Origin of the sequence: Streptomyces hydrogenans (assembly GCF_014656075.1) — a bacterium.
Taxonomy (GTDB): Bacteria; Actinomycetota; Actinomycetes; order Streptomycetales; family Streptomycetaceae; genus Streptomyces; species Streptomyces hydrogenans.
On the sequence record NZ_BNBS01000070.1, the window covers coordinates 1 to 42,697 of the forward strand.

General features: G+C 73.4%; 36 protein-coding genes and 1 tRNA gene. 20 read left to right on the forward strand and 17 right to left on the reverse strand.

Annotation, left to right across the window (positions count from 1 at the left end):
* Window positions 1-350: 350 nt before the first annotated feature.
* Window positions 351-1,319 carry a helix-turn-helix transcriptional regulator gene (locus IE321_RS25955; RefSeq protein ID WP_043226735.1) on the reverse strand — a complete coding sequence of 323 codons (969 nt, stop codon included), beginning with the start codon at window positions 1,317-1,319 and terminating at the stop codon, window positions 351-353.
* A gap of 62 nt (window positions 1,320-1,381) precedes the next feature.
* Between IE321_RS25955 and IE321_RS25960 the strand changes: the two genes are divergently transcribed.
* Window positions 1,382-2,920 carry an MFS transporter gene (locus IE321_RS25960; RefSeq protein ID WP_190224718.1) on the forward strand — a complete coding sequence of 513 codons (1,539 nt, stop codon included), beginning with the start codon at window positions 1,382-1,384 and terminating at the stop codon, window positions 2,918-2,920.
* A 53-nt stretch (window positions 2,921-2,973) separates the two neighbouring features.
* Here IE321_RS25960 and IE321_RS42230 read toward each other — a convergent pair whose 3' ends face one another.
* Window positions 2,974-3,921, reverse strand: coding sequence for a hypothetical protein (locus tag IE321_RS42230; protein WP_229916543.1), 948 nt, complete (start codon window positions 3,919-3,921; stop codon window positions 2,974-2,976).
* Window positions 3,922-4,250: 329 nt separating this feature from the next.
* Between IE321_RS42230 and IE321_RS25970 the strand changes: the two genes are divergently transcribed.
* The gene (locus tag IE321_RS25970; RefSeq protein ID WP_190224719.1) at window positions 4,251-5,312 is read left to right on the forward strand and encodes a glycosyltransferase; all 1,062 of its coding nucleotides are present in this window, start codon (window positions 4,251-4,253) and stop codon (window positions 5,310-5,312) included.
* Between the two features lie 24 nt (window positions 5,313-5,336).
* On the opposite strand, the gene IE321_RS25975 is transcribed toward IE321_RS25970, so the two are convergent.
* From IE321_RS25975 to IE321_RS25990, 4 genes are all read right to left on the reverse strand, one after another.
* Entirely contained in the window at window positions 5,337-6,113 is a 777-nt protein-coding gene (locus tag IE321_RS25975; protein ID WP_043226705.1) for a DUF6227 family protein, read from the reverse strand.
* A gap of 142 nt (window positions 6,114-6,255) precedes the next feature.
* The gene (locus IE321_RS25980; protein WP_190224720.1) at window positions 6,256-7,329 is read right to left on the reverse strand and encodes a P1 family peptidase; all 1,074 of its coding nucleotides are present in this window, start codon (window positions 7,327-7,329) and stop codon (window positions 6,256-6,258) included.
* Between the two features lie 14 nt (window positions 7,330-7,343).
* Window positions 7,344-8,522 carry a low temperature requirement protein A gene (locus tag IE321_RS25985; RefSeq protein WP_190224721.1) on the reverse strand — a complete coding sequence of 393 codons (1,179 nt, stop codon included), beginning with the start codon at window positions 8,520-8,522 and terminating at the stop codon, window positions 7,344-7,346.
* Between the two features lie 34 nt (window positions 8,523-8,556).
* Window positions 8,557-9,258, reverse strand: a complete 702-nt coding sequence (locus tag IE321_RS25990; protein ID WP_190224722.1) for a sirohydrochlorin chelatase — start codon at window positions 9,256-9,258, stop codon at window positions 8,557-8,559.
* Between the two features lie 289 nt (window positions 9,259-9,547).
* Here IE321_RS25990 and nirB point away from each other — a divergent pair, with 289 nt between their 5' ends.
* From nirB to IE321_RS26040, 10 genes are all read left to right on the forward strand, one after another.
* Complete coding sequence (gene nirB, locus IE321_RS25995; RefSeq protein WP_190224723.1) at window positions 9,548-12,331, forward strand: nitrite reductase large subunit NirB; 2,784 nt, start codon at window positions 9,548-9,550, stop codon at window positions 12,329-12,331.
* 373 nt (window positions 12,332-12,704) lie between these two features.
* The gene (locus IE321_RS26000) at window positions 12,705-14,126 is read left to right on the forward strand and encodes a NarK family nitrate/nitrite MFS transporter (protein ID WP_226652097.1); all 1,422 of its coding nucleotides are present in this window, start codon (window positions 12,705-12,707) and stop codon (window positions 14,124-14,126) included.
* 175 nt (window positions 14,127-14,301) lie between these two features.
* Window positions 14,302-16,572, forward strand: a complete 2,271-nt coding sequence (pflB, locus tag IE321_RS26005) for a formate C-acetyltransferase (RefSeq protein ID WP_043226731.1) — start codon at window positions 14,302-14,304, stop codon at window positions 16,570-16,572.
* 87 nt (window positions 16,573-16,659) lie between these two features.
* The gene (gene pflA / locus IE321_RS26010; protein WP_190224724.1) at window positions 16,660-17,478 is read left to right on the forward strand and encodes a pyruvate formate-lyase-activating protein; all 819 of its coding nucleotides are present in this window, start codon (window positions 16,660-16,662) and stop codon (window positions 17,476-17,478) included.
* A gap of 83 nt (window positions 17,479-17,561) precedes the next feature.
* Window positions 17,562-18,680 carry a TMEM165/GDT1 family protein gene (locus IE321_RS26015; RefSeq protein ID WP_190224725.1) on the forward strand — a complete coding sequence of 373 codons (1,119 nt, stop codon included), beginning with the start codon at window positions 17,562-17,564 and terminating at the stop codon, window positions 18,678-18,680.
* Complete coding sequence (locus IE321_RS26020; protein WP_190224726.1) at window positions 18,681-20,993, forward strand: molybdopterin oxidoreductase family protein; 2,313 nt, start codon at window positions 18,681-18,683, stop codon at window positions 20,991-20,993.
* Between the two features lie 6 nt (window positions 20,994-20,999).
* A complete protein-coding gene (locus tag IE321_RS26025; protein ID WP_051842391.1) occupies window positions 21,000-21,647 on the forward strand; it encodes a 4Fe-4S dicluster domain-containing protein in 648 nt (215 codons plus the stop codon).
* Window positions 21,644-22,297, forward strand: coding sequence for a QcrA and Rieske domain-containing protein (locus IE321_RS26030; RefSeq protein ID WP_043226694.1), 654 nt, complete (start codon window positions 21,644-21,646; stop codon window positions 22,295-22,297). Before IE321_RS26025 ends, IE321_RS26030 begins: the two co-directional genes overlap by 4 nt.
* Window positions 22,294-22,665: a hypothetical protein gene (locus tag IE321_RS26035; RefSeq protein WP_043226693.1), complete on the forward strand. Its 372-nt coding sequence runs from the start codon at window positions 22,294-22,296 to the stop codon at window positions 22,663-22,665. The genes IE321_RS26030 and IE321_RS26035 overlap by 4 nt, the downstream gene beginning before the upstream one ends.
* 57 nt (window positions 22,666-22,722) lie before the next feature.
* A complete protein-coding gene (locus IE321_RS26040; RefSeq protein ID WP_043226692.1) occupies window positions 22,723-22,938 on the forward strand; it encodes a hypothetical protein in 216 nt (71 codons plus the stop codon).
* A 19-nt stretch (window positions 22,939-22,957) separates the two neighbouring features.
* Here IE321_RS26040 and mscL read toward each other — a convergent pair whose 3' ends face one another.
* From mscL to IE321_RS26070, 6 genes are all read right to left on the reverse strand, one after another.
* On the reverse strand, window positions 22,958-23,422 hold the full coding sequence (gene mscL, locus IE321_RS26045) for a large conductance mechanosensitive channel protein MscL (RefSeq protein ID WP_372470250.1): 465 nt from the start codon (window positions 23,420-23,422) through the stop codon (window positions 22,958-22,960).
* A 138-nt stretch (window positions 23,423-23,560) separates the two neighbouring features.
* Window positions 23,561-24,100, reverse strand: a complete 540-nt coding sequence (locus tag IE321_RS26050; RefSeq protein WP_190224728.1) for a hypothetical protein — start codon at window positions 24,098-24,100, stop codon at window positions 23,561-23,563.
* 99 nt (window positions 24,101-24,199) lie between these two features.
* A complete protein-coding gene (locus tag IE321_RS26055) occupies window positions 24,200-25,066 on the reverse strand; it encodes an S-methyl-5'-thioadenosine phosphorylase (RefSeq protein ID WP_043226688.1) in 867 nt (288 codons plus the stop codon).
* A 273-nt stretch (window positions 25,067-25,339) separates the two neighbouring features.
* Complete coding sequence (locus tag IE321_RS26060; protein ID WP_079022216.1) at window positions 25,340-25,660, reverse strand: FmdB family zinc ribbon protein; 321 nt, start codon at window positions 25,658-25,660, stop codon at window positions 25,340-25,342.
* A gap of 68 nt (window positions 25,661-25,728) precedes the next feature.
* Window positions 25,729-27,009: an MFS transporter gene (locus IE321_RS26065; RefSeq protein WP_190224729.1), complete on the reverse strand. Its 1,281-nt coding sequence runs from the start codon at window positions 27,007-27,009 to the stop codon at window positions 25,729-25,731.
* A 263-nt stretch (window positions 27,010-27,272) separates the two neighbouring features.
* Entirely contained in the window at window positions 27,273-28,820 is a 1,548-nt protein-coding gene (locus IE321_RS26070; protein WP_229916545.1) for a potassium/proton antiporter, read from the reverse strand.
* 270 nt (window positions 28,821-29,090) lie between these two features.
* Here IE321_RS26070 and IE321_RS26075 point away from each other — a divergent pair, with 270 nt between their 5' ends.
* Complete coding sequence (locus IE321_RS26075; RefSeq protein WP_190224730.1) at window positions 29,091-31,826, forward strand: penicillin acylase family protein; 2,736 nt, start codon at window positions 29,091-29,093, stop codon at window positions 31,824-31,826.
* Here the strand turns inward: IE321_RS26075 and IE321_RS26080 are convergent, their stop codons facing one another.
* Window positions 31,827-32,411, reverse strand: a complete 585-nt coding sequence (locus IE321_RS26080; RefSeq protein ID WP_190224731.1) for a 5-formyltetrahydrofolate cyclo-ligase — start codon at window positions 32,409-32,411, stop codon at window positions 31,827-31,829.
* Window positions 32,412-32,528: 117 nt separating this feature from the next.
* Between IE321_RS26080 and galU the strand changes: the two genes are divergently transcribed.
* The 7 genes from galU (at window position 32,529) to IE321_RS26115 (ending at window position 37,918) form a co-directional block, all read left to right on the forward strand.
* Window positions 32,529-33,440 (forward strand): UTP--glucose-1-phosphate uridylyltransferase GalU, encoded by a 912-nt coding sequence (gene galU, locus IE321_RS26085; protein WP_190224732.1) that lies wholly within the window; start codon window positions 32,529-32,531, stop codon window positions 33,438-33,440.
* 4 nt (window positions 33,441-33,444) lie between these two features.
* Window positions 33,445-34,818 carry a molybdotransferase-like divisome protein Glp gene (gene glp, locus IE321_RS26090; RefSeq protein WP_190224733.1) on the forward strand — a complete coding sequence of 458 codons (1,374 nt, stop codon included), beginning with the start codon at window positions 33,445-33,447 and terminating at the stop codon, window positions 34,816-34,818.
* 59 nt (window positions 34,819-34,877) lie between these two features.
* On the forward strand, window positions 34,878-35,363 hold the full coding sequence (moaC, locus tag IE321_RS26095; RefSeq protein WP_043226679.1) for a cyclic pyranopterin monophosphate synthase MoaC: 486 nt from the start codon (window positions 34,878-34,880) through the stop codon (window positions 35,361-35,363).
* Window positions 35,360-35,953, forward strand: a complete 594-nt coding sequence (locus tag IE321_RS26100; protein ID WP_190224734.1) for a MogA/MoaB family molybdenum cofactor biosynthesis protein — start codon at window positions 35,360-35,362, stop codon at window positions 35,951-35,953. Before moaC ends, IE321_RS26100 begins: the two co-directional genes overlap by 4 nt.
* Complete coding sequence (locus IE321_RS26105; RefSeq protein WP_043226678.1) at window positions 35,950-36,570, forward strand: GNAT family N-acetyltransferase; 621 nt, start codon at window positions 35,950-35,952, stop codon at window positions 36,568-36,570. The genes IE321_RS26100 and IE321_RS26105 overlap by 4 nt, the downstream gene beginning before the upstream one ends.
* A 162-nt stretch (window positions 36,571-36,732) precedes the next feature.
* Window positions 36,733-37,755, forward strand: a complete 1,023-nt coding sequence (gene sepX / locus IE321_RS26110; RefSeq protein ID WP_190224735.1) for a divisome protein SepX/GlpR — start codon at window positions 36,733-36,735, stop codon at window positions 37,753-37,755.
* Between the two features lie 86 nt (window positions 37,756-37,841).
* Window positions 37,842-37,918, forward strand: a tRNA-Ala gene (locus IE321_RS26115).
* A 70-nt stretch (window positions 37,919-37,988) separates the two neighbouring features.
* On the opposite strand, the gene IE321_RS26120 is transcribed toward IE321_RS26115, so the two are convergent.
* The 4 genes from IE321_RS26120 to IE321_RS26135 form a co-directional block, all read right to left on the reverse strand.
* Window positions 37,989-39,278, reverse strand: coding sequence for an ATP-grasp domain-containing protein (locus IE321_RS26120; RefSeq protein WP_051842389.1), 1,290 nt, complete (start codon window positions 39,276-39,278; stop codon window positions 37,989-37,991).
* A complete protein-coding gene (locus tag IE321_RS26125; protein ID WP_190224736.1) occupies window positions 39,278-40,558 on the reverse strand; it encodes an MFS transporter in 1,281 nt (426 codons plus the stop codon). Before IE321_RS26125 ends, IE321_RS26120 begins: the two co-directional genes overlap by 1 nt.
* Window positions 40,548-41,309, reverse strand: a complete 762-nt coding sequence (locus IE321_RS26130) for a thioesterase II family protein (RefSeq protein ID WP_190224737.1) — start codon at window positions 41,307-41,309, stop codon at window positions 40,548-40,550. Before IE321_RS26130 ends, IE321_RS26125 begins: the two co-directional genes overlap by 11 nt.
* A partial coding sequence (locus tag IE321_RS26135; protein ID WP_190224738.1) for an acyltransferase domain-containing protein occupies window positions 41,306-42,697 on the reverse strand: 1,392 nt, incomplete at its 5' end. The genes IE321_RS26135 and IE321_RS26130, both read right to left, overlap by 4 nt.

The following is a 42,697-nucleotide window of genomic DNA, read 5'->3' on the forward strand; positions in this document are numbered from 1 at the left end:
AGGCGTCCCGCAGGGCGGGACGGGTGGGCACAGGGACGACGCCCCCTGCCGGGCCAAGGCTTCCCGGGCCTGAACCCGCACCCCGTGCGACGACGCCGTACCGGTGCGGGCTCAGGCACGGAAGCGGAGGCACCCGCAGAAGGGTGCCGTTCCGTTGTGCCCACCCGTTCCGCCCCAGCGGAACAACTGCCCACAACGGAACGGCGGAGCCGGAGCCCCAGACGGGCGCAGCCCGCAGCGGAGCGGCGGAGTCGGAGCCCCAGACGGGCGCGGTCCGACCCGCAACGGAGTGGCGGCGCCGCAGCCCCAGCCCGGGCGCAGCCCGCAACGGGGCGGCGGCGCGGGCGGGGTTATTCGAGGGCTGTCGTCAGGCGGGTGGCGAGGGTGTGGAGGTGGGTGCGGAGGGGGGTGGGGGTGTGGACTTTGAAGGGGGCGTCCAGGAGGGCGAGGCGGATGGCGAGCCATTCGACGGAGTCGGTGACGCGGGCCCGCAGCCGGCAGCTGTCCGGCCCGGTGGCGACCGGAGCGAGGTGCGCCGGGAAGCGCGCGGCGACGGCCTCCGCGGGCGCGGAGAACTCGATGTCCAGGTCCAGCTCCGTCTCCCGCTCCCGCTGCGCCCGGTTCATCGAGCTGACCAGGTACGCCGCCTCGTCCCCTTCCGGCAGCTCCCGCGGGGTGAAGCGCGCGCCCGTCGCGAACGGGTCGCTCACCCGGTCGACGCGGAAGGTGCGCCAGTCCTCGCGCCCGAGGTCGTACGCCACCAGGTACCACCGGCGTCCGGTCGACACCAGCCGGTACGGCTCGACCAGCCGCTTCGTCTCGGCCCCGTCGCCCGCGCGGTAGCCGAAGCGGAGCCGTTCGCGGCCGGTGACGGCGCCGGCGAGGGCGGTCAGGGTGGAGGGCGCGACGGTGGCCCCGTCGCCGTGGGTCAGCGGCAGGGTCGCGTTCTGGAGCGTGGAGACCCGGTGCCGCAGCCGCGTCGGCAGCACCTGTTCCAGCTTGGCCAGGGCCCGTACCGACGCCTCGTCGACGCCTTCGATGGCGTGCCCCGCACCGGCCCGGAGGCCGACGGCGATGGCGACGGCCTCCTCGTCGTCGAGGAGCAGCGGGGGCATGGCCGCGCCGGCGACGAGCCGGTAGCCGCCGACCGCTCCCTTGGTCGCCTCGACGGGGTAGCCGAGGTCCCTGAGCCGGTCGATGTCGCGGCGGATCGTGCGCGGGGAGACCGAGAGCCGGTCGGCGAGCTCGCTTCCGGGCCACTCGCGCGGGGTCTGGAGGAGCGAGAGCAGATTGAGGAGTCGTGCCGGAGTGTCCGTCATGGGGAACAGCATGGCGCCGAAATAGGACGTGACCTGACCTAGATGACTCTTATGGTCCTCCTATGAGCGCACACGAGACCGACGCCGCCACGGGGGCGGACAGCAGCACCACGGGGGACAGCAAGCGCTGGATCGCCCTGGCCATCGTCATGACGGCCGCCTTCATGGACCTGGTCGACGCCACGATCGTGAACATCGCGATCCCCAGCATCGAGGACGACCTCGGCGCCGGGTTCGGCGCGATCCAGTGGATCACCGCCGGCTACGCGCTGGCCTTCGCCGCCGGTCTGATCACCGGTGGCCGCCTCGGCGACATCTACGGCCGCAAGCGGCTCTTCCTCCTCGGCACGGCCGGCTTCACGCTCGCCTCCGCGCTGTGCGGCTTCGCCGCGAACCCGGAGATGCTGGTCGCCTCCCGCCTCCTCCAGGGCGCGGCGGCGGCGATGATGGTGCCTCAGGTGCTGTCGATCGTCCACGTCACCTTCCCCGCGCACGAGCGCGGCAAGGTCTTCGGCATGTTCGGCGCGATCGTCGGCCTCGGCGCGGTCTCGGGCCCGCTGCTCGGCGCGCTGCTGACGGAGTGGAACATCGCGGGCCTGGAGTGGCGGCCGATCTTCCTGATCAACCTGCCGGTCGGCCTCGCCGCGCTGCTGCTGGGCCGGAAGTACATCACCGAGTCGAAGGCGCCGAAGGCGCTCCGCCTCGACCTGGTGGGCGTCCTGCTGGTCACGGCCGCGCTGCTCCTGCTGATCTACCCGCTGACCCGGGGCCGTGAGCTGGACTGGCCGCTGTGGGGCCACCTGATGATGGCGGCCAGCCCGGTCGTCTTCGGCGTCCTCGTCGCCTACGAGCGGTACAAGACGAAGAAGGACGGCTCGCCGCTGGTGGAGCTGTCGCTGTTCCGGGTGAAGTCCTTCGCGGCCGGCATCGCGGTGCAGCTGACCTTCGGCGTCGTGCTCGGCATCTTCTTCCTGGTGTGGACGCTCTACATGCAGATCGGTCTCGGCTGGACCGCCCTCAAGGCAGGTCTGACGGGCGTGCCGTTCTCGATCGCGGTCTCGATGGCCGCCGGCATGTCGGTCCAGCTGCTCGTGCCGCGCTTCGGCCGCAAGGTGCTCCAGGCGGGTGCGCTGACGATGGTGGCGGGCATCCTGCTCTACTTCTTCGCCGCCGGCCGGTACGGGGCGGGGATCTCGCCCTGGCAGATGATCCCGGCGCTCGTGGTGATGGGCCTCGGCATGGGCCTGATCGTGGCGCCGCTGACGGACGCGGTGCTGTCGGAGGTCCCGAAGGAGCACGCGGGGTCGGCGTCGGGCCTGATCAACACGACGGGCCAGATGGGCAACGCGATCGGTCTGGGCCTGGTGTCGGTGGTCTTCTTCGGCGTGATCGACGACCGGGGTCCGGCCCGGGCGCCGGCGGACGTGGCGGACGCCTTCACGGACGCCTTCCGCAACTCCCTCGGCTGGGCCGCGGTGGTCCTCGGGGCGATCTTCCTGGTGATGTTCGCCCTGCCGGCCAGGCCGAAGCAGCACTTGGAGGGCGGCGCGGACGACGACGCGGCGGCCCCGGTGGAGAAGGAGCCGGCGCTCGCCGGCTGAGCGCGGAGCGAAGGGCCCCGGTCTTCGGACCGGGGCCCTTCGCGCGTGTCCCGCTAGGGGTTGACCGCGCCGCGGTGGGTCAGGTCGCCCTTGAACTCCATGGCCCGCATCACGACCGGGGTCGGGGTGCTCTGCTGCACCCAGGCCTCGTCCCAGACGAAGGTGTTGCCCATGATGTCGCCGTGGGTCTGCCAGACGGCACCGGTCGGCGTGATCACCTTGACGAAGGCGTCGTTGCCCTGGGCCTCGATGGCGATGCCGCAGGCGGTGGCCGGGTAGTTCGGGTTGGCCGGGTCCGTCATGGTCGCCGTGGTGTTGGTGAGGTCCTGCCAGACGATCGCCCCGCCGGGTACGGCCGCCTTGCCGACGAACGCCTTGCCGCCGTAGAGCGCGGCCTGGAAGTCCTCGGTGTTGGACGGGCTGTACGTGTCGATGTCCACGCAGGGGCCGGCGGGGCCGGTGGCGCCGGTGGCTCCCGTCGCGCCCGTGGCTCCGGTGGCTCCCGTCGCGCCGGTCGCGCCCGTGGCGCCGGTCGCACCCGTCGCACCCGTCGCGCCCGTGGCTCCGGTGGCGCCCGTGGCTCCCGTCGCACCGGTCTTGCCCTTGTCACCCTTCGGCCCCTGCGGCCCCGTCGGGCCGGTGGGGCCCGTCTTGCCCTTGTCGCCCTTGGGGCCCTTCGGGCCGGGCGGGCCCTTGGGGCCGGTCGGGCCGGTCGGGCCCTTGCAGCCGCCGTTGCCGCCCGCCACCGTCCGCGGGTCGGCGGCGGCGTCCTCCAGGGCGGAGGTGCCGGGGGAGCCCGGGAGGGCCCGGTGCTTGCAGCCCGTCATCGGGTTCGAGACCGACGCGTCCGTGGCCGGGGCCTGCGGGGTGCCCCACGCCGAGGCGGTCGGCGCGAAGCCGGTGAGGACGAGCGCGACCGAGGCGAGCGTGCCGCCGCCCAGCCAGACGCGACGCCGGGGGAGCGGGCCGAACGGGGACCGGGTCCTGGGGTCAGGACGCATGGGGGTGCTCCTTCCTCCGCCGGCGCCCAGCGGCGCCGGCGCGAGTGCCGGTGGGGGGGGGATCCGTGCGGCAGGACCTGCCGGAACCGGATCGTGGGATGAACTTCCCATCGGTTCATCGGATCGCCGGGGGGCCGTCTTGACGGCCTCCGGGGCACTCTCAGCGCCATGGCGTAGCGGTGCCAGCCGAATGGATGCGTACGCCGCGGGGAACGCGGAGCCCCCCGTCGGCGCGTCGCCGTCAAGCCCGGACCGGGCCGTGCCTACCGTCGCCCCCCGACCGAACCGCGAGAAGTGGTGTTGCCATGCGGCCGTCCCTCTGCTTGTGCATGATCGTCAAGAACGAGTCCTCGGTCATCGAGCGCTGTCTCGCCTCAGTCCGGGGCCTCGTGGACACCTGGGTCATCTCCGACACGGGCTCCACCGACGGCACCCAGGACCTCGTCAGGAAGGCGCTGGCCGGGATCCCCGGGGAGCTCGTCGAGGAGCCCTGGGTGGACTTCGGGCACAACCGGAGCCTCAACATGGCCCGCGCCCGGGCCCGCGGGGCCGACTTCCTGCTGCTCCTCGACGCCGACCACGTCCTGCGCCAGGACGGCCCGCTGCCGGAGCTCACGGCCGACGCGTACATGCTGCGCCACGAGGGCGAGGTGGAGTACCGGATCAAGCGCCTGGTCCGGGCGGGCCTGCCGTGGCGGTACGAGGGCGTCACCCACGAGTACCTGACCGCGGACCGCGAGCACGAGCAGCGGAACCTGGACGCGCTGGTCATCGAGGACCACGCCGACGGCGGCTCGCGGCACGACAAGTTCGAGCGGGACGCCCGGCTGCTCGGCGCCGAGCTGGTCCGCGACCCGGGCAATCCGCGGACGGTCTTCTACCTGGCGCAGACCATGCGGGACATGGGCCGCACGGGGGAGGCGATCGGGCTCTACGAGCGGCGGGCGGCCATGGGCGGCTGGGTCGAGGAGGTGTACTACGCGCTGCTCCAGGCCGGGGTGCTGGCCGCGGAGGCGGGCGACTGGCCGGCCGGGCAGGACGCCCTGGTCCGCGCCTGGGAGGCCCGCCCGGAGCGCCTGGAGGCGGTCTACGAACTGGCCTCGCGGCTGCGGGTGGCCGGCCGGCACCACGCCGCCCACGCCCTGCTGACGGCCGCCCTCGACCGGCCCGCGCCCGCCGAGGACCTGCTCTTCGTCCAGCCGTGGGTGTACCGCTGGGGGCTGCTCTTCGAGTACTCGGTCACCGCCTACTGGGTCGGCGACCACGCGGCCGCGCTCGCCGCCTGCGACCGGCTCCTCGATCTGCCAGACCTGCCCGCGCCGTACCGCGAGCAGACCCTGGCCAACCGGGAGTTCGCGGTACGGGAGCTGGGCGTGCCGGCCCAGGTCTGAGCCGGCCGCCCTGCCGACGGGGGCTCAGCGGACCCGGGAGCGGGCCTCCATCGCCCCGCGGGCCGCGGCCTCCGACTCGTACACCTCGCACATGTGCCGGCCGTCGGGGGTGGCCGTGTGCTCGACCTCCCAGAGGCTCAGCTCGGTGCCGTCGAGCAGCAGGAACTGGTGCTCGTAGAGGGTGAAGCCGGCGTCCCGGCCGCCCTCCACGGGGCAGTTACGGCCGAAGACCTGGGTGATGTGGTGGGCGAAGGCGATCCGCAGCCGGCGGGCGGTCCGCTCGGTGGGCCGGTCCGCGTTCTCCGCGCGGCGCAGGACGCGGCGGGCGTGGTCCGCCGAGTTGTCCGGCACGTACATCCGGGGCTGCGCCGGTATCGGGTGGGCGAACAGCGCGCCGAGCGCCGCCAGGTCGTCGTCCTCGTCGAGCGGACGCCCGTCGGCCCGCTCCACCGTCCACTCCGGCAGCGGGCCCGAGGGCAGCCGGGAGGCGGCCAGCCGGGCCTCCGCCTCCTCCGCGTACAGCTCGTGCTGCTCGGCGCCGTCCCGGCCCCCGTTGTGCGTGAGCTCCCACAGGACGAGGGCGCTGCCGTCGGCCAGCAGATAGGTGTGGCGGTAGGTGGTGCGGTTCAGGGAGGAGCTGTGGTGCGAGGAGTGCAGCGCGGTGGAGTGGGCGAGCGCCGACTCCAGGCGCTCCACCATCGCGTCGGGCAGGTCGAAGGAGTTGAGCGCCCGGCCGAGAAGCCGCTCGACGTGCGTCTCGGTCGTCTCGTACGGATCGTGGCGATCCCGCGGATCGTTCAAGAGGGTCTCCAGGCCGTCGCCGCATGTCACTTGGTGCTTGCTTAACGTAGTCCCTGGGTCCGACAACGGGGTCGGGGTTACGGAAAACGAGGGGCCGGACACGGAAGTTCCCGCATCCGCGACCTTCTCAACTGCCCTGCGGTCACCAGGAGTACGAAGCGCGCGGCGGGTCGTACAGCTCCCGGTACGACGGGAAGTCGCCGCCCGGTCCGCGCAGGCCGCCGGGGGCCGCCAGGACCGCGCGGACGATCGCGCGGGTCACCAGGTCGGCGCCGGCCGCCAGGACCTCGTTCAGGGCGAGCGGCCCCGGCGCGGCGGGCAGCTCGCGGGCGCCGGTGGCGAGCGCGAAGACCGTGTCGCCGTCGTTCATCAGGTGCACCGGCCGGATCGCCCGGGCGATCCCGTCGTGCGCCGTGCCCGCGACCTTCTGGGCCTGCGCGCGGGTCAGGACCGCGTCCGTGGCGACCACCGCGAGGGTGGTGTTCAGCGGGGGCCGCACCCCGGCGGCGCGGGCCTCGGCGAGCCGTACCGCCGCCGCCTCGCGCACCGCGGCCGGCGGCGCCGCGGGCGGCCCGCCGTCCTCGAAGAGGCTGCCGTACAGGACCCCGGTCGCCGGGTCCTGGGCCGAGCCGACCGCGTTCACCACCACGAGGGCGCCGACCGTGATCCCGGACTCCAGGCGGACGCTCGCCGTGCCCACGCCGCCGCGCAGCCCGCCGACCACCGCCCCGGTCCCGGCGCCGACCGCGCCCGTCGCCACGCGCGCGTGGTCCCCGGACGCCGCCGCGGCCGCCACCGCCGCCCGGCCCGTGGCGGCGTCCGGGCGGGCCGCGAAGTCGCCGCCCCGGCCCAGGTCGAAGACGCACGCCGCGGGCACCACCGGCACCACGTGCGCGGGATCCGGGCCCACCCGCACCCCGCGGTGCCGCTCCTCCAGCCAGGCCATCACCCCGGCGGCGGCCTCCAGGCCGTACGCGCTGCCGCCGGTCAGGACCAGGGCGTCGATCCGCTGGACCACGTTCCTCGGGTCCAGGGCGTCCGTCTCGCGGGTGCCGGGGCCCCCGCCGCGCACGTCCACGGCCGCCACCGCCCCGCCCTGGGGGGCGAGCACGACCGTCGTCCCCGACAGGGCCCGCGGCCCCGCCACGCGCGCGTGGCCCACCCGGATGCCGGGCACGTCGGTGAGGCCGTCGGGAGGGGGCGCGGTCGCTGTCATGCCCCCTTCCTACCTCAGGAGGGCCGGGCCGTCCCGGTGGCCGGAGCACGTGCGGTGAGGGTCACGCCGACCGCGACCGCCGCCGACGCCACCAGACCGGCCGCGAGCACCGCCCACCGGCCGGCGAACGAGCACAGCAGGATCGCCAGCGCGGCCCCCGGCAGCACCGCCTGCTGGGCGAGGCCGACCTTGAAGTAGCGGGCGTGCAACAGCCACACGGACAGCAGGAACAGCGCCGTCGGGATCGTCACCGACGCCGAGGCCGCGAGCGTGCTGATGTGGGCCTTCCCGACGGCCTGCTCGACCGCGATCTCCAGACCGGCGCCGATCGCCGCCGCCGACGCGAAGATCACGTAGTGGCCGTACCCCCACAGGAAGCCCTGCCTGCTGTCCGTCAGCCGGTCGTGCGCCGGGACCACGAAGTAGATCCACCAGGCGGCGAAGACGATCAGCAGCCCGCCCGCCGCGATCGGCAGCAGCTCGTTCAGCGCGTCGTTCTCCACCACCCCCGATTTCACCGCCACCGTCGCCGCCGCCACCGACTCGCCCAGCACGATGATGGTGAACAGGCCGTACCGCTCCGCGATGTGATGCGGGTGCCAGGTGCTCGGCGCGTCCTTCTCCGCGTACACCGGCACCGCCATCTCCGCCAGCGCCATCGCCAGGAACACCCACGGCTGCGCGCCCTCCGGCACGAACAGCAGCACCAGCCAGCCGATCTGCACGGTCAGCACCCCGCCCGCGTACCGCCGGCACATCGTCCGCTCCTCCGCCGACGAGGCGTGGTAGGCGGCCCGCAGCCACTGCGAGGCGAGCGCCACCCGCATCACCAGGTAGCCGAGGTACACGACGAGGAAGTCGTGGTCCTCGAAGGCGCGGGAGACGCCGGCGGCGAGGATCAGCACACCGGCGATCTGGACGAGCGTGACGACCCGGTAGAGGACGTCGTCGTTGTCGTAGGCCGAGGCGAACCACGAGAAGTTCATCCACGCCCACCAGATGGCGAAGAAGACCATCGCGTAGCTGGCGACGCCCTCGCCGGCGTGGCCCTCGGCGACCGCGTGCACCAGCGACGCGCCCGCCTGGGCGACGGCGACCACGAAACACAGGTCGAAGAAGAGCTCCAGGGGCGTGGCGGTCCGGTGTGCCTCCTCGCGGGAGCGTGCGGTGAGCGGCAGAAACGGTTGTGTCATGGAACCAGGAGATCAGACCGCGGCTCCGGCGAATTCAGGCCACGCGGAGCGGCACGGCCGCCGGACCGTGCGGCGCGGCCCGGTAGCGGGCCGCCACCAGCCGGGCCAGCCGCGGGTGGTCGGCGAGCGGCGCGGCGACGGCGTACGCCTCCGGCAGCCCCTCCAGGGCCCGGGTGAAGCGGCCCGGGGCCAGCAGGTGCGCCGCGACGGCGACCCGCCGGAAGCCCTCCCCACGCGCGCGTGCCACCGCCTCGGCGGGCGTGGGGGACGCGGCCGAGCAGTACGCGACGGAGACCGGGACCGACAGCAGGCGCCCGAGCCGCTCCGCCGCGTCGAGGGTCCCGTCGTTCCCGCCCGGCCCGGACGAGCCGGCGCCTGCGACGACGACCGCGTCCGCGGGCCCGGCCGCCGCCCGCTCGGCGGCCCTCCGCCGGTCGTGCAGCGCCAGCGCCACGGCGTCCTCGCCGCACAGCCCCGGCGTCACGACACAGCCGAACTCCCGGGCGACGGCCGGGACGTCCACCGTCCGGTGGTACCCGTCCCCCAGCAGCAGCGGCACCACGACCGCGCCGGGCCGGCCGTCGAGCACGGCCGGCAGCGACGGCGACCGGTGACCGAGGTGCCCCACGACGACCGGCGCCCCGGTCAGCCGCCGGACCCCGAGGGCCAGCCGCTCCGTGACGGCCCCGGCCCCCGGCACCGCGCTCCCGTGCACGGCCAGCACCAGCTGTCGCATCCCGCACCCGCCTTCGCGCTCGTGGTCGTACCGCCGTGGCTCCCGGGGGTGCACCGACCCCGGGAGGCCCGGCGGGAGGGCCCGCGCGGCGGTGTCGTACGCCGCCCGGACCCGCATCCCCACGCTAGGGCGCGCGCCCGCCCGGCCACCCCCGCCGTTCGGCCCCGGGACGGGGGCCACAAGTCCCCTCTCCTCGGGCCTTTCCCGGCGCCCCGGGCACCCCGGGCCGCCCTACGGTCGAAGGTGCGGAGACCACCCCGGCCCCCTTCCCCTCCTCCCCGGAGTCACCATGCCCTCCAGCCCGTCCCTCGTCCTCGTCGGCCACGGCATGGTCGGCCACCGGCTCCTGGAGGCACTGGCCGAGCGCGGCGCGCTGGCCGACCCGGCCGACCCGGCGGCGCCCGGCTGGCGGGTCACCGTGCTCGCGGAGGAGGACGTGCCCGCGTACGACCGGGTGCACCTCTCCTCCGTCTTCACCGGCACCGCGCCGGACCGGCTCGCCCTCGCCGGCCCCGACTTCCCGGCCGCGCACGGCATCGACCTGCGGCTCGGCGACCCGGCGGAGCACGTCGACACCGCCGCCCGGACCGTCACCACCACCTCCGGCGCCGTCGTCGCCTACGACGCGCTCGTGCTCGCCACCGGCTCGTACCCCTTCGTGCCGCCGATCCCCGGCGCCGACGCCCCCGGCTGCTTCACCTACCGCACCCTCTACGACGTCGACGCGCTCACCGCCTACGCCGAGCACGCCGGGACCGGCGTCGTGATCGGCGGCGGGCTGCTCGGCCTGGAGGCGGCGGGCGCCCTGCGCACCCTCGGACTGGCCACGCACGTCGTCGAGTTCGCGCCCCGGCTGATGCCGCTCCAGGTCGACGACGGCGGAGCGGCCGCCCTGCGGGCCACCATCGAGTCGATGGGCGTCGCCGTGCACACCGGGGTCGGCGCCACCGAGGTGGAGACCGACGCCGACGGCCGGGCCACCGCCCTCCGGCTCTCCGACGGCGAGCGGATCCCCGCCGGTCTCGTGGTCTTCTCCGCCGGCGTCCGCCCCCGCGACCGGCTGGCCCGCGAGGCCGGACTCGCGGTCGGCGACCGCGGCGGCGTGGCGGTCGACGTCCACTGCCGGACCACCGACCCGTACGTGTACGCGATCGGCGAGTGCGCGCAGACCTCCGACGGGCGCGTCTACGGACTGGTCGCGCCCGGCTACCAGATGGCCGAGGCCGTCGCCGACCAGCTGGCGGGCGACGGCACGACCGAGTTCACCGGCGCCGACACCTCCACCAGGCTGAAGCTGCTGGGCGCCGACGTGGCCTCCTTCGGCGACCCGTTCGCGGCCGGCGCGGAGGCCACCGAGCTGGTCTTCTCGGACGGCCGGGAGGGCGTCTACAAGAAGCTGCTGCTGGGCCCGGACGGGCGGCTGCTCGGCGGCATCCTGGTCGGCGACGCCGAGGCGTACGGCTCGCTGAAGCCGCACGCCGGGCGGCGGCTGCCCGCCCCGCCCGAGGTGTTCCTCCTGCCCGCGGCGGCCGGCGGCGCCCCGCTCCCCGGCGCGGCCGCCCTCCCCGACGACGCCGTCGTCTGCTCCTGCCACAACGTGACCAAGGGCGCGGTGAGCGCGGCGATCGCCGAGCACGGTCTCACCGACGTCGGCGGCGTCAAGCGCTGCACCAGGGCGGGCACCGGCTGCGGCGGCTGCGTCGGCACCCTCCAGGCCGTCCTCGACGCGGCCGGCGTGGCGAAGCGGCGCGGTCTGTGCGAGCACTTCCCCGAGCTGACCCGGCCGGAACTGTACGAGCTGGTCCGCACCGAGCGGATCCGCTCCTTCACCGAGCTGCTGGAGCGGTACGGAACGGGCGGCGGGACCGTGACCTCGGGCTGCACCGTCTGCAAGCCCGTCGTCGCCAACGTCCTCGGCACCCTCGCCCCGGAACTGGGCCTGCGGCACGTCCTGGAGGGCGAGCAGGCCGCGCTCCAGGACTCCAACGACCTCTTCCTCGCCAACCTCCAGAAGGACGGCAGCCACTCCGTCGTCCCGCGCGTCCCCGGCGGCGAGATCACCGCCGAACAGCTCATCGTCATCGGCGAGGTGGCCCGCGACCACGGCCTCTACAGCAAGATCACCGGCGGTCAGCGGATCGACCTCTTCGGCGCGCGCAAGGAGGACCTGCCGGCCATCTGGCGCCGGCTGATCGCGGCCGGCTTCGAGTCCGGGCAGGCGTACGGCAAGTCCCTGCGGACCGTGAAGTCCTGCGTGGGCGCGCGCTTCTGCCGCTTCGGGCAGGGCGACTCGGTGCAGCTCGCGATCGACCTGGAGCTGCGCTACCGGGGCCTGCGCGCCCCGCACAAGATCAAGGGCGGGGTCTCCGGCTGTCTGCGCGAGTGCGCGGAGGCCCGGGGCAAGGACATCGGCGTCATCGCCACCGCCGGCGGGTGGAACCTGTACGTCTGCGGCAACGGCGGCGCGACCCCGCGCCACGCCGACCTGCTCGCCTCCGACCTGTCGGCCGCCGAACTCTTCGCGCTGACCGACCGCTTCCTCATGTACTACCTGCGGACCGGCGAGCGGCTGGAGCGCACCTCGGCGTGGCTGGAGCGGCTGGGCGGCTCCGGCGACGGCGTCGCGCACCTCAGGGAGGTGCTGATCGAGGACTCGCTGGGCATCGGCGCGGAGCTGGAGGCGCAGATGGAGCGGCACGTGGCCGCGTACCGCGACGAGTGGCGGGCGGTCCTGGAGGACCCGGCGGCGCTGGCCCGCTTCGAACGGCACGTGGCCGGGGTGGAGTTCCTGGAGCCGGGGCGCGGCCGGGCGGCGGTGCTGCCGGACGGGACGGAGGCGGCGCTGTTCAGGGACGAGGAGGGCGCGGTGTACGCGGTGGGCAACCGGGACCCGTACTCGGGCGCCGACGTCATGGCGCACGGCATCATGGGCAGCCGCGACGGCGTGCCGGTGGTGGCCTCCCCGATGTACAAGCAGGAGTTCGACCTGCGGACCGGCGCGAGCCTGGACGACCCGGAGGTGGCACTGCCGCTCCTGCCGGTGCCGGTGCCGCCGTCCGCCGGGCGCGGCTGAACGGGCGGAGTGCGGGGCCGCGTCCGTGCCCGTACGGGTGCAGCTGCCCGGACCCCCACCCGTACCGCTCCGTTCTCGGCGCCCGCCCCCCGAACTGCCCCCGGCCCGTACCCCCGACGGCCCCACACCCCTTCCGAGGGGTCGTCGCACCGGCCCGGGGGCACCCCCTTCTCCCTCCGCCCGGGCGAAGGGGTCCGATGGCCCGTCAGGCCCGCCCGCGGCGGGACCTAAGGCTGCTCCGGAAGCCGACCTAGGCCCGCCCCGGACGGCGACCATCGGCACTGACGACACCCCTCCCGCCAGGAGCAGCCTGGAAAGGCAAGGAAGAAGCCTCGAAAGGGCTCGTAAACGTCAGGGAAGTCAGGGAAGCGCCATGAGTTCCGTAGTCCAGGACAGCAGAACCACGGGCGGGTCACCCGCCTCGTACGACACGGAGCAGTACCGCCCCGGCCGGACCATCAGCGACTGGGAGCCGGAGAACGAGCTCTTCTGGAAGTCGATCGGCAGGAAGGTCGCCAACCGCAACCTGTGGATCGCGGTCCCGGCGCTGCTCGTCGCCTTCGTCGTCTGGCAGGTCTGGTCGGTCACGGCGACCAACCTCAAGGACGTCGGCTTCGGCTTCTCGACCTCGCAGCTCTTCTGGCTGACCGCCATCCCCGGTCTGACCGGCGGCACGGCCCGCATCCTCTACACCTTCCTCGGCCCGATGATCGGCCAGCGGCGGTTCACCGCGCTGTCGACGGTCGTCCTGGTGGTCCCGCTGATCTGGCTGGGCGTCGCCATCCAGGACCCGACGACGCCGTACACCGTGATGGTCGTCATCGCCGCCCTCTGCGGCATCGGCGGCGCGAACTTCGCGTCCTCCCTCGCCAACATCGGCTTCTTCTTCCCCAAGGCGAAGAAGGGCAGCGCGACCGGCATCAACGGCGGTCTCGGCAACCTCGGCGTCTCCGTCGTGCAGCTGCTGACCCCGATCGTCATCACCTGGTCGACGATCGCGATCGGCTCCGCCCAGCACAAGGCCGACGGCACCCCCGTCTACCTCCAGAACGCCGCCTTCGTCTGGGTCCCCGTCGTCCTCGTCCTGGCCGCCGTCGCCTGGTTCGGCCAGAACGACCTGAAGGTCGCCTCCACCCCGTTCAAGCAGCAGAAGATCATCTTCAAGCGCAAGCACAACTGGCTGATGACCTGGCTGTACGTCGGCACCTTCGGCTCCTTCATCGGCTTCGCCGCGGCCCTGCCGATGCTGATCAAGACCACCTTCCCGGACTACTCGGTCGCCACCTACGCCTGGATGGGCCCCGCCGTGGGCGCGCTCGCCCGCTGGGCCGGCGGCTGGATCGCCGACAAGTGGGGCGGCGCCCGGGTCACCATCCTGTCCTTCGTGGGCATGGCGGTCTCGATCATCGGCGTGATCAACTTCCTGCCCTCGGGCGGTGACGGCGGCGACTTCTACGGCTTCTTCCTCTGCTTCCTCGCCGCGTTCTTCTTCTCCGGCATCGGCAACGGCTCGACCTTCCGCCAGATCCCGGTCATCTTCCGCGGCACCCACCTGAAGGGCCTCACCGAAGGCACCCCCGAACACACCAGGGCCCTCAAGCAGGCCGAGATGGAATCGGGCGCGGTCACCGGCTTCACCTCCGCGATCGCCGCCTACGGCTTCTTCTTCATCCCGGCGCTCTTCGGCTCGGTCGCCGTCACCAGCGCGATGTGGGGCTTCGTCGCCTTCTACGCCAGCTGCATGGTCGTGACCTGGTGGTTCTACGCCCGCAAGGGCGCGGAGGCCCCCAGCTGAGCCCCCGCTTCACCCAGAGAAAGGTCCCGCCGCGGCGGGGCCTTTCCGCATGCCCGGGAAAAGGACCTAGGGCCCCCGGCTGGTGACCAATGCCGCCCGAAATGATCGATCAAAAGGAGTGGAATGAAGGTAAGCAACGACGCGATCGAATGATTCGAAGAAGGCGGTGCGGGACGTGACTGCGACCCCTGCGGAGACCACGGCGACCGAGCGGGCCTGGAAGGGCTTCAAGGGCGGGCTCTGGCGCGACGCCATCGACGTCCGCGACTTCATCCAGCAGAACTACACCCCGTACGAGGGCGACGACACCTTCCTCGCCGGCCCCACCGACCGGACCACCGCCGTGTGGAAGGCGATCACGGACAAGTTCCCGGAGGAGCGCGCCAAGGGCGTCTACGACGTCGCGTACGACGTCCCCTCCACCATCACCGCCCACGCCCCCGGCTGGATCGACCGCGAGAAGGACCTGATCGTCGGCCTCCAGACCGACGCCCCGCTGAAGCGGGCGATCATGCCCTACGGCGGCTGGCGCATGGTCGCCGGCGCCCTGGAGACCTACGGATACCCGGTCTCCGAGGAGCTGGAGCAGGTCTTCACCGAGTACCGCAAGACCCACAACGCCGGCGTCTTCGACGCCTACACCCCGGAGATCCGCGCCGCCCGCAAGGCCGGCATCGTCACCGGCCTCCCCGACGCCTACGGCCGCGGCCGCATCATCGGCGACTACCGCCGCGTCGCCCTCTACGGCGTCGACCGCCTCATCGCGGTCAAGAAGGAGGAGAAGGCCGAACTCGACGTCCTCCCGGCCGGCGACCGCTCCCTGGAGGAGACCATCCGGCTCCGCGAGGAGCTGTCCGAGCAGATGCGCGCCCTCGGCGAGCTGAAGGCCATGGCCGCCTCGTACGGCTACGACGTCTCCGGCCCCGCCACCACCGGCCGCGAGGCGATCCAGTGGCTGTACTTCGCCTACCTGGCCGCCGTGAAGGAGCAGAACGGCGCCGCGATGTCGCTCGGCCGCACCTCCACCTTCGTCGACGTCTACCTCCAGCGGGACATCGAGGCCGGCCTCCTCACCGAGGAGCGGGCCCAGGAGCTCGTCGACGACTTCATCATCAAGCTCCGCATCGTCCGCTTCCTGCGCACCCCCGAGTACGACGAGCTGTTCTCCGGCGACCCGACCTGGGTCACCGAGTCCCTCGCCGGCATGGGCGAGGACGGCCGCCCGCTCGTCACGAAGACCTCCTTCCGCTACCTCCAGACCCTGTACAACCTGGGCCCGGCGCCCGAGCCGAACATGACCGTCTTCTGGTCGCCGCGGCTCCCGCGCGGCTTCAAGGAGTTCTGCGCGAAGGTCTCCATCGACACCTCGTCCGTGCAGTACGAGTCCGACGAGCTGATGCGCCCGCGCTTCGGCGACGACACCGCCATCGCCTGCTGCGTCTCCGCGATGCCGGTCGGCAAGCAGATGCAGTTCTTCGGCGCCCGCGTGAACCTCGCCAAGACCCTCCTCTACGCGATCAACGGCGGCCGCGACGAGAAGTCCGGCGCCCAGGTCGGCCCCGCCACCGGCGCCCTCACCTCCGAGGTCCTGGACTACGACGAGGTCATGGCCCGGTTCGACGCCCAGATGGAGTGGCTCGCGGACGTCTACGTCCACGCGCTCAACGTCATCCACTACATGCACGACAAGTACGCGTACGAGCGCCTGGAGATGGCGCTCCACGACCGCGACGTGCGCCGCACCATGGCCTGCGGCATCGCCGGCCTCTCGGTCGCCGCCGACTCGCTGGCCGCCATCAAGTACGCGAAGGTCAGCCCGGTCCGCGACGAGACCGGCCTCGCCACCGACTACGTGATCGACGGCGACTACCCGGCCTACGGCAACAACGACGAGCGGGTCGACGGGATCGCCGTCTGGCTGGTCGAGGAGTTCATGCGGAAGGTGCGCAAGCACCCCACCTACCGGAACGCCGAGCACACCCAGTCCGTCCTGACCATCACCTCCAACGTCGTCTACGGCAAGAAGACCGGCAACACCCCCGACGGCCGCCGGGCCGGCGAGCCGTTCTCCCCGGGCGCCAACCCGATGAACGGCCGCGACACCCACGGCTACGTGGCCTCCGCCCTGTCGGTCGCCAAGCTGCCGTACGAGGACGCCGAGGACGGCATCTCGCTCACCAACACCGTCACCCCCGACGGCCTGGGCCGCACCCCCGAGGAGCGGATCACCAACCTGGCCGGCGTCCTCGACGGCTACATGGCGAGCGACGGCTTCCACATGAACGTCAACGTCCTCAACCGCGACGTGCTGATGGACGCCATGGAGCACCCGGAGAACTACCCGCAGCTGACCATCCGGGTCTCGGGCTACGCGGTGAACTTCGTCCGCCTCACCCGCGAACAGCAGCTCGACGTCCTCAACCGCACCTTCCACGGCGCGCTGTAGCCCCCACCGCTCCGGGAGCCGCCCCCCTCACCGGGCGGCCCCCGGGCCCCACCCCCACCCCGTCTCTCCTCCCCAGGAGGCCCTGCCATGGCCACGCTCCTCGGCCCGGACATCCCCGTCCGCCCCGTCACCCCGGTCCGGGCCGCCACCCCGGCCGCCGCCGCGACCCACCGCCCCTCCGAGGGCTCGGTGCACTCCTGGGACCTCTCCACCGGCGTCGACGGCCCCGGCACCCGCTTCGTCACCTTCCTCTCCGGCTGCCCGCTGACCTGCCTCTACTGCCACAACCCCGACACGTGGCGGATGCGCAACGGCAAGCGGACCTCCGCCGACGACGTGATCGCCGAGGCGTCCAAGTACGTCCGCTTCATCTCCGCCTCCGGCGGCGGCGCCACCGTCTCCGGCGGCGAACCGCTCCTCCAGCCCGTCTTCACCGGCGAACTGCTGCACCGCATGAAGCACGAGCTGGGCCTGCACACCGCCCTCGACACCTCCGGCTTCCTCGGCGTCCGCGCCACCGACGCGCTGCTGCGCGACACCGACCTGGTCCTCCTCGACATCAAGTCCTGGGACCCGGAGACGTACCGGAAGGTCACCGGCCGCCCGCTGAAGCCCACCCTGGACTTCGCCCGCCGGCTCGCCGACCTCGGCCAGGACGTGCACGTCCGCTTCGTCCTCGTCCCCGGCCTCACCGACGACCCCGCCGACGTCGAGGGCGTCGCCGCCTTCGCCGGCGGTCTCGGCAACGTCTCCCGCGTCGACGTCCTCCCCTTCCACAAGCTGGGCGAGGCCAAGTGGCAGGCCCTGGACATGCCCTTCACGCTCCACGACACCCCGTCGCCCACCCCCGAGCAGGTCGCGACGGTCCGCGAGGTCTTCCGGAGCCACGGACTGAACGCCGTGTGACCCCGGCCGGAACCCCCGCGACACGTTCACCCCTCCGACGGACATAACGGGCTCAAAAGGTACATACGTCCTACCGTGGCCCCGTGACCGAGCCACCGCAGACCGCCGAGCCCACCGCCCCCGAGCCGGAGGCGGCCCCCGCACCGGCCGCGGACGGCCGCGCGTCCCAGACCCCCGCCGCCGTGCGCCGCCGCGCCGTCCTCGCCGGCGCCGCCGTCTCCGTCCTGCTGATCCTCGCGATCGTCCTCGGCAGCCGGCTGCTCCGCGACTTCGACTCGGCCCTGCTGCCCTACGCCGTCGCCACCGTCTTCCTCGCCTTCGGCGTCGCCTACCGCTACACCGTCTGGATCTCCGCCCCCGGCGCCCGGCGCCTCTTCCGCCAGGGCTGGCGCTCCTTCTTCTCCGCCGACAACTTCCGCAAGGCCCCCACCGCCCTGCCGAAGATGATCGCCACCTACCTCGGCTTCCAGAAGTTCCTCGGCGCCCGCTCGCACGCCCGCTGGGCCGCCCACCAGCTCCTCTTCTGGGGCTGCATCCTCGCCGCGCTCATCACCTTCCCCCTCACCTGGGGCTGGTTCACCTTCACGTCCAGCACCGGCGACGGGCCCGGCTACGAGATGCGGATCTGGGGCTTCAAGGTCCTCGGCTTCGACTCGCTGAACATCCTCGGCTGGCTCATGTTCCACGGCCTGGACATCGCCGCCGTCCTGGTCATCGCCGGCGCCTCCTACTTCCTGTGGCGGCGCATGAAGGACCGCGCCGCCATCACCGGCCAGCGCTTCGCCTACGACCTGATCCCGCTGATCGCCCTCATCGTCATCTCGGTCACCGGCCTGCTGCTCACCTTCTCGTCGATCTTCCTGCACGGCGGCGGCTACGAGTTCCTGGCGATCCTCCACATGGTCTCGGTCGTCTTCACCCTGATCTACATCCCCTTCGGGAAGTTCTTCCACATCGTCCAGCGCCCCGCCGCCGTCGGCATGCAGCTCTTCAAGTACACCTCCCGCCGCAAGGACGAGGAGCTCCAGACCTGCCGCCGCTGCCACGAGCCCATCGACACCCCCGACTACGTCGAGAACCTGCGCGGCACCATGAAGGACCTGAAGCTCGACTTCGACGAATGGGCCGAGTACTGCCCCCGCTGCAAGCGCGTCCTGCGCGGCAACGCCTACCTCACCCACGTCAAGAAGGGCTTCAAGTAAGTGACCGCGACCGACCCCTCCCGGGCAGTGCCGCTCGACCCCTCCGTCGCTCCGCCCGGCACCCGGAACTTCCGGGACGCCGGGGGGATCCCCGCCGACCGGTGGCACGCCGACCAGAACGAGGAGACGCTCGTCCCGACGCACTGCTGCTTCTGCGGCGTGCAGTGCGGGATGTACCTGCGGGTCGACCGCGCGGGCAAGGTCTTCGGGGTCGAGCCCCGGAACCACGACATCAACCGGATGCGGCTCTGCCCCAAGGGCATCAACGCCTACCAGCAGGTCAACCACCCCGACCGGCTCACCTCCCCGCTCATGCGCCGCAACCGCGACGAGGAGTTCCGCGAGGTCAGCTGGGAGGAGGCGCTCGACCACACCGTCGCCGAGATCCGCCGCATCCAGGGCGAGTACGGCAACGACGCCTTCGGGCTGCTCGGCGGGGCCAGCCTCTACTCCGAGAAGACCTACCTCGTCGGGAAGTTCGCCCGGGTCGCCCTCAGGTCCAAGCACGTCGACTACAACGGGCGCCTCTGCATGGTGTCCGCCGCCGGGGCCAACAAGCTCGCCTTCGGCATCGACCGGGCCGGCAACCCCTTCTCCGACATCCTCCTCACCGACTGCCTCCTCATCGCCGGCTCCAACGTCGGCGAGTGCTTCCCGGTGATGACCCAGTACCTGTGGGGCGCCCGCGACCGGGGCGCGAGCCTGATCGTGGTGGACCCGCGACAGACCGCCATCGCCCGCACCGCCGACGTCCACGTCGCCCTCAAGCCCGGCACCGACTCCGCCTTCTTCAACGCCGTGCTCCACGTCATCGTCGCCGAGGGACTCACCGACGAGGCGTACCTCGCCGCCCACACCACCGGCTGGGACGAGGTCCGCGCCACGGTCGCCGAGTACCCGCCCTCCCGCTCCGCGCTGATCTGCGGCGTCCCCGAGGAGCAGATCGTCCAGGTCGCCCGGATGTTCGCCGGCGCGGGCAGGGCCATGGCCTGGCACGCCCGGGGCGTCGAGCACCACTCCCAGGGCGTCGAGAACTGCCTCACCATCATCAACCTCTGCGTCGCCACCGGGAACATCGGCAAGCCCGGCGCCGGCTACGGCACCATCACCGGCCAGGGCAACGGCCAGGGAGGCCGGGAACACGGCCAGAAGTCCGACCTCCTGCCCGGCGGGCGCTCCATCACCAACCCCGAGCACCGCCGCCAGATCTGCGAGATCTGGGGCATCGAGGAGTCCGAACTCCCCGCCGCCGGAACCTCCATGATGGAGATGGTCTGGCAGATGCAGCGCGCCGAGATCCGCGGCCTCATCGGCATCTGCAACAACCCCTTCGTCTCCCTCCCGAACTACGCCACGGTCAAGGAGGGCTACGACACCCTCCAGTTCCACGCCCAGTTCGACTTCTTCCTCTCCGAGACCGCCGCCAACGCCCACGTCGTCTTCCCCGTCACCGTCTGGGCCGAGGACGAGGGCGTCATGGCCAACGCCGAGGCCCGCGTCGTCAAGCACAACAAGGCCCAGGAGCCCCCGGCCGGCGTCCGCACCGACACCTGGGTGATGTGCGAACTCGCCAAGCGGCTCGGCGCCGGCGACAAGTTCGCCTTCCCCGACTCCCGCGCCGTCTTCGAGGAGTTGCGGATCGCCTCCGCCGGCACGGTCAACGACTACTACGGCATCACCTACGAGCGCCTGGAGGAGACCGGCGGCATCGCCTGGCCCTGCCCGACCACCGAGCACCCCGGCACCCCCCGCCTCTTCGAGGACGGACGCACCTACCACCCCGACGGCAAGATCCACATGCAGGTCGTCGAGTGGCACCCGCCGATGGACCCGTACAGCGAGGAGTACCCCCTCTCGCTCACCACCGGCCGCACCGTCGCCCACTTCCTCTCCGGCAACCAGACCCGCCGGCTCGGCGCGCTCGTCGAGCAGACCCCCCGCCCCTGGGTCGAGGTCCACCCCTCGCACGGCTTCCGCAACGGCGACCCCGTCCGGGTCGTCACCCGCCGCGGCAGCGAGGTCTTCCCCGCCCTGGTCACCGAGGCCATCCGCCCCGACACCGTCTTCGTCCCCTACCACTGGCCCGTCCCCACCGCCGCGAACGCCCTCACCATCGACGCCCTCGACCCCCGCTCGAAGATCCCCGAGTACAAGGTCTGCGCCGCCCGGATCGAGGCCGCCGAACACGTCGACGAGGTCCCCGCGCCGCCGACCGCCCCGGGGCAGCTCGCCTATCCCGAGACCCAGGTCTCCCGCACCGACCCCCTGCCGCCCACGTCCCCGCAGGGCCGGGGCACCGCGGAGAGGAGCTGACCGCACATGATGGGCCGCACGATCTTCATCGACCCGGGCCGCTGCATCGGCTGTCAGGCCTGTGTCTCCGCCTGCCGCGAATGCGACTCGCACCGCGGCAAGTCGATGATCCACCTCGACTACACCGACGAAGGCCACTCCGTCGCCTCCCTCCCCACCGTCTGCATGCACTGCGAGGACCCCGTCGCCCCCTGCGCCGAGGTCTGCCCCGCCGACGCGATCCTCGTGACCGCCGACGGGGTGGTGCAGCAGGCCGACACCACCCGCTGCATCGGCTGCGCCAACTGCGTCAACGCCTGCCCCTTCGGCGTTCCGAAGATCGACCTCCAGGCGAAGCTCCAGATGAAGTGCAACCTCTGCTACGACCGCACCGCCTACGGCCTCGCCCCCATGTGCGCGACCGTCTGCCCCACCGGCGCCCTCTTCTACGGCACCCTCGACGAGCTGCGCGCCGAGCGCCCCGGCGTCCAGGTCGCCGACTCCTTCACCTTCGGCGACGTCGTCGTCCAGACCGGCGTGGCGATGGTCGTGCCCGCCGACAAGGTCCAGTGGCCCGTCCCGGGCGGGCTGCCCGTCGTCGAGATCAACGGAGTGGACGTGAGCGGAGCCAACCCGAACAAGGGCGGCGGCGGGCGAGGGGAGGGCGTCCGATGAGCGTCACGGATCCGCAGCCGCCGGCGCCGGACGCCGGGGCCGACGCGGCGCAGGAGGCGCTCCGGGACCGGATCGCCGCCGACTCGCTCACCACCCGCCGGGACTACCTGCGGATCGTCGCCACCGTCTCCGGCGGCCTCGCCGTCGGCGGTGTCGCCGTCGCGTCCGGCATCCTGCACCGGCACGGCGACGCGGACGGCACCCCCGAGGTGAAGAAGATCGCCGACCGGATCCTGCCGGGGGAGTCCCTCGCCTTCCGCTACCCGGGCGACGAGGACCGGGCGATCGCGGTCCGGATGGAGGATGGCACCCTCGCCGGCTACTCCGCCGTCTGCACCCATCTCGCCTGCGCGGTCCTGTGGCGCAAGGACCGGGGCAGCGAGGGCGAGCTGTACTGCCCCTGCCACGAGGGCGTCTTCGACGCCCGGACGGGAGAGGTCACGGCCGGCCCGCCGCCGCGCGGCCTGCCCAAGGTCATCCTGATCGAGCAGATCGACGGCAGCGTCTGGGCCATCGGCACCGCCCGCTCCGGCGAGAGCCTCCAGGAGGGGTACTGCCGCCAGCGCGGCGCCGGCACCCCGCCCTGCGAGGCCCTGAGGGCGGGGACCCCCGCCACCCGGCCGGGTCCCGAGAGGAGCGAGCGCGCATGACGACCGAGAACCCGCTCCCGGAGCGCCCCGACTACACCCCGGGCAGCGCGCAGCCGCGACTGAACCGGCCGGTGCACGAGCGCTATCCGCAGATCCGGCCCACGAGTGGCTACGGCGACCCGCGGATCCGGCACACGGGACCGGGCCCCGGGGCGGGCACGGAGCAGGAACCGGAGCGCTCGTCGAAGCTGTCGGCGCGGCTCGCGCTGGCGCTCACGGTGGTGATCGGCCAGCTCTGGGGGCTGACCATCGTGGTGGACGAGTGGATGACGGGCGACACCGGCACCGCCTGGTGGGGCGCGGGATTCCTCGTCCTGTCGTTCCTGGTGGTCCTCGGCCTGTGGGCGCTGGACCCGAAGGACCGCTGACCGGGAGGACGCCGGTCGGGCCGGTCCGGGGCGGGGGAGCGGGCGTACCCTGAAGACATGAGCACCGCCCCCGCCCACGGACCGCGAGACGCGAAGGCGCACGGCCGGCCGCACTCCGAGAACCCTCCGAAGCCGGCGATCGTCTTCGACGATCCGCTGGACACGCCGTCCGCGGACGACACGGACCGCGGGTGGGGCGAGCGGCCTCCGGCCGGCGGCGGTGCCGCCGACCTCGCGCGCTTCCTCGACGAGAAGCCGCCGCACCACCTCTGACGCCGGGGCGCCGCTCCGGTCAGGAGGTGGGGTGCGTCCCCTGACCGGCGCTCGGACCGCGCTGGGCGACCAGGTGGTCGCGGATCTCCTTGAGCACCTCCAGCTCGCTGACCTCCAGGGTCTCCTGGACGCCTTCCTTCGCCTTGTCGTGCGCGGCGCGCTTGGCGAGGACCTTGGCCATCGGCAGGACCATCAGGAAGTAGACGACGGCCGCGGTGATGATGAAGCTGAGGACCGCGCTGAGGACCGTGCCCCACATGATCGGGATGCCGGTGACCACGTTCCCGGCATCGTCCACCTGGCAGGGGCCCTTGAGGCAGGACCGGTAGCTCTCCAGGTCCTTGGTGCCGAAGGCGCCCACCAGCGGGTTGATGACGCCCCGGACCACCGAGTTCACGATGTTCGTGAACGCGGCGCCGATGACGACCGCCACCGCGAGGTCGATCACGTTCCCGCGCATCAGGAAGGCCTTGAAGCCCGCCATCACGCTTTCCTTCTTCTCGGCCACCGAGGTGCCTTTCTAGGGGTGTGCTGCTGTGTGCGGAGCCATTAGGCCGCGAAGGGCGCGAGGCCGTCCAATCCGTACACACGGGACGGTGACTTGACAGCGTGTCCGTGCGAATCAGCACAGTGTCACCGCCAGTTGGGACGTGATACCGGCACCTGCCAGCTCCGTCGCGGTCGCCCGGGGCACGGACAGGACGATCAACGCCCCTCCGTCCGGACGAGTCTCACCCGGGCGCGGGACTTCGGCCACTCGGGCGGACCTCGCCACCACCCGCACCGCGCTGCCGCCTTCTCCGGCGGGGGAGTTGAGGACCGGTGCGGCGATGACGTCCACCCGGTCGCCGGCCCGCAGGAGTCGTACGGCCTCCGCGTCCGCGATCCGCACCGGCGCGGACACCAGCCGCACGGAGGCGGCGGCGCTGACGGCACCGGCGGGGGAGCGGGCGGCGGGGGCGGCCTGGGAACGGGGGCCGGGGCCGGGGTCCGGCGGGCCGGGAGCGGCGGTGGCGGTCAGGGTGAGCGCGGCGGTCGCGAGGAGGAGGAGCGCGCCGGGCGCGCGGCGGCGCCGGAACCGCCCGCCGCGTACGCGCAGCGGCGGGAAGTCCGGCACCTCGCAGGGGGCGGGGACGGGGGTGGTCGCGTGGTTCGTCTGCATGCGGCCACTGTCCCGACCGCCGCCGGATCCCGCTCCGGCCTGTGGACGGTGCACGGCCTGTGGACAACCCGACCGCCCGCGCGGGCGGTTTGTCGAGCGTTACGGCAGTTCGATGCCGAGGTCCCAGCCGTCGTGGGCATGGACGCAGAGACAGTCGCGGTCCGCCGTGGCCGGGAGGGCGGCGATCGCGTCGAAGAGGACGTCGCGGAGCCGGCCGACGTTCTCGCCGAAGACGCGCAGGACCTCGGTGTGGGAGACGCCCTCGCCGGTCTCGGTGCCCGCGTCGAGGTCGGTGACGAGGGTGAGGGAGGTGTAGCAGAGGCCGAGTTCGCGGGCGAGGACGGCTTCGGGGTGGCCGGTCATGCCGACGACGGACCAGCCGTTGGCGGCGTGCCAGCGGGACTCGGCGCGGGTGGAGAAGCGGGGGCCCTCGACGACGACGAGGGTGCCGCCGTCGACGGCCTGCCAGTCGCGGGCGCGGGCGGCCTTGAGCGCGGCCTGCCGGCCGTCGGGGCAGTAGGGGTCGGCGAAGGAGACGTGGACGACGTTCGGCACGGCGCCGTCGGGGCGCGGCTCGCCGTCGAAGTAGGTCTGGGCGCGGTTCTTCGTCCGGTCGATCAGCTGGTCGGGGACGAGGAGGGTGCCGGGGCCGTACTCGGGGCGCAGTCCGCCGACGGCGCACGGGCCGAGGACCTGGCGGACGCCGACCGAGCGCAGGGCCCAGAGGTTGGCGCGGTAGTCGATCCGGTGCGGCGGGATGTGGTGGCGGCGGCCGTGGCGGGGCAGGAAGGCGACCCGCCGGCCGGCGACCTCGCCGAGGAAGAGGGAGTCGCTGGGGTCGCCGTAGGGGGTGGTGACGGGGACCTCGCGGACGTCGTCGAGGAAGGAGTAGAGGCCGGAGCCCCCGATGACGCCGATCTCGGCGTACGTGTCGTCGGCCGCGTAGCCGGATGCGCTGCTCACCATGCCGGTCACCCTACGCACCCGCCCGACCCCTGCCGAGCCCCCGATTCCTGCCGAGCCCTGATTCCTGCCGAGCCCCCGATTCCTGCCGAGCCCCCGATTCCTGCCGAGCCCCCGATTCCTGCCGGGACACCAGACGCGCGGAGCCGTGCCCCCGACGAGACCTGCCCCCGGCCGAACCCGCACCGGCCGGACCCCGCCCCGGACGCCCCCGGACATGCCGGAACCCCGCCCCCTCGTGAGGGGGCGGGGCTCCGGTGGTGGTGCGGGGTGGCCTCAGGCGGCCGGGGTCGAGGACGGCGACGAGGACGTCGTGGTCGTCGACGAGGCGGGCTTCGTGTCCGAGGACGACGGGGTCGAGGAGGTGGACGTCGTGGAGGACGTCGAGCTCTTCGAGGCCGGGGAGCTGCTGGACGAGGCCCCGCGGCTGTCGTTCCGGTAGAAGCCGGAGCCCTTGAAGACGATGCCGACGGCCGAGAAAACCTTCTTGAGGCGGCCGTGGCAGGCGGGGCACTCGGTCAGCGCGTCGTCCGTGAACTTCTGGACCGCCTCAAGGCCCTCGCCGCACTCGGTGCACTGGTACTGGTAGGTCGGCACTAGTCTTCCTCCTGGCACTCACACTCATCGAGTGCTAACGACGATCCATAGTGACGTATTCCGTCGGTTCAGTCCACCGCCACCGGCACGCGGTGACCGACACCACGTGCCGCGACCCGGCTCGCCTCGCGCGGCTTGAGCTTGCCGCGCAGGGCGACGAGCGTGACGAAGGCGAGCGCGGTGCCGACGGCCGGGACGAGGAATCCGGCGCTGGAACCGTGGGCGTCGGCGAGGCGGCCGGCGACGGTGACGGCCAGCGCCTGGCCGAGGGCGACGGCGCCGGTGAGCCAGGTGAACGCCTCGGTGCGGGCGGTCGCCGGGATCAGGGTCTCGACGATGGTGTAGCCGGTGATCAGGGCCGGGGCGATGCACAGGCCGACGACGAGGCCGAGGGCGCCGAGCAGCAGCACCGAGTGCGCGCTCCACAGCAGGGAGGCGGCGACGGTGAGGCCGGTGTAGCCCAGGATCAGGCGGCGGCGCGGGCCGGTCTTCCAGGCGACGGCGCCCATGGCGATGCCGGCGAGCATGTTGCCGGCCGCGAAGACGCCGTACAGCAGGCCGTTCGCGCCGGGGTTGCCGATCTCCTCGCTGAAGGCGGTGAGCGAGACCTGCATGCCGCCGAAGACGGCGCCGATGCCGAGGAAGGCGACGATCAGGACGCGGACGCCGGGGACGGAGAGGGCGGAGCGGTGCGGTTCGGCGTCGCCGCGGCCGGCCGTGGCGAGCAGGCCGTACGGCGGCTGGGTGGCGCGCTGGGCGGCGAAGAAGAGACCGCCGAAGAGGGTCAGGGCGGCTTCGGTGATCAGACCGGCGGCCGGGTGGACGCCGGTGCACAGGGCGGTGGCGAGGACCGGGCCGACGACGAAGGTGAACTCGTCGGTGACGGACTCGAAGGCCGCGGCGGTCGGCATCAGCGGGGTGCCGTCGAGCTTGGCCGCCCAGCGGGCCCGGACCATGGGGCCGACCTGCGGGACGGAGGCGCCGGCGGGCACGGCGGCGAGGAACAGCGCCCACAGCGGGGCGCCGGCCAGCGCGAGCACGACGAGCAGCGAGACGGCGGCGGAGTGGACGATGACGCCCGGGAGGAGGACGGCCCGCTGGCCGAAGCGATCGGCGAGCTTGCCGCTCTGCGGGGCGAAGACGGCCATGGAGACACCGGTGACGGCGGCGACGGCGCCGGCGCTGCCGTAGGAACCGGTGGTGTGCTGGACGAGCAGGACGATGCCGATGGTCAGCATCGCGAAGGGCTGCCGGGCGGCGAACCCGGGAATCAGGAAGGAGAGCGCACCGGGGGTGCGCAGCAGCTGCCCGTAGCCGGGCCGCTTCTCGGAGACGACCGTGGACGCCACGGTCCTGGCCTTTCTGCCGCCTGGTAGCGCGCGGGCACGGTGGTGCCGGTCTCGCCGAGAGCTGTCCTCTTGCGCGGAACTGCGGTAGATACCGGGAGGCCCCCACTGCGGGAGGGGGCGCTGCGGCCGCCATACGGTCGCGCCAGCTCTGCGTCAGGCAGAGTTGGTTCGATCAAGTGTGCCTTCATGCTACAGGGAGGAGCGCTCTCCCGCCTGTGATTCCACTGGGAAGAACGCTCCTGACCCCGAAATAATGCCGGCGATTAACGTTCTGTTCCTCCGGTGTCCCCTGTCGGCGGCACGTTCTTGCCCGTCATCGAGGCCGGCCGGTGGAAGCGGGTCGCCGTCGCGGGGACCGTCTTCCGCCCGTCCCCGGTGCCCAGCCAGCCCGCGAGCTTGCCGCCCTGGCCGACCGCGCGCAGCCGCCGCTCGGTGGCGTCGCGCACCGGGTCGGTGGCGACGACGAGCAGTTCGTCGCCCTTGCGGAGCACGGTCGCGGGGCCCGGCACGAAGCTGGCGTCGTCCCGGACGACGAGGGTGACGGCGGCGCCGGCCGGGAGGCGCAGCTCGGCGACCTCGACGCCGTGCATCCGGGAGCCCCCGGGGATGGCGACCGAGAGCAGGTGGCCGCGGAGCCGCTCCAGCGGGGCGGACTCGACGCCGAGGTCGGCGGTGCCGGTGGAGTCGCCGAGCTTCAGCGCCTTCGCCAGGTAGGGCAGGGTCGGGCCCTGGACGAGGGTGTAGACGACGACCAGGACGAAGACGATGTTGAAGATCCGCTCGCTGCCCTCGATCTGCCCCACCATCGGGATGGTGGCGAGGATGATGGGGACGGCTCCGCGCAGGCCGGCCCAGGACATGAGGGCCTGCTCCTGCCAGGGGATGCGGAAGGGCAGCAGGCTGACCAGCACTTCCATGGGCCGGGCGACCATGGTCAGGACCAGGCCGATGACGACGGCGGGCCAGAAGTCGTGGACCAGCTCGTGCGGGGTGACGAGCAGGCCGAGCAGGACGAACATGCCGATCTGGGCGATCCAGCCGAGCCCCTCGGCGAAGCCGCGGTTGGCGGGGGCGTGCGGCAGCTTGGCGTTGCCGAGGACCATCGAGGCCAGGTAGACGGCGAGGAAGCCGGAGCCGTGGGCGATCGCGCCGGCCGCGTAGGCGGTGACGGCGATGGCCATGACGGCGATCGGGTAGAGGCCGGAGGCCGGCAGGGCGACGTGCTTGAGGCCGTACGAGCCGACGAAGCCGACCGCGAGGCCGACGGCGGCGCCGATGGTGAGCTCCAGGGCGATCTTGCCGACGAGCACGTACCAGTCGTCGACCGGTCCGGCGGAGGAGAAGGCGACGACGAGGATGACGACGGGGGCGTCGTTGAAGCCGGACTCGGCCTCCAGGACGCCGGTGACGCGGGACGGCAGCGGCACCTTGCGCAGGACGGAGAAGACGGCGGCGGCGTCGGTGGAGGAGACGACGGCGCCGATGATCAGGGCCTGCCGCCAGTCCAGGCCGACGAGGTAGTGGGCGCCGGCGGCGGTGATGCCGACGGAGACGGCGACGCCGACGGTGGAGAGGACGACGGCGGCCGGCAGGGCCGGCTTGACCTCCTTCCACTTCGTGCCGAGACCGCCCTCGGCGAGGATGACGACGAGGGCCGCGTAGCCGATGACCTGGGTCAGTTCGGCGTTGTCGAAGGCGACGTTGCCGATGCCGTCCTGTCCGATGGCGATGCCGATGCCGAGGTAGAGGAGCAGGCTGGGGAGCCCGCTCCGGGACGAGATCCGGACGGCGGCGACCGCGATCAGCAGCACCAGTGAGCTGATCAGCAGGAGTTCGTTGAGCTCGTGGACAGTCAGTGCGCCGTTCCCTTCCCTCGCACGCGCCGGATCGTTCCTCCAGCCGCAGGTACTTCGTTACCTTACCTAATCTTTAACGCTTTCTTGACGCCTTCTTTGCGCTCCGGGCCTCCTCGATGCGGTCATCAGTACGGTTCCTCCCTGACACCGCGTCCAAGGCGCCCAGGCGCTGCGCCTAAGGTGGCTCCCGTACTCCAGGACCACCCTGCCCCTCGAAGGACAGCGATGCCCTCCAACACGACCGCGCCCCCCGCCAAGAAGAAAGGCAGGCGCGCCCGCCTGATCGTCCTGCTCCTGGTCCTTGCGCTGGTCGGGGCCGTCGCCTTCGGCGGCTGGTGGGGAGTCGGCACCGTCCGGGCCTCGTTCCCGCAGACCACCGGCGAGGTCCGGATCGACGCGCTCTCCGGCGACGTCGAGGTCAAGCGGGACGCCCAGGGCGTCCCGCAGATCTACGCGGACACCGAGGCCGACCTCTTCCGCGCGCAGGGCTACGTCCAGGCCCAGGACCGCTTCTACGAGATGGACGTCCGCCGGCACCTCACCGCGGGACGCCTCTCCGAGATGTTCGGCGAGGGCCAGGTCGAGACCGACGCCTTCCTGCGCACCCTCGGCTGGCGCCAGGTCGCGCAGCAGGAGTACGACAAGGTCCTGACGCCGGAGACGAAGAAGAACCTCCAGGCGTACGCGGAGGGCGTCAACGCCTACCTGAAGGACCGGGCGCCGAAGGACGTCTCCGTCGAGTACGCGGCCCTGGCGTTCACCAACGACTACGCGATCGAGCCGTGGACGCCGGTCGACTCGGTGGCCTGGCTCAAGGCCATGGCCTGGGACCTGCGCGGCAACATGCAGGACGAGATCGACCGCTCGCTGCTCACCAGCCGGCTGACCCCGGCGCAGATCAAGCAGCTCTACCCGGCGTACCCGTACGAGCTCCACGAGCCGATCCTCGACCGCGGCACGGTCGACCCGGTGACGAAGAAGTTCGACCCGAAGGCGGGCAAGGACGGCGAGGACGCCGACGGCTCCGGTACGGGCGCGGGCGAGGGCACCGGCGGCCCCAGTGCCCAGCTCGCCGCGCTCTCCGGCCTCTCGGACGTCCTCGACCAGGTGCCCGCGCTGCTCGGCCCCAACGGCAACGGCATCGGATCCAACTCCTGGGTCGTCTCCGGGGAGCTCACCACCTCGGGCAAGCCGCTGCTCGCCAACGACCCGCACCTCGCGCCGATGCTGCCGTCCCTCTGGTACCAGATGGGCCTGCACTGCCGCTCGGTCTCCGCGACCTGCCGTTACGACGTCGCCGGCTACACCTTCTCCGGCATGCCCGGCGTGATCATCGGCCACAACGACTCGATCGCCTGGGGCCTCACCAACCTCGGCGCCGACGTCACCGACCTCTACCTGGAGAAGGTCAGCCCCGAGGGCTACCTGGTCGACGGCAAGGTCAAGCCCTTCGACACCCGCGAGGAGACCATCAAGGTCGCCGGCGGCTCGAACCGGACCATCACCGTCCGCTCCACCGACCGCGGCCCGCTGGTCTCCGACCGCTCCTCCGAGCTGGAGAAGGTCGGCCAGAAGGCCCCCGTCGGCAACGCCGCCCCCGACCGCGGCACCGGCTACGGCGTCTCCCTCCAGTGGACCGCCCTCCAGCCCGGCAAGTCGATGGACGCGATCTTCGCGCTCAACCTCGCCAAGAACTTCAAGCAGTTCCGGGCCGCCGCGAAGAACTTCGAGGTCCCCTCGCAGAACCTCGTCTACGCCGACACCAAGGGCAACATCGGCTACCAGTCCCCGGGCAAGATCCCGCGCCGCGCCACCGGCGACGGCACCCTGCCCGCCCCCGGCTGGGACTCCCGCTACCGCTGGAAGGGCTACATCCCCTTCGAGCAGCTGCCGTACGAGTACAACCCGGACCGCGGCTACATCGTCACCGCCAACCAGGCCGTGATCTCGCCGGACCAGTACGACGAGCTGCTCACCGAGGACTGGGGCTACGGCTCCCGCAGCCAGCGGATCAACGACCTCATCGAGTCGAAGACCAAGGACGGCGGCAAGATCTCGCCGGACGACATGCGGACCATGCAGACGGACAACCGCAGCGAGATCGCCACCCTGCTCAACCCGCTGCTGCTGAAGGTCGACATCTCCGACCCGTACGTCCGGGAGGCGCAGAAGCTGCTGGAGGGCTGGGACTACACCCAGGAGCCCGACTCGGCCGCCGCCGCCTACTTCAACGCGGTCTGGCGCAACGTCCTCAAGCTCTCCTTCGGCGACAAGCTGCCCAAGGAGGTGCGCGCCGAGGGCGACTGCGTCAACGTCCGCCCGGTGGACGCGACCGGTCCCGTCGACGAGCAGAACAAGCTGGTCCGCGAGTGCGGCGAGCGGGACCCCGACTCGGCGCAGCCGGACGGCGGCGACCGCTGGTACGAGGTGGTCCGCCCGCTCCTCAAGCAGGAGAAGAACGAGTGGTGGGTCACCCCCGCCACCCGCACCGACCCGGCCACCGAGACCCGCGACCAGCTGCTCGCCCGGGCCATGAAGGACGCCCGCTGGGAGCTGACGGCCAAGCTCGGCAAGGACGTCTCCACCTGGAGCTGGGGCCGGCTGCACCAGCTGACCCTGAAGAACCAGACGCTCGGCACCGCCGGTCCCGGCGTGGTCCAGCAGCTGCTGAACCGCGGTCCGTGGAACCTCGGCGGCGGCGAGGCCGCGGTCGACGCGACCGGCTGGAACGCGGCCGGCGGCTACGAGGTCATCTGGGTTCCGTCGATGCGGATGGTCGTCAACGTCGGCGACTGGGACAGGTCCCGGTGGGTCAACCTGACCGGCGCCTCCGGCCACGCCTTCCACGCCAACTACACGGACCAGACGGACGCCTGGTCCAAGGGCGAGCTGTACGACTGGGCCTACGGCAAGGCGGCGGTCGACGCGGCGGCGAAGGACACGCTGACGCTCAAGCCGTGATCACGAACGGCCGAAAGGGGTCACGCCGTCCGGCGTGACCACCGCGTGCACGGGGTGGTCGTGCGGTTCCTCCGGGACCCGCGCGACCACCTCGTCCGCGTAGAGGAGCACCACGAGCGCCGGATCCTTCCCCGCGCGGGCGAGCCGGGCGAGGACCCGGTCGTACGAACCGCCGCCCCGGCCGAGCCGCATGCCCCGGGCGTCCACCGCGAGCCCCGGCAGCAGCACCGCGTCCGCCGTGCACACGGCGTCCGGGCCGAGCCGCGGGCCGGTCGGTTCGAGCAGCCCGCGGCCGGCCCGGGCCAGGGAGTCCGGTCCCTCGTAGACCGCCCAGTCCAGGTCGTTGTCGGGCAGCAGCACCGGCAGCAGGACCCGCTTCCCCCGCGCGCGCAGGGCGTCGAGGAGGGCGCGGGTGCCGGGCTCGCGGCCGACCGAGACGTACGCGGCGACGGTGGCGGCCCCGGCCAGCTCCGGCAGGGCGAGGCCGTGCCCGGCCAGGGCCTCGGCGGTCCGGGCGAGGGCCTCGGGCGGAAGGGCGGCGCGCGCGTCGAGAAGTCGCCGCCGCAGCAGGGCCTTTTCGGACAAGTCCGCATTCTCTTTCTGCACAGGGGATCCTCAGGAATCGTTCGTAACGGTATTTATAGGGAGAAAGTTAATCAGAGCTACATCTTCCTCTCATTCCCCAGCAGTTAAGGTGCCTGCATGAATCAGTCGTTCCCCCGGCTCGGCCGGATCAGCAAGGCTGTCATCCCGGCCGCCGGTCTGGGCACCCGCTTCCTGCCGGCGACGAAGGCGACCCCCAAGGAGATGCTTCCGGTCGTCGACAAGCCGGCGATCCAGTACGTCGTCGAGGAGGCCGTCGCGGCCGGACTCTCCGACGTGCTCATGATCACCGGCCGGAACAAGCGTCCGCTGGAGGACCACTTCGACCGGAACTACGAGCTGGAGGAGGCGCTGAGCCGCAAGGGCGACGACGAACGGCTCTCCAAGGTCCAGGAGTCCAGCGACCTCGCCACCATGCACTACGTGCGCCAGGGCGCCCCCCGCGGCCTCGGCCACGCGGTGCTGTGCGCGGCCCCGCACGTCGGCGACCAGCCCTTCGCGGTCCTCCTCGGCGACGACCTGATCGACCCGCGCGACCCGCTGCTCGCGCGGATGGTCGAGGTCCAGGAGCGCGACGGCGGCAGCGTCATCGCCCTGATGGAGGTCGATCCCTCCCAGATCCACCTGTACGGCTGCGCGGCGGTCGAGCCGACCCTCGACGGCGACGTGGTGCGGGTGACGGACCTGGTGGAGAAGCCGGAGCCGGCCGAGGCGCCCAGCAACTACGCGATCATCGGCCGCTATGTGCTCGACCCGGCCGTCTTCGACACGCTGCGGGAGACCGAGCCCGGCCGGGGCGGCGAGATCCAGCTGACCGACGCCCTGCAGAAGCTGGCGAGCGACGAGAAGCTCGGCGGTCCGGTGCACGGCGTCGTCTTCAAGGGGCGCCGCTATGACACCGGTGACCGCGGCGACTATCTGCGTGCCATTGTCAGACTCGCGTGCGAACGTGAAGATCTGGGACCGGACTTCCGGGCCTGGCTCCGGAGATACGTCAGCGAGGAGATGTAGGACCTTGAGCAGCGACGCGGCACCGTCCCAGGACCCCCAGGGCCACGGTCACGACCACGGCCACGACCACGGCCCGGGCGACCCCTGCGCGGGACCGGACCGGACCGGCCTGTGGTCGGTCGACGAGCACCTGGCCGACATCCTGGCGACCGTCCGCCCCCTGGAACCGATCGAGCTCCAGCTGCTCGACGCCCAGGGCTGCGTGCTGGTCGAGGACGTGACGGTGCCGGCGGCGCTGCCCCCCTTCGACAACAGCTCCATGGACGGATACGCGGTCCGGGTCGCCGACGTCGCGGGCGCCACCGGGGAGTTCCCCGCCGTCCTCACCGTCGTCGGCGACGTCGCCGCGGGCGCCGACGGCCTGCCGGAGGTCGGCCCCGGCCAGGCCGCCCGGATCATGACCGGCGCCCCGCTGCCGCCCGGCGCCGAGGCCGACGTCCCCGTCGAGTGGACCGACGTCGGCGCGGCCGAGGGCGCGGCCACCGGCATGCGGGCCGCGAGCAGCGCCCCGGAGGGCGCCGCCGGCGAGGTGCGGGTGCACCGCGCGGCGGAGGCCGGCGCCCATGTCCGCCGGGCCGGCAGCGACGTGAGCGCGGGGGAGCTCGCCCTCGCCACCGGCACCGTCCTCGGGCCGCCGCAGCTCGGCCTGCTCGCCGCGATCGGCCGGGGCACGGTCCGGGTCAGGCCGCGCCCCCGCGTGGTGGTCCTCTCCACCGGCAGCGAACTCGTCCAGCCCGGCGAGGAGCTGGGCCCCGGTCAGATCCACGACTCCAACAGCTTCGCGCTCGCCGCCGCCGCCCGGGACGCGGGCGCCCTGGCCTACCGGGTCGGCGCGGTCGCCGACGACGCCGAGTCGCTCCGCTCCACCATCGAGGACCAGCTCATCCGGGCCGACCTCCTCGTCACCACGGGCGGCGTCAGCGTCGGCGCCTACGACGTGGTGAAGGAGGCGCTCACCGCCGACGGGCAGGTCGACTTCCGCAAGCTCGCCATGCAGCCGGGCAAGCCGCAGGGCTTCGGCGCGATCGGCCCCGAGCAGATCCCGCTCCTCGCCCTGCCGGGCAACCCGGTCTCCTCGTACGTCTCCTTCGAGCTCTTCGTCCGGCCGGCGATCCGCGCCCTGATGGGCCTCGACGACCTGCACCGCCCGGTCGTCCGCGCCACCCTGAAGGCCGACGCGCCGCTCTCCTCCCCGTCCGGCCGCCGCCAGTACCTCCGGGGGGCGTACGACTCCGAGTCCGGCACCGTCACCCCCGTGGGCGGTGCCGGCTCCCACCTGATCGCCGCCCTCGCCCAGGCGGACTGCCTGCTCGTGGTCCCGGAGGACCGCACGTCCGCCGACCCGGGGGAGGAGCTGGACGTGGTCCTCCTCGGCTGAGGGGGGCCGGGCGGGGGTACGGTGTGTCGTCCCACACAGCGACCGGGAGTGTCACGGCCATGAGCACGCAGCAAGGTCTCACCCACATCGACGAGGCGGGCGCCGCCCGCATGGTCGACGTATCGGCGAAGGACGTCACGTCCCGCACGGCGCGCGCCAGCGGGCGCGTGCTCGTCTCGCCGCGCGTGATCGAGCTGCTGCGCGGTGAGGGCGTGCCGAAGGGCGACGCCCTCGCGACCGCGCGGATCGCCGGGATCATGGGCGCGAAGCGGACGCCGGACCTGATCCCCCTCTGCCACCCGCTGGCCGTCTCCGGCGTCACCCTCGACCTCACGGTCGCCGACGACGCGGTGGAGATCCTGGCCACGGTGAAGACCACCGACCGCACGGGCGTCGAGATGGAGGCCCTGACCGCCGTGTCGGTGGCCGCGCTGACCGTCGTGGACATGGTGAAGGCGGTCGACAAGGGCGCCGTCATCTCCGACGTGCGGGTCGAGGAGAAGACCGGCGGCAAGTCCGGCCACTGGACCCGGGACGACGCGTGACGCGCGACGGCCGGGCCGCGGGCGCGCACGACCACGCGGCACCCGCTCCGGCGGGCCCCGGCGCGGACATCGGGGGCGGCCTGGTCACCCCGTACGCCGCGCTCGTCGTCACCGCCTCCAACCGGGCCGCCGCCGGGGTCTACGCGGACAAGGGCGGGCCGCTGATCGCCGAGGGGCTGCGGGCGATGGGCTTCGCCGTCGACGGGCCGCAGGTCGTCCCGGACGGGGCGCCCGTCGAGGCGGCGCTGCGGGCCGGGATCGCCGCCGGGTACGACGTGATCCTCACGACCGGCGGTACCGGGATCTCGCCCACCGACGAGACGCCCGAGGTCACCGCCCGGGTCCTGGAGCGGCACATCCCCGGCATCCCGGAGGCGATCCGGGCGTACGGCCGGGAGAAGGTGCCGACGGCGGCGCTCTCGCGCGGCCTCGCCGGGGTCGCGGGTGGCACGCTGATCGTGAACCTGCCGGGATCGACCGGCGGGGTGCGGGACGGGCTCGCCGTCCTGGAGCCGCTGCTGCGGCACGCCGTGGACCAGATCCGCGGCGGCGACCACCCGAGACCGGCGGAAGCGGGCCCGGCGTCATGACCACGGCCTGGCCGGCCGTCCTCGTCGACGGAGACGTGGTGCTCCGCCCGATAAGGATGCGCGACCAGCGGGAGTGGCGGGAGGTCAACCGCCGCAACCGCGAATGGCTGCGCCCCTGGGAGGCGACGGTGCCGCCGCCCGCGCCGGGCATGCCGCCCGTGCAGCGCCCCACCTACCGTCAGATGGTGCGCCACCTGCGGTCGGAGGCGAACGCGGGCCGGATGCTGCCGTTCGTCATCGAGTACCGGGGCCGGATGGCCGGGCAGCTGACCGTCGCCGGGATCACCTGGGGGTCGATGTGCTCGGGGCACGTGGGCTACTGGGTGGACAGCGAGGTCGCCGGGCGCGGAGTGATGCCGACGGCGGTCGCGCTCGCCACCGACCACTGCTTCCGCGCGGTGGGGCTGCACCGCATGGAGGTCTGCATCCGGCCGGAGAACGGCCCCTCGCGCCGGGTGGTGGAGAAGCTCGGCTTCCGCGAGGAGGGGCTGCGGCCGCGGTATCTGCACATCGACGGCGCCTGGCGGGACCACCTGGTCTTCGCGCTGACCGCGGAGGAGATCCCGGAGGGGCTGCTCGCCCGCTGGCACCGCGCGCGACGCAGGGACGCCGCATAGTCGCCCGATCGCGCTATTCATATAACTGTTCGAATTCCAGCGGCATATGAACACCGATCGATCTGAACAATCACAAAAAAGTTCAGTGATATCAGCCAGATCGTGCGACACACCGGGCCAATTGGCCGATGCCCCGTCGCGAACCCCTCTACCGTGTGAGGCGTGAGCAGCAGCGGCCTCATCTACGCAGTCATCGTCGGGGCCTGGGCCGCCTACCTGGTGCCGATGTGGCTCCGCAGGCAGGACGAGCTGAACGAGGCCCGTCCGACGGAACGCTTCAGCACCGCCATCCGGCTCCTTTCCGGCCGGGCGGGCATGGAGCGCCGTTACGCCAAGGAGCTCCGCGAGCGGGACCTCGCGTCCCCGGAGGCGGCGACCGACGTGGACCCGGACGCGGCGACCGAGCAACTGAGCTCGGTCGACGTCCGGGCCTTCTCCGCGCCTCCGGCCAGGACCGAGGCGCGCCTCGAACTCCCCGAGCCGGAACCGGAACCCGCGCCGGAGGCCGCCCCGGCCCCCCGCTCGGCCGCCGAGCGGGCCCGCAGGGGCAAGGCCCTGGCGCGCCGCCGGCGCACCACGATCGTGCTCTTCTCCGCCTTCACCCTCGGCGCCGTGGTCGCCGCCGTCGGCGGCATCGCCTTCCTGTGGGCGCCCGGCGTCCCCGCCGTGCTGCTCAGCGCCTACATCGTCCACCTGCGCGGACAGGAGCGCCGCCGCTTCGTCTACGTGATGGACCGGCGGCGTGCCGAGGCCGTCCCCGCCCGGCTCCGCGAGAGCCGCCGGGCCGCCGCGCCGACGCCCGAGCCGGAGCCCTCGCCCGCGCACCCGGTCTCCCCGCAGGAGGCCGACCGGCGGGCGCTGGTCGAGCAGACCGACCACGCCGAGTGGGTGGACCAGCAGCGCGAGCGCGGCCCGGCCCGAGGGGACAGCTGGGACCCGGTGCCGGTGCCGCTGCCCACCTACGTCACCGCGCCGGTCGCCCCGCGCGCCTCCAACGGCGTGGACGTCACCGACCCGGAGACCTGGAGCGCGGCCCGCTCCTCCACGGCCGCCGAGCAGCCCCCCGCCGCCTCGCCGCCCCCGCGCCGCCGACCGGCCCCGCCGCGGCGCGGCCGGGACCACGGCCGCACCCCGCTCTTCGACCAGTACGCCGACGAGGACCGCCCCCGCGCCGCCAACGAATGACGGGGTGCGGCGGGTCCTCGCCTGACCTGCGGCGGAAGCGATTTTTCTTCTCGCCGACCTAGGTGCTAATGTTTCACACGTCGCAGGGGCCTGTGGCGCAGTCCGGTAGCGCACCTCGTTCGCATCGAGGGGGTCAGGGGTTCGAATCCCCTCAGGTCCACCAGCGGATGACGAATCCCGTCCGATCGAAAGATCGGGCGGGATTCGTCGTTTCCGGGTTCCCGTCGTACCCGTCAGACGTGCTCGCGCTCCTGCGGGGTGACGTGGAAGACGAGGGAGAGCGCGTCCAGCTTGGCGCGGACCTTCGCCACCGCCTCCTCGGCCGTGGGCGCCGAGGCCCGGGCGCGGACGACCCGCGCGAAGGAGCCGGCCAGACCGGTCAGCGGGGAGCCCGGGGTGAGCAGGACCGTCACGTCCGGGTCCGTGCTCTCGCCGTCGGCCAGCCCCATGAAGGTGCCGGCGACCTCGGGGGCCGTGTACCAGACGGCCTCGCAGCGCGGCTCCCGGTCGGCCTCCAGGAGGGCGCGGACCGAGGGCAGCACCTTCTCGCCGGCCGCCTGCCGGGTCTGGAGGTCGATCATGTCGACGCCGGTCGCGTCCTTGGCGAGGTTGAAGATCTCGTCCCCGCCGACGCGCAGATGCGTCTCGATGACCCGCGGGCCGTCCTCGGTGAGCACCACCTCCGTGTGCGTCGGGCCGAACTCGACGCCCAGGGCGTCCAGCACCCGCACCACGTGGGCGGTGACGGCCTCCCGGTCCGCCGGGTCCAGCGGGGCGGGCAGGACGTGGCCGAGTTCCACCATGCCGCGCGGCTCGGAGTACTTGCGGGTGACGGCCACCACCAGGTGCTCGCCGGCCTCCGAGAACGCCTCCACGCTGTACTGGGCGCCGCTGTGGAACCCCTCGGCCAGCACGCCGAGCCGGCTGATGCCCGGGAAGTCCCCGGCGGCCGTACGGAACGCCTCCGCCGCCTCCTCGGGCGTACGGACCAGGGTGACGCCGAAGCTCGCGGTGCCCGCCACCGGCTTCACGATGAACGGATAGCCCGCCCGCTCGCCGAAGGCCCGCAGGTCGTCCTCGCCGAAGGCGCGGGCCGCCGCGGTGTCCTCCACGCCCGTCTCGCGCAGCCGCTCCCGCATCAGGCCCTTGTCCTGGACGAGCCGCACCGTCTCCGGGCGGTGGGTGGCGACGCCGAGGGCCTCGCCGACGGCCGCGGCCCGGTCCTGGTCCTGCTCCCAGAAGGCGGTGATCCGGGTCACCGGGTCCAGCGCGTGGACCGTGCGGGCCAGGGCGACCACCTCCTCGACGGGCGCGTCCCGGCGCACCGCGACCACCCGCAGGAAGTCCTCGGCGGACGGGAGGGCGGTGAGGGCGGCGAGGTGCTGGGGGCGGCACACCACCGAGAAGCGGGCCGTCGGGTCGAGCTCCCGGAGGCGCGCGGCGTGGTCGAGGCGGGGGCCGGCGGCGAACAGCAGGTAGTGCTCGGCCGGCTCGGTGACGGAGACCTGCTCGGATGCGGACATCAGACGAGGGCCCTCTCTGGGGTGGGTGCGGTGGAGGTGGGGAGCTCCGCCCGGGCGACGGTCGCGGCGGGGCGGGCCGCGGCGGCGAACACGGCGGTCGCGGCGGTGAAGAGTCCGGCCAGGACGAGCCAGCCGAGCGGGCCGGACGGCAGGACGAAGGCGGTCATCAGGACGGGGCCCGCGATCAGCTGGGCGCTCATGCCCATGCTGAACACGGACAGGTACTGGGGGCGGGCCCGCGGCGGCGCCATCACGTAGGACAGCTCCCAGGCGGAGACCGCGTGCAGGTTCTCGCCGACGGTCAGCGCGGTCACCGCCAGCACGACGGCGCCGAGCGCGACGGCGAGGCCGCGGCCGTCCGCCGCGGCGAAGAGCAGACAGGCCGCCACCAGCGCCAGCCAGGCCGGCCACAGCAGGCGCAGCGCGCCCGCCGCGTCGGAGGCGAGCCGGGCCACGTACACCTGGAGCACCACCGTCAGCACCGTGTTGACGGCGAGGACGACGGAGGCGGTGCCGGACGGCAGGCCCTCCTGGCGGGCGGTCCACAGCGGCACGAGGACGAAGAGGACGGAGTCGTTGAGGAGGAGGACGGCGTTGGCGGCCGCCGCCGCGAGGAAGCGGCGGTCCCGGTAGGGCGAGCCGTGGGCGGCGGCCGGCGTCTCCTCGGGGGCGGGCGGCGGCTTCCCGGCGGCCGGTGCGGCGAGCCGGCGGGCGCGCAGGACCAGCAGGGCGACGGCGGTGAAGGCGGCGGCGTTGGCGACGAACAGGGCGGTGAACGCGGACCGTTCGCGGGTGGCCTGGACGACCGCGGCGAGCAGGAAGCCCGCCGTCATCCCGATGTTGGCGACCGCGCGCAGGGCGGCCATGGTGCGGGTCCGCCGCTCGGGCGGCTCCAGCTCGCCCACGACGACCTGGAGCAGCGGGATCGCGGCCCGGGTGGCGACGGTCACCGCGCAGGTGACGGTCAGATAGCCGGCGAGGCCGTCGACCGCGGCGTACGCGAGGAAGCCCGCCGCCCGCACCAGGGTGAGGCCCACGTACACGGGGAGCGCGCCGAGGCGTCCGGCGAGGGAGCCGAAGGGGGCCGGGGCGAGCAGCCCGAGGACGTTGGCGGCGGTGAGGGCGCCGCCGACGGCGACGGCGGAGATGCCCACCGTCCCGACGAAGTAGAGCGTGGCGGCGGCGAGGAAGAGGCCGACGGCCATCGCGTCCACGGCGGCGGCGAGGGCGACGGTCCGGCCGCTGCGGGACTCCGGCAGCAGGGCCGCGCTAATCCGCACCGGGCACCTCCGCCGTCAGCGGGCCGAACGGCGGCCGGTCCGCGAGGTAGAAGTGGCCGCCGGGGACGGTGTGGTGGCGGAAGGGACCCGAGGTGACGGCGGACCAGGCCGCCGCGTGCCCGGCGTCCACCTGCGGGTCGGCGTCCCCGGCGATCGCGGTGACCGGGCAGCCGAGGAGCGGCTCGGGCCGGTGGACGTACCGGTCGAACATCCGGAAGTCGGCGCACACGTACGGCAGGACCAGCTCGCGGAAGTCGGGGTCGGCGAGGAGCGCGGCGTCGGTGCCGCCGAGGGCCAGGAGGGCGTCGGCGATGGCGTCGTCGTCCATCGTCGAGGTGTCCTGCCCGTCGTCGGGGCGGGCCAGCTGCGGGGCGCGGGCCCCGGAGGCGTACAGGTGGCGCACGGGGACGCCGCGGCCTTCGAGGAGCCGGGCCGTCTCGTACGCGACGACGGCGCCCATGCTGTGCCCGAGGAGGACCAGCGGGCGGTCGGCGAGGCGCTCCAGCTCGGCGGCGACGTCGGCGGCGAGCGCCGGGAGGTCGGTCGGCGGCGGTTCGGCCAGGCGGGCGGCGCGGCCGGGGTAGCAGACGGCGTGCACCTCGTAGCCGGGCAGGTGCTCGGCCCAGCGGCCGAAGTAGGAGGCGGAGCCGCCGGCGTGCGGGAAGCAGATCAGCCGGGCGGCGGCCTCGGGCCGGGCCGGGCCGCTCCGCAGCCAGCGGGAGGCGGTGGCGGTGGGCGGGGTGGGGGTCATCGGGGGTCTCCGGCGAGGAGCAGGGAGGCGGCGAGCGCGGTGTGCTCGGCCAGGGTGGGTCCGGTGAGCAGGGAGCGGACGGGGACGCGGACCCCGAGGTCCTCGCCCAGGCGGTGGGCGAGCCGCACGACGAGGAGGGAGTCGCCGCCCAGGTCGAAGAAGTCGGCGTCCGGGGTGAGCCCGGGGCGGCCGAGGAGTTCGGTCCAGCGGGCGGCGACCAGGTCGCCGGGGGTACGGGCCGGGGCGGCGTCCGCCCCGGGGGCGGCGCCCGGCGTCGGCGCGGGGGCCGCCGGCGGGGCCGTGCGCACGGTGGCGGCCGGGGCCAGGAGGCGGGGGCCGGCGAAGGGGTAGCCGGGCAGGTGCGCCGGGCGGCCCGGGCGGGTCAGCACCGCCGGGTCCAGGGGCAGCCCGGCCGCCCACAGGGCGCCGAGGGCCTCCAGGGTGCCCTGCCGGCCGCCGAGCGGGACGGCGGTGAGACCGGCGGCGACCGCCATGCCGCTGAGCGCCTGCCCGGGGCCGGCCTCGACGCACACCGCGCCGGGGTGGGCGCGGGCGACGGCGGCCAGGCCGTCGGCGAACCGGACCGTGCCACGGGCCTGTTCGGCGAAGGACCGGGCGGTGACGGCGGTCCCGGCGGGCAGCAGGGCGCCCGTCGCGTTCGCCACGTACGGCACGGCCGACCGGCCGAGCCGCACCCCGGCGGCGGCCTCCTCGATCAGCGGGACGGCCGGGTCGAGCAGGCTGGTGTGGAAGGCGTGGCTGGTCCGCAGCACCCGGGCCCGCTCGGGGCCGTCGAGCGCGGCGGCGAGGGCCTCGACGGCCGCCGCCGGACCGGCGAGCACGCAGCTCTCCGGGGTGTTGACGGCGGCGAGCTCCAGGCCGTGCGCGGCGGCCAGCTCCCGGGCCCGGTCCTCGCCCACGGCGAGCGAGGCCATCGCGCCGGGCGGGCACGCGCCCATGGCCCGGCCGCGCGCGGTCACCAGTGCGAGGGCGTCCGCGAGGTCCAGCACCCCGGAGAGCGCGGCGGCCGTGAACTCGCCGAGGCTGTGCCCGGCGAGCGCCACCGGGGTGACGCCGAGCCCGCCGAGGGCGGTGGCCGCCGCGTACTCGACGCAGAAGAGGGCGAGCTGGGCGAGTTCGGTGCGCTCCAGCTCGGCGGCCGGGAATCCCGGGTCGAACAGGGCGGCGCGCACCCGGGCGGCCGGCTCCTCGGCCAGCCGCGTCAGGCAGTCGTCGAGGGCGGTGGTGAAACCGGGCAGGGCGTCGGCGAACGGAACCGCCATGCCGGGGTACTGGCTGCCCTGGCCGGGCAGCAGCAGGACCACGGGCGGCGCGGTCCGGCCGACGGCCCGCGCGGCGCCGGCCGCGCGCAGCCGCCCGGCCAGCTC

Excerpts from the sequence above, each read along its gene's own strand:
- IE321_RS25955 (WP_043226735.1), bottom strand. The coding sequence starts at position 1,319 with ATGACGGACACTCCGGCACGACTCCTCAATCTGCTCTCGCTCCTCCAG.
- IE321_RS25960 (WP_190224718.1), top strand. The coding sequence starts at position 1,382 with ATGAGCGCACACGAGACCGACGCCGCCACGGGGGCGGACAGCAGCACC.
- IE321_RS42230 (WP_229916543.1), bottom strand. The coding sequence starts at position 3,921 with ATGCGTCCTGACCCCAGGACCCGGTCCCCGTTCGGCCCGCTCCCCCGG.
- IE321_RS25970 (WP_190224719.1), top strand. The coding sequence starts at position 4,251 with ATGATCGTCAAGAACGAGTCCTCGGTCATCGAGCGCTGTCTCGCCTCA.
- IE321_RS25980 (WP_190224720.1), bottom strand. The coding sequence starts at position 7,329 with ATGACAGCGACCGCGCCCCCTCCCGACGGCCTCACCGACGTGCCCGGC.
- IE321_RS25985 (WP_190224721.1), bottom strand. The coding sequence starts at position 8,522 with ATGACACAACCGTTTCTGCCGCTCACCGCACGCTCCCGCGAGGAGGCA.
- IE321_RS25990 (WP_190224722.1), bottom strand. The coding sequence starts at position 9,258 with ATGCGACAGCTGGTGCTGGCCGTGCACGGGAGCGCGGTGCCGGGGGCC.
- nirB (WP_190224723.1), top strand. The coding sequence starts at position 9,548 with ATGCCCTCCAGCCCGTCCCTCGTCCTCGTCGGCCACGGCATGGTCGGC.
- IE321_RS26000 (WP_226652097.1), top strand. The coding sequence starts at position 12,705 with ATGAGTTCCGTAGTCCAGGACAGCAGAACCACGGGCGGGTCACCCGCC.
- pflA (WP_190224724.1), top strand. The coding sequence starts at position 16,660 with ATGGCCACGCTCCTCGGCCCGGACATCCCCGTCCGCCCCGTCACCCCG.
- IE321_RS26025 (WP_051842391.1), top strand. The coding sequence starts at position 21,000 with ATGATGGGCCGCACGATCTTCATCGACCCGGGCCGCTGCATCGGCTGT.
- IE321_RS26030 (WP_043226694.1), top strand. The coding sequence starts at position 21,644 with ATGAGCGTCACGGATCCGCAGCCGCCGGCGCCGGACGCCGGGGCCGAC.
- IE321_RS26035 (WP_043226693.1), top strand. The coding sequence starts at position 22,294 with ATGACGACCGAGAACCCGCTCCCGGAGCGCCCCGACTACACCCCGGGC.
- IE321_RS26040 (WP_043226692.1), top strand. The coding sequence starts at position 22,723 with ATGAGCACCGCCCCCGCCCACGGACCGCGAGACGCGAAGGCGCACGGC.
- mscL (WP_372470250.1), bottom strand. The coding sequence starts at position 23,422 with ATGGCGGGCTTCAAGGCCTTCCTGATGCGCGGGAACGTGATCGACCTC.
- IE321_RS26050 (WP_190224728.1), bottom strand. The coding sequence starts at position 24,100 with ATGCAGACGAACCACGCGACCACCCCCGTCCCCGCCCCCTGCGAGGTG.
- IE321_RS26055 (WP_043226688.1), bottom strand. The coding sequence starts at position 25,066 with ATGGTGAGCAGCGCATCCGGCTACGCGGCCGACGACACGTACGCCGAG.
- IE321_RS26075 (WP_190224730.1), top strand. The coding sequence starts at position 29,091 with ATGCCCTCCAACACGACCGCGCCCCCCGCCAAGAAGAAAGGCAGGCGC.
- galU (WP_190224732.1), top strand. The coding sequence starts at position 32,529 with ATGAATCAGTCGTTCCCCCGGCTCGGCCGGATCAGCAAGGCTGTCATC.
- moaC (WP_043226679.1), top strand. The coding sequence starts at position 34,878 with ATGAGCACGCAGCAAGGTCTCACCCACATCGACGAGGCGGGCGCCGCC.
- IE321_RS26105 (WP_043226678.1), top strand. The coding sequence starts at position 35,950 with ATGACCACGGCCTGGCCGGCCGTCCTCGTCGACGGAGACGTGGTGCTC.
- IE321_RS26120 (WP_051842389.1), bottom strand. The coding sequence starts at position 39,278 with ATGTCCGCATCCGAGCAGGTCTCCGTCACCGAGCCGGCCGAGCACTAC.
- IE321_RS26130 (WP_190224737.1), bottom strand. The coding sequence starts at position 41,309 with ATGACCCCCACCCCGCCCACCGCCACCGCCTCCCGCTGGCTGCGGAGC.